Raw genomic sequence first — 55,070 nt, 5'->3', positions numbered from 1 at the left:
CTGCACCTCGATCAGATCGCCGCTCGGCACCAGTGCCTTGGCACGCTGCAGATTCATGATGTCGACTTCGTAGTCGCGCACGTGCTCCTCGAGCGCATGGGCGAACTTCGGTCCTTCGGTTTCCTTGATCGAGATGAAGTTCTCGATGCCCATGGTGTCGAGCACCTGGCCGCCGAAGCGTTCGGAAGCCACGCCGGTGCGGATGCCCTTGCGCGCTGCGTACACGGCGGCAGCGGCACCTGCAGGGCCACCGCCGACGATCAGCACATCGAACGGGTCCTTGGCGGCGATCTTCTTCGCTTCGCGCTCGACACCGCTGTTGTCGATCTTGGCGAGGATTTCTTCCAGGCTCATGCGGCCCTGGCCGAACTCGGTGCCGTTGAGGAACACGGTGGGCACGGCCATCACCTGGCGTTCCTTCACTTCCTCCTGGAAGGTGCCGCCCTCGATCATCGTGGCACGGATGCGCGGGTTCTGGACTGCCATGAGGTTGAGCGCCTGGACCACGTCGGGGCAGTTGTGGCAGGTGAGCGAAACGTAGATCTCGAATTCGAAATCGCCGTCGAGCGCCTTGATCTGGTCGAGCACGGCCTGCTCGACCTTCGGGGGGTAGCCGCCGATCTGCAGCAGCGCGAGGATCAGCGACGTGAATTCATGGCCCATCGGCAGGCCGGCAAAGCGCGGGCCGTGGTTTTCGCTCGGACGGTTGACCGAGAACGACGGCTTGCGGTGGTTGTCGTCGCGGCTTTCGGTCAGCTTGACCAGCGGGGACGATTCCGCCACGTCCTTCAGCAGCGACAGCACCTCGCCCGAGGCCTGGCTGTCGTCGAGCGAGGCGACGATCTCGATCGGCTGCGTGGCGCGATCGAGGTAACTCTTCAATTGGGCTTTGGTGTTGGCGTCGAGCATGAGAGACTCTCTTTCGATAACTGGAAACTATCAACTGGGGACAAAAAAGCCCGGGGCCTCGTGAGCGCCCGGGCTTGCGCTCGGGTGAAGCTTAGATCTTGCCGACGAGGTCGAACGACGGAGCGATGGTCTTGTCGCCTTCATTCCACTTGGCCGGGCAGACTTCGTTCGGGTGCGCGGCGGTGTAGACCGCTGCCTTGAGCTTGCGCAGGGTTTCCTTCACGTCGCGTGCGATTTCGTTGGAGTGCACTTCGGCGGTCTTGATGATGCCTTCGGGGTTGATCACGAAGGTGCCGCGCAGTGCCAGGCCTTCTTCGGGGATGTGCACGCCGAACGCGTTGGTCAGCGTGTGGGTCGGGTCGCCGACCAGAGGGAACTTGGCCTTGCCGACAGCGGGCGAGGTGTCGTGCCAGACCTTGTGCGAGAAGTGCGTGTCGGTGGTCACGATGTAGACCTCGGCACCCAGCTTCTGGAACTCGGGGTAGTTGTCGGCCGCGTCTTCGACTTCGGTCGGGCAGTTGAAGGTGAAGGCCGCCGGCATGAAGATCAGCACGGACCATTTGCCCTTCAGCGTCTCGTCGGACACGTCGATGAACTTGCCGTTGAGGTAAGCCTGGGTCTTGAAGGGTTGGACTTGGGTGTTGATCAGGGACATGGTGATTCCTTGTGGTGGCTGATGAAAAAGGCGAGCCATCAGTATAACTACCAATTACTTCAATTCAATAGTCATCGTCTATTAAAAGTATTGGGGCTTGCTATGTTCGCGATCACGGTCAACCGTAGATCCCACTGCGCAATACGAACGTGTATCACGATCAAACGCATGCAGACCGGCGCAGCATGGGATTGCTTGCAAGTGCTTGTCCACCGCTCTGACAATCACCGCTTTCAGAACAAGGAAAACGATCATGAAGGGCGACCCCAAGGTCATCGAACATCTGCAGGCGCAGCTCAAGAACGAGCTCACCGCGATCAACCAGTACTTTCTCCATTACCGCATGCTCAAGCACTGGGGTCTGGACAAGCTGGCGAAGAAGGAATACGAAGAGTCGATCGGCGAAATGAAGCATGCCGACAAGCTCATGGACCGCATCTTCATGCTCGACGGACTGCCGAACCTGCAGGACCTGGGCAAGCTGAACATCGGCGAAGACGTGCCCGAACTGCTGCGTTGCGACCTCGGCGCGGAAACCGGCGCGCAGGCCACCATCAAGGACGGCATTGCGCATTGCGAGTCGGTTCGCGACTACGTCTCGCGCGACCTGCTCCAGGAAATCCTGGACGACACCGAAGAGCACATCGACTTCCTCGAAACGCAGATCGACCTGATCGATCGCGTCGGCCTGCAGAACTACCTGCAGTCGCAGATGGGCGAGCTCGAGTAAATCGCGAGGTTGCCGGTCCGGCACGCAGACAGATCACGGGGCCTCGGCCCCGTTTTTTATTGCTTTACGTAACTTAACTTCGCACGAATAACAGTCATTCTCATTTGCGCGGATAAAATCCGCGCCTTCGATGACTGCCCCCCGTACCGACAATCGCCGCCGCGCCTACTGGCTCAAGACCCTGCACGAATGGCACTGGGTCAGCTCGGCGATTTGCCTGATCGGGATGATCCTGTTCAGCATCACGGGCTTCACGCTCAACCACGCGGGGCAGATCGAGGCCAGGCCGGCGGTCACCAAACGGAGCGGCTCGGTCGGCGAATCGCTTCGCGCACAGCTCGAAAAGCAGTTGCCCGATGCCAAGGCCCTGAAGGGCAAGGCCCCTCTTCCCGCCGAATTGCAGGCGTGGGTGCAGAAGCAATGGGACATCGGCACCGCCGGACGCGACGCCGAGTGGTCCGACGACGAAATCTACCTTTCGCTCCCCCGCCCCGGCGGCGACGCATGGCTGCGGCTGAACCTGGCCGATGGCGAGATCGAATACGAGCGCACCGACCGCGGCTGGCTCTCCTACTTCAATGACCTCCACAAGGGCCGCAACACCGGCGCCGCGTGGAGCTGGTTCATCGACATCTTCGCGGGCGCCGCGCTGGTCTTCTCGATCACCGGCCTGTTCATTCTCAAGATGCACGCGGGCAACCGCCCCTTCACCTGGCCGATGGTGGGCATGGGGCTGGTCGTGCCGGTGCTGCTCGCGCTGCTGTTCATTCATTGACTTGTCTCTTCATCGATCCAGGAAAAGAGGTTTCCCGTGCACGTTCGCTATTCCCTCGCGCCGCTTGCCATATCGGCGCTGTTCTCGGCCCCGGCCTTTGCGGCCGGCTTGGCCGTCAATGTCGAGATCCCGCGGCTGAACGTCTCGGAGTACCACCGACCCTACGTCGCTGCATGGATCGAGCGTGCGGACAACTCGGTGGCCGGCACGCTGGCCGTCTGGTATGACGTGCGCACCAAGACCAACAACCCTGAGGGTGAAGGCACGAAGTGGCTGAAGGACCTGCGCCAGTGGTGGCGCCGCGGCGGCCGCGAGCTCGCCGTGCCGGTCGACGGCGTGACGGGCGCGACCAAGCCCGCGGGCAAGCACCAGCTGAGCTTCACTGAAGGCACGGGCGCCATGCCCAAGCTCGCGCCGGGCGCGTACAAGCTGGTGGTGGAAGCCGCCCGCGAGGTCGGCGGCCGCGAAGTCGTGAGCATCTCCTTCCAATGGCCACCCACGACGGCGGCGCAGCCGACAGGGATCGGCAAGGAAGAACTGGGCGAGATCAAGCTCGAGCTCAAGCCCTGATCCCCATCGACCACCGCCCGCCACCTCAAGGAACTGTCATGACCCACTTCACGCTGCGCACCGCCGCCCTCGCCATCGCCCTGTCGGCCGCTTCGCTGGCCCAGGCCCATAACGCGTGGCTGCTGCCCTCGTCCACCGTGTTCTCGAAGGCCGACACCGTGAGCGTCGATGCCGCGGTATCGAACGATCTCTTCGTCGCCAACCATGCCCCGCTGCGTCTCGACGGCCTGCAGATCACCGCGCCCGACGGCAGCAGCGTCAAGCCGGAAAGCGAAGCGAAGCTCAAGCTGCGCAACGTGTTCGACGTCAGCGTTGCCCAGCAAGGCACCTACCGCATCGCCGTGATCAACTCAGGCGCCTTCGCAAGCTGGAAGGACAAGGCCACCGGCCAGACCAAGCGCGCGCGCGGCTCGGCCGAAACCATCGCCAAGGACATCCCGGCAGACGCGCAGGACGTGACGATCACCCAATCGTCCGGCCGCATCGAGACCTTCGTGACCGTCGGCAAGCCCTCCGCGCTCAAGCCGACCGGGCAGGGCCTCGAGCTGATCACCAGCGGCAGCCCGACCGACCTCGCCAAGGGCGAGAAGGCCACCTTCACGCTGCACATCGACGGCCAGCCGGCCAAGGACCTCGACGTGACCGTGACCGCCGGCAATACGCAATACCGCGACAAGCTCGAGGAACTCAAGATGAAGACCGACGACAAGGGCCAGTTCAGCGTGACCTGGCCGGCCGCCGGCATGTATTGGCTCGACGCCAGCACCAAGGACAACAAGACCTCGGTGCCGCAAGCCAAGGAACGCCGCCTGAGCTACGCCGCCACCCTCGAAGTGATGCCCTGACGCCGGAGCCACGAGGCATCTTGGGCATTTCCTTCAGCACCTGGCGCGCTGGCGGCTACGCCAACGCCGCGGTCCCGCGTCCCGCCGATCCCGCCAGGCTGCAACAGCTCGGCGGGCAGACGATGGGCACGACGTGGTCGCTGCGCTTCGACAATCCGCGCATGCTGCCGCTGCCCACGGTGCGCGCCGCGATCGACGCCGCGCTGCAACGGGTGATTGCGCAGATGAGCCACTGGGAGCCGGACTCCGACATCGGCCGGTTCAACCGGGCGGCAGCCGGGTCGCGTCATGTGCTGCCCGCCGAGTTCGCCGCAGTGATGCGGTGCGCCTTGCACTGGGCCGATGCCAGCGGCGGCGCGGTCGACCCGACCGTCGGACCGCTGGTCGCCTGCTGGGGCTTCGGCCCCGAAGCGAAGGAACACCGGCTGCCAAGCGAAGCGGCGCTGGCGGAGGCCCGCGCGCGCGCCGGGTGGCAGCGGCTGGCTTTCGATGCCGCAGAAGGCTCGCTGACGCAGCCGGGCGGCGTGACGCTCGACCTGTCGGGCATTGCCAAGGGCTTTGCCGTGGACCACGGGGTGGACGCTCTGCGCGCACTCGGCCTCGATGACCTGCTGTTCGAAGTGGGCGGCGAACTGCGCGGCATCGGCCGGCGGCCGGACGGCCAGCCCTGGCAGGTGCTCGTCGACGGCGAAGCGGACTCGAGACGCCGCGTCGCGCTCGCCGGCATGGCCGTGGCCACTTCGGGCGACCGCTGGCACCGGCACACCGACGCGGGACGCAGCTGGTCCCACACCATCGATCCGCGCACGGGCGAGCCCGCTGCGCACGCACTGGCCAGCGTCACGGTGCTGCATGCGGAATGCATGCAGGCCGATGCACTGGCCACTGTGCTGACGGTGCTCGGCCCTGACGAAGGCTTCGCCTTTGCAGAGCGGCACGACATTGCCGCGCTATTCGCGAGCCACGGGTCCAACGCAGCGTCTCCCATCGTGCGCTGCACGCCCGCCTGGTCCGCCGCGCCCCCGACATGAGCGAGTTGGCATGGCGCGCAATGGGCGCCGGTTCCACCGTGGTGGCCTACGCGGCGCTGTGCGCGTCGATCTACCTGCGCGAACGGCATCGGCACGCCGCCACGGCGCGCGATGCCGCAGCGCTCTCCCGCGGTGACGGCAACGCAGCACCCGTGCTGGTGCTGTTCGCCAGCCAGACCGGCCAGGCCGAGGCCATCGCCTGGCAGACCGCCCGGCAACTGAGCGCGTCCGGCACTCCAGCGCGCGTGATGGAACTGAATGCGCTCGACGCGCCGACGTTGTCCGCAACCGGCCGCGCACTCTTCATCGCGAGCACCTACGGCGAAGGCGATGCCCCTGACGGCGCGAGCGTGTTCGCCGAGCGGGTGATGGCGTCTGTGCCTGCATTGCCGTCGCTTCGCTATGCCGTGCTCGCGCTGGGAGACCGTCAGTACGCCCACTTCTGCGGCTTCGGACGCACGCTCGACGACTGGCTGCATGCAGCCGGCGCGACGCGCGAGTTCGAGCGCATCGACGTCGACAACAGCGACTCGGAATCGCTCGCCCGATGGCACGCGCATTGGGGCGATGCCGCCGCCACTGGCGACCAAGCCGCAGAGGCTGCATTCACGCCGTGGCGGCTCGTCGCGCGCGAACTGCTCAACCCGGGCAGTGCCGGCGCGCCGGTCTTCCACCTCGGACTGAAGCCGCAGGCGGACGCGATGCCGCAGTGGTCTTCCGGCGACCTGGTTCAGATCACTGTCGCAAGCGACCCGAACCGTCCGCGCGATTACTCGATCGCGTCACTGCCCGGCGACGGCGAGCTGCAGCTTCTCGTGCGGCAGGAACAGCACCCCGATGGCACGCTCGGCGCGGCGTCGGGCCTGCTCACGTCTACGCTCACGGTCGGCGATACCGTCGCATTGCGCCTGCGCCCGCACACCGCGTTCCGCCTGGACGGCAACGATCGGCGCCCGCTGATCCTCATCGGCAACGGCACCGGGCTGGCCGGACTGCGAGCGCACCTGCGCGCACGCGTCGCCGCCAGCCGGCACGAGAACTGGCTGGTGTTCGGCGAGCGCCAGGCCGCGCACGATTTCCTGTACCGCAGCGAAATCGAGACATGGCAGGCCAACGGCGTGCTGCAACGGCTCGACATGGTGTTCTCGCGCGACCAGGCGGAGCGTCTCTATGTGCAGCACCGGCTGCTGCAATCGGCCGACACGCTTCTGCAATGGCTGCAAGGCGGCGCGGCAATCTACGTGTGCGGGAGCTTGCAGGGCATGGCTTCCGGCGTGGATGGCGCACTGAGGCAGATCACTGGCGATGAATTCGTGCGCGACCTCATCGCCAGCGGGCGCTATCGACGCGACGTCTACTGAACTTTCTGATGCCGCAAGTTGTGCGAGCACAACAGCCAATGAGAACTATTGGCATCTTCACGTAGTCTTTTGCTTACTTTGCAATTGAGAAGCAATATCATTCACACGCTTTACACGCATGTAAGGCGACTCACCCAGCCAGTCCGCCCCGCTTCTTCTGAAAGCCGGCTGCACGGACATCAGCCAGTCGAGTTCCTGCCGCCGCCTCTTTCGGAGAAAAAAACTTCATGGCCTACATCAAGAGCCGCAAACACGCCGTCGCGCGCGCCGTTCCTCATCTTTCCGGCGCTGCTGCCGCCACCCTGATGGCCATCGCGGCGCCTTCCGCGTTCGCCCAATCCAGCAACGCGCTGCCGGAAGTGCGCGTGCAGGACTCGTCGAGCGTCGACTACAAGGCCGACACGTCCGCCAACCCCAAGTTCACCGCGCCGCTGCTGAACACACCGCAGACGATCCAGGTCATCAAGGAACAGGTCATTCGCGACCAGGGCGCGACCACGCTGACCGAGGCGCTGCGCAACACGCCCGGCGTGGGCACGTTCTTCCTCGGTGAGAACGGCAACACGAACACCGGCGACGCCGTGTTCATGCGCGGCTTCGACAGCTCCAGCGCCATCTTCGTCGACGGCATTCGCGACCTGGGCTCGGTGTCGCGCGACATCTTCAACATCGAACAGGTCGAAGTAGTGAAGGGGCCATCGGGCACCGACGTGGGCCGCACGTCGCCCACCGGCTACATCAACCTCGTGACCAAGAAGCCGAAGCTCGAAGACAGCTTCACGGGTTCGATCGGTTTCGGCAGCGCCGACTTCAAGCGCGGCAGCGTCGACTGGAACAAGTCGCTCAGCAGCGCCAACGGGATCGGGGCGGCGTTCCGCCTCAATGCGGTGGTCGAAGACGCCGGCGTGGCCGGCCGCGACTTCGTGAAGAACAAGCGCGAAGCCATCGCACCGTCGATCGCGCTCGGCCTGAACAGCCCGACCCGCCTGTACTTCGACTACCTGCACGTCAAGCAGAACAACGTTCCCGACGGCGGCGTGCCCACCATCGGCCTGCCCGGCTACACGACGCCCGACGCCACCGCGATCCGCAGTGGCCTGGCACGTCGCACCTTCCTGAATTTCGCGCCGCGCGTCGACTCGAGCAACTTCTACGGCACCAGCTCGGACTTCGACAACGTGACCGCCGACATGTTCACGGCACGCATCGAGCACGACCTGACGCCCGACATCACGCTGCGCAACACCACGCGCTATGGCAAGACCTCGCAGGACTACATGCTGACGTCGTTCATGGGCGGCGGCCTCACGGCTTCGACCAGCGGCGTGGGCCAGCTTCCGGCCGCGAACTCGGGCTTCCTGAACACCGTGATCCCGACACTGCCGGCCAGTTGGACAGTCACGCGCAACCTGCCCACCAACAAGGACCAGGAAAACACGATCTTCACCAACCAGACGAGCGTGTCGGCCAAGTTCAACACGGGCAGCATCAGCCACTCGTTCAACGGCGGCCTCGAGTTCGTTCGCGAGACGCAGCGCGCCAACAACTTCTACGCGCCGGGCTTCGCGAGCGTGGGCACCACGCTGGCCGCGATCGGTTCGTGGCCTGCAGCCAACCTGTACAACCCGAACCCGTACGTGAGCGGCTACAACCGCGTCTCCAACGGCACGGGCTCCGACGGCAGCACCGACACCATCGGCCTGTACGCCTTCGACACGCTGAAGTTCAACGAGCAGTGGCAGCTGACGGGCGGCCTGCGCTATGACCACTACTCGACCACGTACAACGCGACCGCGCTGACGCTGGCACGCACCGGCAATGGCCCGCAGACCGCCACGATCGCGCCGACCAATCTGAAGCTGTCGGACAACCTGCTCTCGGGCAAGATCGGCCTGGTCTACAAGCCGACCGAGAACAGCAGCATCTACGCCGCCTACGGCACGGCAGCCCAGCCGCCGGGCGGCGCGAACTTCCAGCTGGCCGCGAGCGGCACAGGCAACAGCGCCGGTCGCACCGACTTCCTGCCGCAGAAGGCCAAGACCTACGAGCTCGGCACCAAGTGGGACGTGCTGAACAAGCGCGTGGCACTGACGGCCGCTCTGTACCGCACCGACGTGAGCAACGACGTGGTGCAGGACACGGTGTCGCAGCAGTACTACCAGACCGGCAAGAAGCGCGTGCAGGGCGTCGAGCTGGGCGTGTCGGGCGCAATCACCGACAACTGGGGCGTCACCTCGGGCTTCACCACCATGAACACCCGCGTGCTGAGCGGGCCTTCGGTGCTGGCCGACGGCTCCACCGCCCTCGCCTACACGCCGAAGAAGGCCTTCACGCTCTGGACCACGTACCAGCTGCCGTTCGGCCTGACCATCGGCGGCGGCGCGCGCTACAACGGCAAGCTCTCGCGCGGCACCGACGGCGCCGTGGGAACGCCGGCCTTCGTCGACTCGTACTGGGTGTTCGATGCCATGGCGACCTACCGGATCAACAAGAACGTGGACATCCAGTTCAACGTGTACAACGTGTTCGACAAGGACTACGTGTCGGCCATCAACAAGAGCGGCTACCGCTACACCCCGGGCACGCCGCGCTCGTACAAGGTCACCGCGAACTTCGCGTTCTGATCGTTCCAGCCGCCGTGCCCCGCTCGCCGGGCACGCGGTGCGAAACTCGAGCCCCGGCCCTTCGCCGGGGCTTTTCTCTTTGCGGAGTCTCTGAAAAATGATGCTGCATGTGCCCGACGTTCTGAGCCCCGACCAGGTACGCGCCATGCGTACGGCGCTGGACGCGACGAACTGGATCGACGGACGGCAGACCGTCGGCGACCAGGGAGCCCAGGTGAAGCGCAATCGCCAGCTGCCGGAGCAGTCGCAGGTGGGCCGCGAACTCGGCGCCGCAGTGCTCGCCGCGCTGGCCCGCAACGCCCTCTTTTTCTCCGCGGCATTGCCGTTGCGGTTCGTGCCGCCGCTCTTCAATCGCTATGAGGGTGGCGAGCATTACGGCGTGCATGTCGACGGCGCCGTGCGGGCATTGCCCGGCAGCGCGCAGCAGTTGCGCACCGACCTGTCGTGCACGCTTTTCCTGTGCGAACCGGAGGACTACGAAGGCGGCGAGCTGGAAGTGATCGACACCTACGGCTCGCACGAAGTCAAGCTGCCGGCCGGCGACCTGATTCTTTACCCCGCGAGCAGCCTGCATCGTGTTCACCCGGTGACCAGCGGCACGCGGGTCTGCTCGTTTTTCTGGCTGCAGAGCATGGTGCGCAACGACCAGCAGCGCGGCATGCTGTTCGAACTCGACCAAAACATCCAGAAGCTGCGCTCCCGCGTGGCCGAATGCGAGGAAACGGTGGCGCTCACAGGTCACTACCACAACCTGTTACGACTCTGGTCTGAAGTCTGAGCCTGCGCTGTTTGCAGGTGCCCCGATCCATTGGACGATTCGGTAACACCATGGTTGTTGCAAATGCGATGGATTCTTATTTATAATCAGTCACTTCCAACAGCCAGCTAACTGCCGCTTTCACCGCCATGATCGTTTGCGTCTGCCGCCGAGTCTCTGACCGCGAAATCGCACGCCATGTGCGCGCCGGCATGACCTTCGACGAGGTCCAGTTCGAACTTGGTGTGGCCACACAATGTGGCCAGTGTGAAAGTTGTGCGCGCGACATCGTCGCGCAATGCAGCGCTTCTCACCCGGTCGCCGCACTGAACTGCGAATCGGGTGCAAGGGCGATCCAGCTTGCCAACTCCATCAAGGAAAGCAAGGCATGGAACTCGTCTCGGCACTCGGCGGCAGCCTGATCCTGGTGGCAGGTTCGGTCTGGTGGATTTTTCGCAAGTAACGCAAGCGACGCGCCTCGCGTCCTCGTAGCGGTTTTGCTGCAATCGGGGCACCTTTCACGGTGCCCGCATTCGAATGGTTGATCGTGTCTGACCGCTTTGCCCCTCCCCCTTCCGTCCTCGGCCTGTCCCGCAATGTCGTCATTGCGGGTGGCGTCATCCTCTTTCACGCGGCCGCCCTCTGGGCGTTGCAGAGCGGACTGTTGCGCCGCGCTGCCGAAGTGGTGATTCCGGTCGAGATCCTGAGCCAGTTCGTCGAACCGCCGAAGCCCAAGGCCGATCCGCCTCCCCGCCGCCTCCCCCACCGCAGCCCAAAGTGACGAAGGCGCCGCCGCCGCCTCGACCGCAGGCCATCCGCGAGCCCAAGCCCACGCCGGCCCCGATGGCGCCGGTCGGCACCCCGGAACCTCCGCCGCCGGCCGCGCCGCCCGCTCCGCCCGCACCGCCGGCCCCTCCAGCACCACCGCCGGCGCCGCCAGCACCGCCTGCGGTGTCGCTGCCGTCAAGCAACGCCGACTATCTGCAGAATCCGAAGCCGGTCTACCCCGCCATGAGCAAGCGCCTTGGCGAGCAGGGCAAGGTCGTCGTGCGGGTGCTCGTCGGCGTCGACGGGCTGCCGAAGAGCGCAGAGGTCAAGCGATCCAGCGGCTTCGATCGGCTCGACGAAGCCGCCGTGGAATACATCATGAAATGCCGGTTCGTGCCCGGCAAGGTCAACGGCGTGGTCCAAGCCATGTCCTACGACGCCCCCGTCAACTACGTCCTGAACTAATTTTCTCTGGAGCAACTTCGTATGGATTCCCATTTTGGCTTGATGAACGTCTGGAACCAGGGCGACTTCGTCACCAAGGCCGTGGCAGTGCTGTTGATCGGCATGTCGCTCGCGTCCTGGATCGTGATCATCGTCAAGGCCCTCGACGTCATTCGCTACAAGCGCCTGGCCAAGCACTCGCAAGACTTCTGGCACAGCGAAGACTTCGCGACCGCGCTGAACAAGCTCGGCACCGACGACAGCAACCCCTTCCGCGCACTGGCCCTCGAAGGCCGTGAAGCCGCCGCCCACCATCGCAACACCAAAGCGCACCTGCACGATTCGCTGGACGTGAGCGACTGGATCACGCGCTCGCTGCGCAATGGCATCGACGCGTTCACCGCGCGCCTGCAGACAGGCCTCGCCATCCTTGCTTCGGTCGGTTCCACCGCACCGTTCATCGGCCTGTTCGGTACCGTCTGGGGCATCTACCACGCGCTCATGAGCATCGGCTCGGCCGGCCAGGCAACCATCGACAAGGTGGCCGGCCCGATCGGCGAAGCGCTGATCATGACGGCCCTCGGCCTGGCCGTCGCCATTCCTGCGGTGCTGGGCTACAACGCGCTGGTCCGCGGAAACAAGTTCGTGCTGACCAAGCTCAACGCCTTCGCCCATGACCTGCACGCCTACTTCGTGACCGGCGCCCGGGTCCAGAGCGGCGGTGAATCGATCGTGGTTCCGCTCAAGAAGGGCTGAACATCATGGCTTTCGGAACGCAAGACGAACCCGATGAGGTGATGAACGAGATCAACATGACGCCGCTGGTCGACGTCATGCTGGTGCTTCTCATCATCTTCATCATCACCGTGCCGGTGATGAAACATGCAGTCAACATCGACCTGCCGCGCGCCACCAGCGAGCCCGAGCAGCCCAAGCCGCAGAACATCCTGTTCAGCGTGACGGCCGACGGCACGTACTACTGGAACGAATCGAAGATCGAGGACAGTGAACTTCCTGGCCGCCTGGCTGCCGAGGCCGCCAAGGAGCCCCAGCCTGAGCTGCACATTCGCGGTGACAAGGCCGTGCGCTACGAGCGCGTGGCCAAGGCCATGTCGGAAGCCCGTGAAGCCGGCGTGCGCAAGATCGGCTTCATCACGGAGCCCGATTCGAAGTGATCTGAATTCGCATGCGTCGCGATCAAAAAAATCTTCATCGCGTCGATTGACTTTTTATTGCGAATCATTATCATTCAGTCATCGCTTCGATAAGGGAACTCCAAATGCCAGCCACACCGAATGCCTTTACTGTCCTGAACCATCCTTCGCTCGACCAATCGGGTGGTGGTCATGCGTCCGTCCAGGCAACGCGTCCGGTGCAGATGCTCGAAAGCACGGACCTTCTGAAAGGAAGCAAGACCGTCGCCATCATGCACAACGGCTCCCTCTATCGGCTTCAAGCAACCAAACTCGGCAAGCTGATCCTGACCAAGTAACGTCAACCAGCCCGCCCTTCGCGCAAGTTTCATCGTGGGGCGACTCAAGGAGATTCATCTCCGAAGGGTCGTTTTTTGCTAGCCAACGGTTCGCCGACTAGCCAAGCTTTTTTTCACGCTGAACCGCTCAAAAGAAACGCCGACCTCGAAGTCGGCGTTCTGCTTTATGGGAACAGGAAGCCCTCAAAGGCCGAGTGCTGCGATACCCGCCTTGGCGATCTGCGCGTCTTCATTCGATTTCACTCCGCTCACGCCCACGGCACCGATCACGTGGCCGTCCTTCACGATCGGCACGCCGCCCTCGAGCAGGCCCTGCACTTCCGGCGCAGTCAGAAATGCGGTACGGCCACCGTTGATGATGTCCTCGTATACCTTGCTTTCGCGACGGCCCATGGCTGCCGTATGCGCCTTGGCGGGGGCAATGTGCGACGACAGCGCTACGGCACCGTCCAGCCGTTGCAGCCAGAGCAGATTGCCCGCGTCGTCCGAAATGGCGATCGTCACCGCCCAGTTGTTCTTGATGGCCTCTGCTTCTGCTGCAGCGGCAACGGCCTTGACGTCGGCGAGTTCGAGGAAGGACTTGGTCTTCATGATGTGCTCAGGTTGCGTAAAACCCGAAAGCATAACGGCCATGCCGAACAGAGTGTCTTTGGCACCCAATGAACCTGCCAAGTGCCTTGGCAGGCTTAGGATCATCTCGCATACGGTCTTTGTTTCCGCTGCTCTTGCAGCCCCCTAGAATGCGCCCCAACTGCGTCTTCGCAGCAACCACAGGAGCTCCGGCCATGAACGACCGCGTTACCACCCTCGATACCTCCGCTGGCTACGGCCAGCCACTGGCGCAAGCCGAACGCCAACGCGTTCTGCGCAATACCTACTGGCTGCTCGCACTGAGCCTGCTGCCCACCGTGCTGGGCGCGTGGGTCGGCGTGAGCACCGGGATCACCCGCTCGCTCACGGGCGGCCTTGGCCTCATCGTTTTCCTCGGCGGCGCATTCGGCTTCATGTTCGCCATCGAGAAAACGAAGAACTCCGCGGCCGGCGTGCCGGTGCTGCTGGCCTTCACCTTCTTCATGGGTCTGATGCTGTCTCGCCTGATCGCGATGGTGCTGGGCTTCAAGAACGGCTCCGAGCTCATCATGACGGCCTTCGGCGGCACCGCCGGCGTGTTCTTCGTGATGGCCTCGCTGGCCACGATCATCAAGCGCGACCTGTCGGGCATGGGCAAGTTCCTGTTCGTCGGCGCGATGGTGCTGATGGTCGGTGCCGTCATCAACGTATTCGTCGGCTCGACCACCGGCATGCTGGTGATCTCGGTGGCCGCCATCGGTATCTTCTCTGCTTACATGCTCTACGACCTGAAGCAGATCATGGACGGCGGCGAAACGAACTACATCAGCGCCACGCTCGCGCTTTACCTCGACCTGTTCAACGTGTTCCAGAGCCTGCTGGCACTGCTTGGCATCTTCGGCGGCGAGCGCGACTGAGCAAGCGGTTCGCGCGCACAAACAAGAAGGGCCCCACGGGGCCCTTTTTTCATTCCAGTTCGAAGACCGCAATCGATTCGACGTGCGCCGTGTGCGGGAACATGTTGACCACACCTGCATACGTGCAGCGGTAGCCGGCCTGATGCACCAGCAGGCCGGCATCGCGCGCCAGCGTGGAAGGGTTGCAGCTCACATAGACGATGCGCTTCGGCGGCGTCCAGCCATCGGTGCGCAGTTCCGGTTGCTGATGTAGGTCGGCCATCGCCTTGGCGAGCGCGAAGGCGCCTTCACGCGGCGGATCGACCAACCACTTGTCAGCGCTGCCGTCGGCGACGAGCATGGCAGGCGTCATGTCGAACAGGTTCCGTGCTACAAAATTGGCAGGTGACAGCGCACGCCGTGCGGACGTTGCGGGCTGATTCCGCTTGAAGTTATCGGTCGCGCGCGCCACCAGCGTGTCGCTGCCCTCGATGCCCAACACCTCGCGCGCCTGGCTTGCCAGCGGCAAGGTGAAGTTGCCCAAGCCGCAGAACCAGTCGATTACACGTTCGTCGGGCTGAACATCGAGCAGTCGCAGCGCCTTGCCGACCAGCGCGCGATTGATGTGCGGATTGACCTGCGTGAAATCGGTCGGCTTGAACGGCATGGTCACCCCGAACTCGGGCAACCGGTAGGCCAGCGGCGTGCCGCCCTCCTCCAGCAGCTTCACCGTCTCGGGGCCCTTGGCCTGCAACCACCATTGAACGCCCTCGTTCTCGGCGGCGAAAGCCTTCAGCCGGTCGATATCCCGCCGCGTCAACGGCTCGAGGTGCCGCAGCACCAGCGCGATGGTGCCGAGCTTCGTGGAGTCCGGAGCGTCGCCGCATGCCAGTTCGATCTGCGGACAGGTCTCGCGCGCATCCATCGAGCCGATCAGCGCGCGCAGCGGCATCAGCATTTCGCTGACCTGCCTGGGCAGCACAGGGCAGACCTGCATGTCTGCCAGATAGCGGCTCTTGCGCTCATGAAACCCGATCAGGACCGTGCCTTTCTTGACGACATGACGCACCGACAGGCGCGCGCGATAGCGGTAGTGCCATGCCGGACCTTCCAGCGGACGCAGCAGGTTCTCGGGGCGCACCTTGCCGAGGTGCCAGAGGTTGTCTTCGAGTGCGCGCTGCTTCACGGCCACCTGGGCCGCAGCGTCGAGGTGCTGCATCTTGCAGCCGCCGCACGCCCCAGTGTGCAGGCCGAAATGAGGACAGCCGGGACGCACGCGCTGTGACGACTCTCGGCGGATGGCCGTGACCGTGCCCTGTTCCCAGTTGTTCTTGCGGCGATGGACGTTGAACTGCACCTCCTCGAAGGGCAGCGCGCCCTCGATGAACACGACCATGCCGTCGGCCTTGTGGGCCACGCCCTGCGCGTCGAGGTCGAGCGACTCGACGTTGAGCCACGTTTCGCCAGGATTCGCTGCGTCCTTCACTTGGGGTTTCGCAGGTTCGTTCGCGGGGGATTTCTTTTCTTCGATGATTTCCGTCATACCCCGATTGTCTCAGCGCGGCGTGGGCCCTAGAAAAGTGCATCCCGGCCGACGCCCGAACGGGCCAGCTGGCGGCGCATCTTCGCCAGTGCCTCGTTCTGGATCTGGCGCACGCGCTCCCGTGTGAGGCCCAATCGCACGCTGAGCACCTCGAGGGTTTCCGGCTCGCGGTCGTGAAGGCCGTAGCGCCCTTCCAGCACCTCCCGCTCGCGCGCATCGAGGGCATGCACCCACTGGTCGAGCAGCCGCTCCACCTCGTGCGTGTGCGCCACTTCGGTAGGGCTTCCCTGCTCGTCGTCGGAAGCGACGGTGTCCGCCAGCGTAAAGCCTTCGTCGCCGCGTGAATCGCCGGCATCAAGAGAGCGTGGGGCCTCGGACAACGCCAGCAAATCGGCCACGGACTGCACATCGCGTTCAAGCAATGCGGCGATGTCTTCCACGCGCACGCCCTCCGGCCGCTGCGCCACGAATTCAGCGTCGCCTTCCAGAGTGCGACGCGCGCGCAGCACCTGTTGCAACTCACGCACCACGTGGACCGGAAGCCGAATTGCACGGGCCTGTGTCATGACCGCTCGCTCGACGGACTGCCGTATCCACCAGGTGGCATAGGTCGAGAAGCGGAATCCGCGTTCGGGCTCGAACTTCGTGATCGCGTGCATCAGGCCGAGGTTGCCCTCTTCGATGAGGTCCGGCAGCGGCACGCCGCGTCCCAGGTAGCTCTTCGCGATATTGACCACGAGCCGCAGGTTGTGCTCGATCATCGATTGCCGTGCCTCGAAATCGCCGGCTCGTGCGGCGCAGGCGGTCTGGTATTCCTCGGCAGGCGTGAAAAGTTCGGTGCGGCGGACCTGCCGCAGGTAGATGGTCAGTGCGTCTGCGCCTTCGCCGCCGGGCAATTCGCCGACGACGCCCTGCGGCGATGCACCGTTGGCCGTCATGGCCTTGGGATCTGCCACCCTTTGGGGATTGAAGTCTCCGGTCTCGTCAGCAGCAGCGTCTGGCAGAGACGGCAATGGCGGGCTTGCCTTGCCCGCCAAGCCGCGCACAGGCAGCGTGCGACGGGGGCGGGAGGCAGCCATGTGGCATCACCGGTTGGGCAGGTAGCGCGAGGGATCGACGGGCTTGCCCTGGCGGCGGATCTCGAAATGGAGTTTGACGCGGTCGGCGTCGCTGTTGCCCATCTCGGCGATCTTCTGGCCCTTCTGAACCGACTGGTCCTCCTTCACAAGCAGCGTCTGGTTGTGCGCATATGCCGTGAGGTAGGTGTTGTTGTGCTTCAGGATGATCAGGTTGCCGTATCCGCGCAGGCCGGCACCTGCATACACCACGCGCCCGTCGGCCGCGGCCAGCACCGGGTCGCCCGCCTTGCCGCTGATGTCGTAGCCCTTGTTCTTGGCTTCGTCGAAGCCTGCGATGAGCGACCCGCTCGCTGGCCAGATCCAGCCGAGGTCGTCGTCGCCCGAGTTGCTGCTGCCAGGCGCCGACGGCGATGCCGTGACTGGCGTGGGTGGCTTGGCCGCACTGCTCGCAGGCGCCGCAGGTGCAATGGCGGCGGGCGGCGTCACCGGCTTTGTGGTGGCGCCTTCCGATGGCGAAGAAGACGCGCTTGATGGCGGCGCAACAGCCACCGCGGTTCCGCTCGGCGGGATCACGCGCAGCACCTGCCCCACTTCGATCAGGTCGGGATTCTCGAGGTTGTTCCAGCGAACAAGGTCTTGCCAGCGCTGGCCCGTGTCTGCGCCGATGCGGCGAATGGTGTCACCGGGACGCACGGCGTAGTAGCCGGGCTTGCCGTAGTTTTCGATGCCCGCGAGCGGCTTGCCGTTGGCATCGGTGGTGATGGGCGGACCGCCGGGCACTGTGGGGCTCGGTGCGCGAGTCATCGTGCCGCGGTCTTCGACCGGTGCCGGCCCGCGCGGCGTGGAACAGCCTGCGATCACGAGCACAAAGGCCAACGTGATGCCAGCGAACCAACTCCGATTGCCTAAACCCTGCATTTGTTATTCCTTCAAGCGATACCTGATTTTAGGGGGACAAAGTGAACCGCCTCAAGAACGAGCCGCTCCAGTCCACGGGCGGTCTTGTCGATGACGACAAGGGCCTGGCCACCGCTGGCCGAATGCGTCGGCGCGACGATGCGGCCACCTACCGCGAGCTGGTCGACCCACGCCTGCGGCACGGCCTCGCCGCCTGCCGCCGCGATGATGCCCGCATAGGGCGCGCCCTTTGCGTAGCCGATCATTCCGTCGCCCAGCATCAGGTGCACGGTGGCCAGCCGGAACGGCCGCAGGTTGGTACGCGCGCGCTCGTGAAGACCACGAAGGCGCTCGATGCTGTAGACCTCGGAAGCGACATGGTTCAGGACTGCGGCCTGGTAGCCGCAGCCCGTGCCGATCTCGAGCACGCGTCCAAGCTTGTCCTGTGGTTTGCCGATGAGCGCGGGAGCACCCAGCAGCAGCTCGATCATGCGGGCGACCACGCTGGGCTTGGAGATGGTCTGCCCCAGTCCGATCGGCAGGCTCGTATCTTCATAGGCCTGATTGACCAGTGCGCTGTCCACGAAAAGATGCCGGTCGACGGCGCCCATCGCGCGCAACACGCGCGGATCGGAAACGCCCTGTGCCGCAAGCTTCTGCACCATCCGTGCACGCACTGCGTTGGACGCCATCGAAGGCGTGGACGGAACCATCGGCTTGACAGGCACCGCGGGCATTCGCCCGCGCGTGGCTGCCGAAGCGGTGGGTGTCAGGCGAACGGGAAAACTGGGCCGCTGGGTGGCCATGTCAGTTGCTGAGACGAGTCACCGTCTCGCGCCATTGGCCCAGGTTGGCGTGGTCGGTCAGGTCGATCTGCAACGGCGTCAAGGCGATATGACCAGCCGCCGTGGCATGGAAGTCTGTGCCCTCGCCGCTGTCCTTGGCGCTGCCTGCACCGGCGATCCAGTACATGGTCTCGCCGCGCGGGCTGTCTTGCGTGATCACCTTCTCTGCCGCATGCCTGCGGCCAAGCCTGCAGACCTTCACCGGCTTCAACTGGTCGAAAGGCAGGTTGGGCACATTCACGTTGAGCAGGAACGCATTGCCTTCCAGCATGCGCTCGCGTTCGATCTGCTGGACCAGTCGGCGCGCCACCTGGGCAGCAGCATCGACATGCGCCCAGCCTTTTTCGATCTGCGAGAACGCGATGGCGGGAATGCCGAACAGGTACGCCTCCATGGCGGCACCGACGGTGCCCGAGTAGATGGTGTCGTCGCCCATGTTGGCGCCGTTGTTGATGCCGGAAACGACCAGGTCAGGCCGGTAGCCCAGCAATCCCTTGAGAGCGATGTGCACGCAATCGGCCGGCGTACCCGTGACGTAGCGGAAGCCGTTGTGCGCCTGGTGCACGTAGAGCGGTGCCGCAAGGGTTAGCGCGTTCGACTTCGCGCTGTTGTTGTGCTCGGGTGCGACCACCTCGACATCGGCAATGTCCTTGAGCGCGTCGTGCAATGCGACGATGCCCGGCGCCTGAAAGCCGTCGTCATTGGAAATGAGTATCTTCATGGTGTCCTGAATGCCCTCGGATTGTAGGCCGCAGGTGCGTCGCAGCAGGGACAAGCCCGCCTTGCCGCGCCGCCTATCATCGCCCGCATTGATTGCCCCACCCGACTCACACGAAGGAGACTCGAGCATGCACGCATGGCTTTGCGAAAACCCCACCGGCGTCGACGCGCTGACCTGGAAGGAATTGCCGACACCGGCACCGGGCCCGGGCCAGGTGCTGATCGAGATCAGGGCGGCGAGCCTGAATTTTCCCGACTTGCTGATCGTGCAGAACAAGTACCAGATGAAGCCGCCGCTGCCCTTCGTGCCGGGCTCCGAATATGCAGGCGTCGTGCAGGCCGTGGGCGATGGCGTCACGCATCTCAAGGTGGGCCAGAACGTTGCCTGCCTGTCGGGCACCGGCGGTTTCGGCACCCACACGCTGGCACCTGCGGCCCTGTGCATGCCGTTGCCCGAGGGATTCGGCCACGTGGATGCGGCAGCGTTCATCATGATCTACGCGACGTCGTGGCACGCGCTGATGGACCGAGCACAACTCAAACCCGGCGAGACGGTGCTCGTTCTTGGCGCGGCGGGCGGCGTAGGCACTGCAGCAATCCAGATTGCCAAGGCTGCAGGCGCCAAGGTAATTGCAGCAGCCTCGACCGACGAGAAATGCGAACTTTGCCGCTCCATTGGTGCTGACGCAACCATCAACTACACCACGCATGCACTGCCCAATGGCTTTCGCGATGCGATCAAGGCGGCGACCGACGGCAAAGGCCCTGATGTCATTTACGACCCCGTCGGCGGCGATTTTGCAGAACCGGCCTTTCGCTCGATCGGATGGCGCGGTCGCTATTTGGTCGTGGGTTTTGCGTCGGGCCCGATTCCATCACTGCCGTTGAATCTCACGCTGCTGAAAGGCGCGTCGCTCGTTGGCGTGTTCTGGGGCGATTTCGCCAAGCGCGAACCGAAGGCCAACGGGGCGATGATGGCCGAATTGGCTCAATGGTACGGACAAGGAAAGATCAAGCCGGTGATCGACAGTACGATGCCGATGTCTGAATTGAAGGCTGCATACGCCCACATGGGGTCACGCGGCGTCAAAGGAAAACTGGTGATGGTGAACTGAGCACCTCTGAGGCCGCCCTCCAAATAAAAAAGCCCGCGCATGCGGGCTTTTTTATTGGGCAGCTGCCCAGAAACCGACGGAACTTACTTGATCTCGTAATCAGAAAGTGACTTGCCGGCGGCCAATGCCTCGGTGACCCAACGGGGCTTGCGGCCGCGGCCGCCAGACCAGGTTTCGCCGGTAGGACCGCGGTATTTGGCAGCCGCCTTCGACTGAGCACCACCTGCAGCGCGCTTGACGGCAGCCACCCGTCCCGTCAGTTTGAGATCGGTGGCGGTCAGCCCATATTCCGCGATCTTCTTTCGCACCTCGTCGATCACGCTGGAGCGTTCCTGGTTACGCAGCTCCTCGGCCTGCCTGCGCAATTGCGCAATCTGCTCGTCGTGCTTCTTGATCTGAGAATTGATATCGGCGAGGGTCGAAGCCATTGTTGGACTCCAGAAATTGAAAACGTGCGGATTTTAATTCAGTTTACATTTGCCACAAGCTGGCGCTGCCTCGAAAAAAGTCGCGGCCGATTGCGTTAATGCAACAACTCGCAACACGAAGCACTGCCCGCAATGTTTATCGCGGGAAGAAAACCAGCAAAAGGAGAGGAACGCAACAACGAAGTGCCGGTCCGGAAATGACATCGCCGGGGCAAGCCCGGCGATGGAATCCTTCAAATGCTATTTGAGCAATAGCGCAAAGGAGATGTTTTTGGGGTGGCTGATGGGACTCGAACCCACGACGACCAGAATCACAATCTGGGACTCTACCAGCTGAGCTACAGCCACCGCAGAGCCTCAGATTGTAGCGTTAAAAATCGCCGTTTTCAGCAACTCCAACAAAAAGAGCACGAAGCAGTCACATCAGCCCGCCGCAAGCGGTCCAACGCTGGTCGCATCCGCCTGGATCGTGATCGACCCGTCCGGTCGCTCATAGGTCCCGATGAGCAACCCGCTGGCAACTGCATGCGCACGAAGCGCGTCCATGACTTCATCCCGACCGGGCGAATCTGAAAACTGTGGCGCCTCCGCCAGAGCGAAGAGCTGGAACGCATACCGGTGCGTCCCATGACCCGGCGGCGGATCTGGCGGCAGCCATGTCGGCTGCAGCGCGGAATTGCGTCCGACGTGCAGGCCCGCTCCTTCGTTGTCCTGGCTCGGCATCGCGGCCTCGGCCATTGAAGCACTGGCCGTCGGCAGATTCACCACTATCGCATGCACCAGTGGATTGGGCGTCGGCGAATCGGCGTCCTCGACGATCAGGACCAGCGAAGCGGCTGCCGGTACACCCGCCCACTGCAACGGCGGAGAAACGCCCTCGCCGTCCGCGGTACAGCGGAGCGGCAGTGGCGAGTGGTCGGCAAATGCCATGCTGGTGAGTTGGATCGACGCCAACCCCTCGCGCATCCCGAGGTTGTTGAAGACGATCTGCTCCAGACCCGCGCGCACCCCTTGCAACGCGTGGCCAATGACATCAGGCAGTTTTTCCAGCATGCGTAAGGTGTACCGCGATGAGCGGTGCAAGCCTGTAGGACGCCGTGCAAGCTCCATGTCACGGCGCCGGCCAAAAACTCCCGCATCACCATCACAGCCGCACTCGACGCAGCTCGCCTCCAGGTCGCTCCGCTATCATGAATGCGGCCCGCCAAGCGGGTACGGCATCGGCCGCTCCCTTGTCCCATTCACCACCAAAGGAATTTCTTCATGAGCATCGTCTGGACTATTCTGATCGGGTTCGTCGTGGGTCTCGTGGCGCGGGCCGTCAAGCCGGGCGATGACTCCGCCGGCTTCATCGTCACCACGATCATCGGCATCGCAGGCTCGCTGATCGTCACCTACGTCGGCCAGTCGCTCGGCTGGTACACGGCCGGCCAGGGCGCAGGCTTCATCGCTTCGGTGCTCGGCGCGATCGTGCTGCTGATCCTTTACGGCCTGATCAAGCGCAAGAGCTGATGGCCACACGCCCGCGCCGCATTGCGCGCGCGGCCACGCCGGGCGCCACGCCACGCAAGCCGCGCGCGAGGCACTACGTCTATGTCGTCGAGCTCGACGATCGTGTCTGGAACAACGGGCGCTTCAGGCGAGCCAATCCCGACTACCAACTTGGCAAACCCTTCGTCTATGTCGGCATGACCGGACTGGATCCGGACATCCGTTTCGACAAGCACAAGGCCGGCATCCAGGCCAACAGCTTCGTCCAGGAATACGGCCTGCACCTGCTGCCCGCGCTCTACGAGCGCTACAACCCGCTGACCTATGAAGACGCACGGCTGCTGGAAGTGGACCTCGGCATCGCATTGCGCCAGGCCGGCTGCGGCGTCTGGCAGGCCTGAGCCCTGCATTCAGGGCATCAGGCGTAGGTCACCCACCCCTCGTACGCCGGCCCATCCAGATGGGGCAGTGTGTTGTAGGTCACGAGCATGTGCCGCTTCGGTGTGAATGCGAATTCCGTGACCGAGGTATTGCGAATGCGCAGGTTGAGCTCGATCGTCGTCTCCGCGCTCGTGCCGAGCACATGGCCTACAGCCGTGCTGATCGGTCCACCGCTCGACACCACCAGCACCTTGGCGCCATGGTGCTTGTCACGCACATGGTCCAGCGCCGTCGTCACGCCGGCGAGAAAATCCACATAGCTCGGCATGCCTACGGGCGCCGTCTTGCCTTGCATCCACGCACCGAGTCCTTCGCGCAGCAAACGGAAGTGATGGCGATACATCTCGGGCGAATCGGGCTTCTCGAGCTTGCCTTCGTGGATGGTGGCAATGACCGCCTCGCTGTCGTATTCGTTCAGTCCGGGCCACGGCAGGACGTCATCGCGCGTCAGGCCCAATCCCTTGGCGATGCCCTCCCAGGTCTGGCGATGGCGCTTCAGCGTCCCGGTGATGACCGCGTCGAACTTCATGCCGCGCTCGCGCCAGTATTCGCCCAGGCGCACGGACTGTCGGCGCCCGAGTTCGCTCAGGTTGTCATAGTCGGCAGCGCCGAAGCTGGCTTGTCCGTGACGCACGAGATAGAGGGTTCCCATGCCCGGGATTCTGGCAAGAAGCGCAGCCGCCACTTGTCCCTCGTGCGACGGGCCGCCCGGCCGTCACCATGAAAAAAGCCCGAACCAGCGGGTTCGGGCTTTCGTGTCTGCGGGCCTCGCGGCCGCCGCGTCAGCGACCCGCGACAGGCAGCGTGTCCGCCGGCTTCGGCACCAGAATTTCCGCCTTGAAGCGTTCCTTCAACAGGTTGTAGTAGGCGGCATCTTCCGCTGCTGCGATCGACTGCCCGACCTGCGCCTGCTCCTGTTTCGCGAGCTCCGGTGCCGGCGGCGTGCGCGGCACGACCTTGGTCACGCGAACCACGGCATAGCCCTGCGCACCGAGGTCCACGCCCACGAGTGCCGGCAGCTTGGCGGCGTCGGCGCGCAGCGCGGCATCGATGACCGGCAGCGGCTGCGATTGCGCGTCGCGACGCGAAACGGTCATCGGCGCACCGAAGGTCGCACCGTCGGCCTTCGCGGTCCATGCAGCGAGCTTGGCTTCACCCTCGGTCTTGGCGAGCACGGCGGCACGCTCGGTGACGAGTTGGGCGCGGATCTTGTCCTTCACCTCGGCAAGCGGCACGGCATGCGCTGCCGTGTATTGCGTGATTCGGCCTGCAGCAAGCTGGCTCGAACCAACCTCGATAGCCTCGGTGTTCTGCTTGCGCTCGAGCGAGTCAGGCGCAAACAGTGCACTCAGGAAGTTGCGGCTGGCGAGCGGGCCGGTCGCACCTGGTGCAGGCGTGCGCGCGACATTGCTGGCTGTCTGGATCGTGAGCTTCAGCTTCTCGGCAGCGGGCTTGAGGCTGTCGGGCGTCTGGTAGACGGCATCGGTGAAAGCCTCGGCCGCCTTCGCGAATTCCTGCGTGGCCTGTTGGGCGCGCGCTTCGTTCTCGATGGTGGCGCGCACCTGTTCAAAGGGGGTCACCTGAGCAGGCTTGATGTCATTGAGCTGAACAATGTGAAAGCCGAATTCGGTTTCGATCAGGCTACTGATTTCGCCCTTCTTGAGCGCGAACACAGCGTCGTCCAGAGGTTTGGCGACAAGACTTCCCTTCGGCCCCATATCCAGTTGACCACCGCTCTTGGCAGTCAAATCATCATCAGAATTCTTGCGCGCCACGTCGGCAAAGGTGTTGGGCGCCTTCTTCACCTCGGCCAGAAGTTGCTCTGCCTTGGCCTTGGCCTTCTCGCGGTCGCCGGCGGCCATGCTGGCCGGCGCAGTGATCAGGATGTGGCTTGCGCGGCGCTCTTCCTTCGTGCCGAAGCGCGCGGTGTTTTCCTGGTAATAGGTCTTCAGGTCGGCGTCGCTCAGGACGATGTTCTTCTTGGCCGCTTCGATGTCGAGCACCAGGTACTCGATGTCAGCGCGTTCCGGCGCCTGGAACTGCGCGGTGTGATCCTTGTAGTAGGTCTCGATGTCGGCGTCGCTCACCGTGACCTTCGACGCGAAGCTGTCCGGGTTGAAGCGGGCGACCTGGATCTCCCGGCTGTCGTAGAACGCGTTGATCGTGGTGGACGCCAGCGCAGGCGGCGTGAACGCCGTGCCCGACACGCCCAGCAGAACCTGCTGCGTCGCCATGTCCGATCGCACCGATGCTACGTACTGCTCGGGCGTGCGGCCGGTCACGCGCGTGAAGGCGTCACTGTCGAATTTGCCTTCGGGCGTGCGGAAGGAAGCCAGGCCCGGGTCCTGCGCGAACATGCGCGAGAGGCGTTCTTCGGACACCGTCATGTTCGCCTTCGTGGCAGCGGCGGCCAGCACGCGATCGCGCACCATGCGCTCCAGCGTCGCATAGCGCAGCGCGTCGGAGTCGAGCACCGTCGGATCGACGTTGGGCGACTGCTGGCGGATGCGATCCGTCTCCACGCGATGCTGCTGATCCCACTCGGGCTTGGTGATCGGCTGGCCGTCGACGCGGGCCACCTTCTCGTCGCTGCCGCCCTGGTAGCGCTCGACGCCGAAGAGCACGAACGAGGGAATGATCAGCAAGAACAAGAAAATCATGACGATCTTGTTGTACTTGCGGAAGAAATCAAACATGCTTGGACACTCTTTTTCGACGGCTGTCGGACGGCAATAAAAAAGGCGAACTTGCGGTTCGCCTTTGCATCTGGTGGTGGTGGGTGCTGAGGGGCTCGAACCCCCGACCTACGCCTTGTAAGGGCGCCGCTCTACCAACTGAGCTAAGCACCCCACCGGAAAACTCTCCGAGTCTACCGTCTTAGTTCAGCGCGTCTTTGAGCGCCTTGCCCGGACGGAACTTCGGGATCTTGGCGGCCTTGATTTTAATCGCGTCGCCGGTGCGGGGATTTCGGCCGGTGCGGGCCGCGCGCTTGCCTACTGCGAAAGTGCCGAAACCGACGAGCGAAACCGAGCCGCCCTTCTTGAGCGTGGTACGAATGGCGCCGATGGTGGACTCGAGCGCACGCGTTGCTGCAGCTTTGGAAATATCGGCGTTCTTTGCGATGTGCTCAATCAGTTCGGTCTTGTTCACAAGGGCCCCTTGTAGAGAAAAAGTTGGTCGGCTTTCGTCAGCTGCGACCTGGCCGCGGAACGTGCGACGCAAGAGCTTGGCAGGCCTGACGCCTCGGCAGCGCACTGCCAGCGAGGATTACAACCACTGGTCTGCAGGGTGTCAATAAGACACGGAGCCATGCCGAGCAGCGGAGCGCGCGATTCTAGAGGCGTTTCGCGAAGGACTTTTTCCGTGGTGCGCAAAGCGATTCAGAGGGCCTGCGCGATCGCTTTTCCGAGGTCGCTGGTGCTCGCGTTTCCACCGATATCCGGGGTGCGCGGTGCTCCGCTTTGGGGCGCGAGCACCTTCTCGATGGTCGACAGGATGGCGTCGTGCGCCTGCTTGTGGCCGAGGAACTCCAGCATCATCGCGCCGCACCAGATCTGACCGATCGGGTTGGCGATGCCCTTGCCCGCGATGTCCGGCGCCGAGCCGTGGACCGGCTCGAACAACGACGGCGTGGTGCGCTCCGGATTGAGGTTGGCGCTGGGTGCGATGCCGATGGTGCCGGTGCAGGCCGGCCCCAGGTCGGACAGGATGTCACCGAACAAATTGCTCGCCACCACCACGTCGAAGAAGTCGGGCCGCTGCACGAAGTGCGCGGTGAGGATGTCGATGTGGAACTTGTCGAGCGTCACGCCCGGGTAGCTCTTGCCCATCTCGGCCACGCGCTCGTCCCAGTAGGGCATGGTGATCGAGATGCCGTTCGACTTGGTGGCGCTGGTGAGGTGCTTCTTCGGGCGCGACTGCGCGAGTTCGAACGCGAACTTCAGCACGCGGTCGACGCCCAGGCGCGACATCACGGTTTCCTGCACCACGATCTCGCGCGGCGTGCCCTGGTACATCCGCCCGCCGATGCTGGAGTACTCGCCCTCGGTGTTCTCGCGCACGATGTACATGTCGATCTCGCCCGGCTCGCGGGGCGTGCCGTCGCGGCGCACCACGGGCGCGATGATGCCGGGCATGAGGCGCGCGGGACGCAGGTTGATGTACTGGTCGAACTCGCGCCGGAACATGAGCAGCGAGCCCCACAGCGACACGTGGTCGGCGATTTTCTCGGGCCAGCCGACCGCGCCGAAGAAGATGGCGTCGTGCCCGCCGATCTTGTCCTTCCAGTCGTCGGGCAGCATCTTGCCGTGCTTCTCGTAGTAGTCCCAGCTCGAGAAGTCGAAGTGGTCGAACTTCAGGTCGATGCCGAACCGGGTGGCGGCCGCCTCGAGCACGCGCAAGCCCTCGGGCGTGGTTTCCTTGCCGATGCCGTCGCCGGCGATGACTGCGATTCTCTGGGTGCTCATGGTGTGGCTCCTGCGCTTGGGTGCGGATGGGGATGTCCGGAGGGAAGAAAGAAAGCCAGCGCCTCGGCAACCAACGCGTCGGGCGCTTCTTCGGGAATGTAGTGGCCGCACGGCAGTGCACGGCCGGAGGCTTCGGCGGCGCGTTCGCGCCACAGCGCCAGCACGTCGAAGGCTTTGCCCACCGCGCCGTGCTCGCCCCACAGCACGCGCAGCGGCTGCGCCAGGCGCAGGCCGGCGGCGATATCCGCGCGGTCGTGCGTCAGGTCGATGGTAGCGGAGGCGCGATAGTCCTCGCAGATGGATTCGGCGGTGCCCGCGATGGCGGCGCAGCGCTCGTATTCGGCCAGCACCTCGGGGGCGAACGGCGCGAGCCCGGCATGCCGCCCGCCCATCACGCTGCGGATGTAACGCACCGGGTCGGAAGCGATCAGCGCCTCCGGCAGCGGCGGCGGCTGGATCAGGAAGAACCAGTGCCAGTACGCCTTGGCGAAAGCCTCCGACGTGTTCTCGTACATCGCGAGCGTGGGCGCGATGTCGAGCAGCAGCATCCGCTCGACGGCGTCCGGATGGTCCGCCGCGAGCCGGTGCGCCACGCGGGCGCCGCGGTCGTGCGCCAGCACGCCGAAACGCTCGAAGCCGTGGTGCTGCATGGCGGCGAGCGCATCGAGCGCCATCTCGCGCTTGCTGTAGACGGCGTGCTCGGCATCGGCCGCTGGCCGGCCCGAATCTCCGTAGCCGCGCAGGTCGACCGCCACCAGCGTGAAGCGCTCGGCCAGGGCCGGCGCCACGCGATGCCAGATCGCATGGGTCTGCGGATGGCCATGCAGCAGGAGCAATGGTGCCCCGTTGCCGCCGACGCGGCCATGGATGCGCACGCCATTGCGCTCGATGTCGAAGGTCGGAAGAGAAAGTAAGGAGGCCGTCACGTCGGCGATTGTGCGTTGCGCCCTTCCGATCATCAAGCAACAATCGGCCAATTCATACTTTCCGTTTCGGCATGAATTCTTCTTCGATGGACCGAGGCGACCTGTCGCTGGTGCTGGCCATCCGCGACGCCGGCAGCCTGGCCGGCGCGGCCGGCGTGCTCGACGTGGTGCCTTCGGTCGTGACCAAGCGGCTCGGGGCGCTGGAGGCCCGGCTGGGCCAGCGCCTGTTCGACCGCACCACGCGGCGCCTGAGCGTCACGGCCGAGGGCGAGGCGATCTGCGTGCATGCGCGTGCGCTGCTCGAGGGCTTCGCGGCACTCGAAAGCGAACTGGGCGAACGCCAGAACGAACTGACCGGCACCATCCGCCTGGCCGCCACCTTCGGCTTCGGCCGCCGCTGGCTCGGGCCGGCGCTGGCCACGTTCCAGCAACGGCATCCCGGCCTGCAGATCGACCTGATGCTGACCGAGCAACTGCCCGACCTCCGCGCTGAAAGCTACGACGGCGCGGTCTGGCTGTGGGCCGTGCAACAGCGCCACGCGGCCGACTGGGTATCGCGGCGCATTGCGCGCAACCAGCGCGTGCTCGCCGCCTCGCCGGACTACCTGGAACGTCGAGGCTTGCCGGCCACGGTCGAGGCGCTATCCGCGCACGACTGCCTGGTCGCGCGCGAGAACGGCGACGCCAGCCAGCGCCAGCACGCGCTGTGGACGCTGCGCCATGCGCGAGACGGAAGCACGGCCCGTGTTCGCGTTCAAGGCCCGCTGGCCAGCAACTCCGGCGAGATGGTGCGCGACTGGTGCCTTGGCGGCCACGGGATCGTGCTGCGCAGCCTCTGGGACATCGCACCGCAACTTGCGACCGGGCAACTGGTGCGCTTGCTCCCGCAATACGCGATGCCCGACGCCGATATCCACTGGGTCGCGCCCTGGCGATCCAAGACGCCGCGCCGCGTGCGGCTTCTGGTGGACCATCTGGCGGAACACTTCCGCGGCGAGCCATGGAAACCGGGCAAGGCCGGCGCGCGCTGACTGAATAAGGGGACGAAGGAAGGAAGCGTGCCGGACGCTCAGCGCGTGCTGCGCACCACCAGGCTCACGCCGGCCGCGGTCAGCGCGATGCCCAGCACCGTCACCAGCGTGATCGGCTCCGAGAACAGCAGCCATGCCATCACCGCCGTGCATGGCGGCACCAGGTACAGCAGGCTGGTCACCGCGGTGGCCGTGCCGCGCTGTATCAACATATAGAGGAGCGAACTGCCGCCCAGCGACAGCGCCAGCACCGACCAGGCCATTGCGCCGCCGGAATACGCGTTCCACTCGATGGCCTGCGTCTCCATGGCTGCGAACGGCAGCGTGACCAGCAGCGCCGCGGCCATCTGCACCGCGCTGGCGCTGCGCACGTCGCAAGGCGCGACGAAGCGCTTCTGATAGAGCGTGCCCGCGGTGATGGACAGCAGCGCCATCACCGCCAGCCCCATGGTCAGCGCGTTGACCTCGGCGCCCTGTCCCAGCTTGCGCGACACCACCAGCACCAGCCCCGCGAAACCCAGCACCAGCCCGGCCCATTGCCGACCCGAGATGCGCCCGCCGTTGAACGACATCCACACCGCCGTCAGCACCGGCTGGATGCCGACCAGCAACGCCACGAGTCCCGCTCCCATGCCCGCGTGCACTGCGGCCCACACCCCGCCCAGATAGCCCGCCTGCATCAGCACGCCCGTGACGGCCAGGTGCCCCCATTGCGCGCGCGCCGCCGGCCACGCGACACGCGCCAGCGCGACCCACGCACCGAAGCACACAAGGGACAGCGCATAGCGCACCGCCAGAAACTTGAGGGGAGGCGCATACGGCATGCCGTAGCGCGCGACGATGAAGCCCGTGCTCCAGATCAGCACGAAGACCGCCGGCATCGCCCGCAGCCAGCCTGCGTTGCGGACCGTGGCCGCCGGGGTCATTTGGTGCGGGCCCGGATTTCCGGAATGGCCTTCTGCAGGTAATACACCATCGACCAGATGGTGAGCACCGCCGAGATCCAGATCAGCCACTGGCCCCAGATGCCGGTGTCGATCACGCGGAACAGCTGGCCGTCGAAGAGCAGGAACGGAATGGCCACCATCTGCACGGTGGTCTTGACCTTGCCGATCATGTGGACCGCCACGCTCTTGCTGGCGCCGATCTGCGCCATCCATTCGCGCAATGCCGAGATCGCGATCTCGCGGCCGATGATGATGAGCGCCACGAACACGTCGGCCCGGTTCAGGTGCACCAGCACCAGCAGCGAGGCGCACACCAGGAACTTGTCGGCGACCGGATCGAGGAAGGCCCCGAATGCCGAGGTCTGATTGAGCTTGCGCGCCAGGTAGCCGTCGAGCCAGTCGGTGGCGGCGAACACGATGAACATCACCGTGGCGATCAGGTTGCGCATCGGCTCGCTGATCGGCAGGTAGAACACGCCGACGATCAAAGGGATCGCGACGATGCGCGTCCAGGTCATGATGGTCGGCAGGGTCCAGAACATCTCTTGATTGTGTCATGGCGGCGTTAACCCTCCGGGAGGGTCTTGCCTCGTCGCCGTCAGTGCAGCGCCTTGTAGATCTCTTCGGCCAGGTCGGACGCGATGCCCTCTACCGAGGCGATGTCTTCCACGCTCGCGGCGGCCACGCCGCGGATGCCGCCGAAGCGCTGGAGCAGCCGCGCCCGCCGCTTGGGGCCGATGCCCGGGATGTCCTCGAGCTGGCTGCCGCCCACGCGCACCTTGGCGCGCTTGGCTCGCATGCCGGTGATCGCGAAGCGGTGCGCTTCGTCGCGGATCTGCGCCACCAGCATCAGCGCGGCAGAGTCCTTGCCGAGATAGACCTTCTCGCGGCCGTCCGCGAACACCAGTTCCTCGAGGCCGACCTTGCGGCCCTCGCCCTTCTCGACGCCGACGATCAGCGACAGCGGCAGCCCCAGCTCGCTGAACACCTCGCGCGCCATCGAGACCTGGCCCTTGCCGCCGTCGACCAGCACAAGGTCGGGCATGCGCGCGGTCCGGGACTTGGCGGGGGCTTCGCTGTCGTCGCTTTCCGCGTCGCCCGGGGGAAGCTCGTCGGTCTCGGCGGCCATGGCCTCGGCGAGCTTGCCGTATCGGCGGTGCAGCACCTGGCGCATGGCGGCGTAGTCATCGCCGGGCGTGATGCCCTCGATGTTGTAGCGGCGGTATTCGCGGTTCTGCATGGTGTGGTGCTCGAACACCACGCAAGAGGCCTGCGTGGCCTCGCCCGCGGTGTGCGAGATGTCGAAGCATTCCACGCGGAATTCGTCGAGGTCTTCCGACGCCAGTTCCAGTGCATCGGCCAGCGCACGGGTGCGGGCCTGCTGCGATCCTTCTTCGGCCAGCAGCCGCGCCAGCTGCAGCTTGGCGTTGGTCTCGGCCATCTCGAGCCAGTGGCGGCGCTGCTCGCGCGGCTGGAACACGGCCGTCACGCGCGCGCCCGCCTGCTGCGAGATCGCCTCGATCAGCTCACGGCTCACCTGTTCGCTCAGCACCAGCGTGGCCGGGACCGGCACGTCGATGTAGTGCTGGGCGATGAAGGCCTCGAGCACCTGCACCTCGATCGGGTCGGCCAGCACCGGCGCCGCGCCCTCTTCCGCGTCGAGTTCGTTGTGGTGGATCTGCGCGGCGTCTTCCACGTGCACCGGAAAGTAGGCGCGGTCGCCCAGGTGCCGGCCGCCGCGCACCATGGCCAGGTTCACGCAGGCCTTGCCGCCCTGCACCTTCACGGCCAGGATGTCCACATCCTTGTCGGAAGCGATCTCGATCGACTGCTGATGCAGCACGCGCGAGATGGCCGACATCTGGTTGCGCAGCTCGGCCGCCTGCTCGAACTCGAGCTTCTCGGCGTGCGTGGTCATGCGCTGCTCGAGCTTGGAGAGCACGAGCTGCGTGTCGCCCATCAGGAAGGCTTCGGCGCTCGCTACGTCCTGTGCGTAGGCATCGGGCGCGATGTGACCGACGCATGGCCCGCTGCATCGCTTGATCTGGTAGAGCAGGCAAGGCCGCGTGCGGTTGGCGTATACGGTGTCCTCGCAGGTGCGCAGGCGAAACACCTTCTGCAGCAGCTGGATCGATTCCTTTACCGCCCAGGCGCTCGGGTACGGCCCGAAGTAGCGATGCTTCTTGTCGGTCGCGCCGCGGTAGTAGGCCAGCCTCGGGAACTGGTGCGACGCGATCTTGAGGTAGGGGTAGCTCTTGTCGTCGCGAAACAGGATGTTGTAGCGCGGCTTGAGCGTCTTGATGAGGTTGTTCTCGAGCAGCAGCGCCTCGGCCTCGGAGCGCACCACCGTGGTCTCCATGCGCGCGATCTTCGAGATCATGTGGCCGATGCGCGTGCCGCCGTGACTCTTCTGGAAGTAGTTGGCAACCCGCCTCTTGAGGTTGCGCGCCTTGCCCACGTAGAGCACAGCGCCCGCCGCGTCGAAGTAACGGTAGACGCCCGGCAGCTGCGGCAGGGCCGCGACTTCGCTGAGCAGTTGATCGGAATGCACGTCTGACATGGCGGCTATTGTGGCGCGCCGCGCGTTGCGGGCGCGCCGTGGGACTACTGCGCGCCTGCTCAGCCGGCGCACCGAACCGGCAGAAGAACTGGCGGCCATCGTACAGACGCCGGATCTCGGCATGTTCGCCCCGCCCACGCAGCCAGGACGGCAGGCAGCACCGTCAAGACGGGCACACTCGCGGCATGGAAAGCATGCGAGACCCGAGGTGGGATATCTTCTGCAAGGTCATCGACAACCACGGCGACCTCGGCGTCTGCTGGCGGCTGGCCAGCCAGCTGGCCACGAGCGGCGCGAGGGTGCGGCTGTGGGTCGACGATGCGGCGGCGCTGCGCTGGATGGCCCCTTCGGGCCACGCTGGCGTCGAAGTGATCGACTGGCTCGATTCCGGCGCGCTTCAGGCAGCCGTGTCGGGGCCCGCGCCCGACGTGCTGATCGAGGGCTTCGGCTGCGATCCGGCCCCTGAACTCGTCGCGCGCTTCGCCGAAGGAGCGGGGAAAGCGTGGATCAACCTGGAATACCTGTCGGCCGAGCCGTATGTCGAGCGGCTGCACGGCCTGCCCTCGCCGGTGTTCAAGGGACCGGGCGCCGGCCTCACCAAGCGCTTCTTCTATCCGGGCTTCACGCCGGCCACCGGCGGGCTGCTGCGCGAACCCGGCCTGATGGCGCGGCGCGAGGCCTTCGACCGTGCGGCTTGGCTGGCGGCACAGCAGATACCGTGGCGCGATGGCGAACGCTTGGTGTCGCTCTTCTGCTACGAGCCGCCGGCGCTGGCGGGCTTGCTCGCCCAGCTGGAACAGGGCCCGGAGCCTGTGCGCCTGCTGGTGACGGCGGGTCGGGCCGCCCAGGCCGTGCGGGCGGTCCTTTCGGATCAAAACCCAGCCTTGCCCGCGTCAGCCGTGCGTGGTTCGCTATCAATTTCATACCTCCCCTACCTGACTCAGACCGACTACGACCACCTGCTCTGGTCGTGCGACCTGAATTTCGTGCGTGGGGAAGACTCGTGGGTGCGTGCGCTCTGGGCGGGCGCTCCGTTCGTCTGGCAGATCTACCCGCAGGACGACGACGCGCACCACGTCAAGCTCGGTGCCTGGCTCGACTGGCTCGGCGCCCCGCCCTCGCTGAGGCTTTTCCACCACGCGTGGAACGGCTTCGGAGACGGCGCGCTGCCCGTGCTGGAAACGCAGGGCCCGTGGTGCGAAACCGTCCGGAACGCCCGCATGCGACTGCTGGCGCAGGACGATCTGCTGACCCAACTGCAGAAAATGATCGCCCAACAAAGCTAAAATAGCGGGCTTTGCGGATTTCGGCCCGGATCTCATCGATCCGAGATGCTCTCCGCTAAACCTGCCGCGGGACATGTACCGCGGGGCCAATCACTCCGGCAAACGTCAAAAAGTCGCCGGTGGTCCCGTGCACCGAGCGGCCAACATCCAGAGACCCTGTTATGAAAATCGCTCAAGAAATCCGCGCCGGCAACGTCATCATGCACGGCAAGGACCCGATGGTCGTCCTGAAGACCGAATACAGCCGCGGCGGCCGCAACTCCGCCACCGTGCGCATGAAGATGAAGAGCCTGATCGCCAACTTCAATACCGAAGTGGTCTTCAAGGCCGACGACAAGATCGACCAGATCGTGCTCGACAAGAAGGAGTGCACCTACTCCTACTTCGCCGACCCGATGTACGTCTGCATGGACGCGGAGTACAACCAGTACGAAGTCGAAGCCGAAAACATGGGCGACGCCCTGAACTACCTCGAAGACGGCATGGCCGTCGAAGTGGTGTTCTACGACGGCAAGGCCATCTCGGTCGAACTGCCGACCAGCGTCGAACGCGAAATCACCTGGACCGAGCCGGCCGTCAAGGGCGACACCTCGGGCAAGGTCATGAAGCCCGCCAAGATCGCCACCGGCTTCGAAATTGGCGTGCCGCTCTTCGTGTCGCAAGGCGACAAGATCGAAATCGACACGCGCACCGGCGAATACCGCAAGCGCGTCTGAGCCCTTCCCCCGGCTCCCGGGGCTGACCGCCACTCCCCCGAAAAGGCTCCGCAAGGAGCCTTTTTTCGTTGACTGGGCACGCCTGTTGCGACGCTGCACAATCACTCGGCCACTTCCGCCTGCTTTTCCCATGAACAACACGCACGATCTTCACGACAAGCGCCTGGCCGATGCCTGGGCCACGCTGCAATCCCATGCCGACCAAGGCCTGCCGCTCGACCCCGATCCTTCGCGCATCGCCTTCGCCGACCCCGAATTCCTTCTGCGCCGCGAAACCCGGGGCATCCGCATGCAGCTCGAGCTGATGAAGCCCGACCTCGAGCAGCGCGCCCACGGCATCGAGAACACCGTGGTGGTGTTCGGCAGCGCGCGCTTCCGCAGCGAGGAAGATGCCGCCGCCATGATCGCCCAGGCCGACGCAGCCGGCGACACGGTGGCCTCCGAGCGCTGGCGCCGGCTGGCGCGCAACTCGCACTACTACGAGAAGGCGCGCGCCTTCGGCAAGCTCGTGGCGCAGTACAGCAATGACAAGGAGCCGCAGGACAAGCTCTTCGTGTGCACCGGCGGCGGCCCCGGCATCATGCAGGCCGCCAACCGTGGCGCGCACGAAGGCGGCGGCCTGTCTGTCGGCCTGGCCATCGCGTTGCCGATGGAAGAGGAAGCCAACCCGTACGTCACGCCGGCGCTCAGCTTCAAGTTCCACTACTTCGCCATCCGCAAGATGCATTTCATGATGCGCGCGAAGGCACTGGTGGCGTTCCCCGGCGGCTTCGGCACGCTCGACGAGCTGTTCGAGGTCATCACGCTGGTGCAGACGAAGAAGTCGAAGCCGGTGCCGATCGTGCTGTTCGGCTCCGACTACTGGAAGCGGATGATCGACTTCGACTTCCTGGTGGACGAAGGCGTGATCTCGCCCGGCGACCTGAAGCTGTTCGAGTACGTCGACGCGCCCGACGACGCCTGGAGCGCGATCAAGCGCTTCTACAAGCTCTGAAGCAGAACGAAATCAGCCGGCCCTGCCGTCCCCTGCCGGTTCGGCAGGGCGCAGCGCCTTTCCGAAGAAGTTCGCGAGCGAGCGCGCACGGCGCTTGCGCTGCGCATCGCTGGTCTGCCCCATGGCCACCGCGTCGTCGGCCACACCGTGCAGCGCATTGAAGAGGATCACCGCGGTCATGGTCGCGTCGTCCACCGACCACGTGCCTGCGGCGGCGCCTTGCCCCAGCGGCACGGCGAGTTGCGTGATCACCGTGTTGTCGTTGCGCATGCGGCGGTCTGCGGGCCGGTCCGGTACTCGTGGAAGACCACGTCGTGCAACGCAACGTTGTCCAGGTACATCTGCAGGCCAGTGTCGATCCACGCCTTGAGCCGGGCCCGGTGGTTGTCGGGGCAATAGCGGCCCATCCCTTCCTGCAGGCGGCCGCGGAAGTTGTCGACGACACGCTGCTGCAATGCGCCGAGCAATGCCTCCCTCGATGGAAAGTACAGATAGAACGTACCTTCGGCCACCTGTGCACCGGCCGCGATGTCATCGATGCCGGTGGCGGCGATGCCCTTGAAGATGAAAGCCGTTCCCAGAGCCCGAGCCCCACGGTCAGCAGCCCGATCGGGATGTTGATGAGCAGGATGCTCTGCCAGCCCGCGTGGTCCACCAGCAGCCCGCCCTGCATCGGCCCGAGCACCAGCGGCAGCGCCGTGAACGACGACCATCGCCGATCACGCGCGCCCGGCTCGCGGGCTCGGGGAACGCATGCGCCAGCAGCCACAGCGCGCCCGGAATCAGCAGCACCCTGGCCGCGCACTGTACAGCCCGGCCTGCCAGCAAGGTCTGCAGCAACGAGCGCAAGGTGGCGGCGCTGATCGGCCACGGCCGGGATCGCGATGGGAATGGGGGAATGCACGAACGCCTTCAAGGTCGCTGGAGAAGGCGTCGATACGGACTGACTACGAGTCAGTCGAGGGTCAATCAAATGAGAATTTCGCTCATCTTTGGCATGCATTTCGGACGCTGCCCCGTCAGGCCTTCAACCCCCAAGTTGCGCGCGCCCCGAGCGCGACCACGCCGCCCACCACCCAGAACACGCCTGCAATGCCGATCAGCGCACCGAGGGAGCCGAAGATCATCGGCATGGCCACGCTCGACGCATTGATGGTCATGAGCCGCAGGCCCAGCGCCTCGCCATGGCGCGTGTGCGGCGTGATCTGGTGCAGCATGCTCATCACCATCGGCTGCACCGCTCCCAGCGCGAAGCCCAGCACCACGGAGCACAGGCCCATGGTCCAGGCTGAATCGAGCAGAGGATAGGCTGCGAACACCAGTGCCGTGACCAGCGTGGAGATCAGGATGACGCTGCGCTCGGAAGCGCGCGAAGCCAGCACCGGCAGCACCACGCGAATGGCGGCCGCGGCGATGGCGAAGGCGCCGAGGATCGAGCCGATCACCGACGCGCTGATGCCGCGGTCGTGGCCCAGCACGGGCAGCACGAAGGCGTGCACGTCCCAGCTCGACGACTGCAGCCAGTTCACGAACAGCAGGCGGCGGAACATCGGTTCGCGCAGCAGGTCCCAGGCGCGCGTGGGCACGGTGCCCGCCAGCGGCGCGGTCGGCGGTGGCTCGTGGGCACCGCGCGCCATCAGCCAGCATACGAGCGGCAATGCGGCCATCGCTGCGAAGCAGATGCGAAAGGCGAGCATGTCCGCCGGGATGCGCCCGGCGTGGTCGATCAGCATGCCGGCAACGAAGGGCCCGACGAAGTTCGCCACCGCAGGCGCGATCGCCAGCCAGCTGAACACGCGCTTGAGATCGGTCGGATTGGTGGCCGATCGGCCGACATGCCGCTGCAGCGCGATCACCGTTGCGCCGGTGGCACCGCCGGTCAGCAAGGCCGCCAGGCACATCACCGGGAAGACCGGAAAGATGACCACAAGTCCCGCGCCCGTGACCGCGGCGATCACCGACAGCCACAGCGGCCGCTTGAAGCCATGGCGGTCGGCGAAGCGTCCAGCAGGCAAGGCCAGGAAGACCTGCGTCAAGGCGAACAGGGAGATCAGGACGCCCACCGCTGCGGCGCTGTAGCCCTGTTGCAGCGCCAGCAGCGGCGTGGCGAGCCGCATGCCGGCCATGGTGGCGTGCAGGCACACCTGCGCGCCAATCACACGCAGCAGTTCGGTGCCTTTCATCGGGCGCCCTCGCCTTCGCTGTCCGTGTCGGCATCCGATGCGGACGGCAGCAGCGCCTGGGCCTGCGCGTCGGGCAGCGCCTCGACCTTGCGCAGCGCGAGGCGCATCTGCCGGGCACGCGTGTCGGCCTTGTCGAGCGTGTCGGAGGCCTTCGCCACCTGCTCCTTGATGCGCGAGACCCATTCGCCGTAGCGCTCGAACTCGGTCTTGACGGCGCCCAGCACCTTCCACACCTCGGAGGCCTGGCGCTCCAGCGCGAGCGTGCGAAAGCCCATGTGCAGGCTGTTGAGCATCGCGAGCAAGGTGGTCGGGCCGGCCAGCGTCACGCGATGCTGGCGCTGGATGGCGTCCATCAGGCCAGGACGGCGCAGCACCTCGGCATACAGGCTCTCGACCGGCAGGAAGAGGATGGCGAAATCGGTGGTGTGCGGCGCGGCCAGGTAGTTGTCGGCAATCGATTTCGCTTCGGTTCGGATGCGCGCCTCGAGCGCCTTGGCGGCGAGGTCGGCACCCGCCGCGTCGGCGCGTTCATGTGCGTCGATCAGCCGTTCGTAGTCGTCACGCGGAAACTTGGCATCGATGGGCAGCCACACGGGCGCTCCGTCTTCGCCGCGGCCCGGAAAGCGGATGGCGAAGTCCACGCGCTGGCCGCTGCGCGGCCTGGTTTCGACCTGCCGCGCGAACTGATCGGGCGTGAGCACCTGCTCGAGCAGGGCTTCGAGCTGCACCTCGCCGAACACGCCGCGCGTCTTCACGTTGGTCAGCACGCGCTGCAGGCTGCCGACGCCGACGGCCAGCGTCTGCATTTCGCCGAGCCCCTTGTGCACCTGCTCGAGCCGGTCGGCCACCTGCTTGAAGCTCTCCCCGAGGCGTGCTTCGAGGGTGCTCTGCAGCTTCTCGTCGACCGTCCTGCGCATCTCGTCGAGCTTGGCTGCATTGGTCTGCTGCAGTTGCGCGAGCTGGCTTTCCATGGTCGCGCGCACCTCAGACAGGCGCCGCGCGTTCGCATCGCTGAGGCCCTGCAGCTGCGTGTTGAGCGTGTCGGCCAGCGTCTTCTGCAGCGATGCGAGCTGCAGCGAGAACGCGTCGAGCTGCGCATTCTGCGTGCGAGTGGCTTCCGCGCCCTGCTGCACCAGCGAACGCTGGAAGGTGGCGAAGGCCTGTGCGGTTTCCTGCCGGGCGCCGCGCGAACTGTCGGCGATTTCGCGGCGCAATTCGCGCTCGGTACGCTCGTTGCCTGCGCTCATCGTGGACAGCGCACGCAACAGTTCGCTGTGATCGGCCGGCTGTTGCCGGCGTGCGAGCAGCCAGATCGCCAGCACGAGATGGATGACCGCGAGCACGGCCAGTCCGACAAGAATCAGGTCTGAGTAGGAATCCAAGGTCGTGGGGCGGTGCCGCTGCTTGCTTTGTTTTTCATGGCGCACGCTGCGCGCTTCTTCAGCGCCGGCCGGTGTGCTCGTCGCGCCTTACTTGCCTGCCGGCGGAACGGGCGTGACGGGGGTCAAGGGGCCCTTGCCGCCGAAGTACGCAATCAGGTTGTCGGCCGCCAGGTCGGCCATGGCCCGGCGCGTGGGCACGGTGGCGCTCGCGATGTGCGGCGTGAGCACCACGTTGGGCACGGTCAGCAGGTCTGGATGCACCTTCGGCTCGCCTTCGAACACATCGAGGCCGGCGGCAGCGATGCGTTTCTCGCGCAACGCCACGGCCAGTGCGGCGTCGTCGACGATGCCTCCGCGCGCGATGTTGACCAGCGTGGCGGTCGGCTTCATCAGCGCGATCTCCGCCGCGCCGATGGTGTGGTGCGAGGCCGCCGAATACGGCACCACCAGCACCACGTGATCGGACGTCTTCAGCAGTTCTTCCTTGCCCAGGTAGCTGGCCTTGCATTCGGCCTCGAGCGCGGCGTCGAGCCGCGATCGGTTGTGATAGACCACCTTCATGCCGAAACCGTGCGCGCCGCGCCTGGCAATGCCCTGCCCGATGCGTCCCATGCCGATGATGCCGAGCGTCGATCCATGGATGTCGGAGCCGGCGAACATGTCGTAGCTCCACTTCTGCCACTTCCCGGCACGCAGGAAATGCTCGCTCTCGGTGATGCGGCGTGCGGTGGCCATTAGCAGCGCGAAGCCGAAGTCGGCCGTGGTCTCGGTCAGCACGTCGGGCGCGTTGGTACCGAGCACGCCGCGCGCGGCCATCGCATCGACGTCGAAGTTGTTGTAGCCCACGGCCATGTTGGCGCACATCTTCAGGTCGGGGCACGCGTCGAGCACCGCAGCGTCGATGCGCTCGCTGCCGGTAGTAAACGCGCCCTGCTTGCCTTGAAGCTTCGCGATCAGCTGTTCCTTGCTCCAGCTTTCGTCGGACTGGTTCGACTCGACATCGAAATGCTGCGACAAGCGCTCGATGGTCTCGGGAAAGATCGCGCGCGCGACCAGGATCTTGGGCTTGCTCATGGTGTTGTCTCTTGTCGATGGGTCGGAAGAAGGTCAGCGGAAGAAGATGAAGGTCAAAAGCACGAACAGCGGGACCAGGATGAGCCCCGACCACGCCATGTAGCCGAAGAAGCTCGGCATGCGCACGCCGCGGCTCTCGGCGATCGCCTTGACCATCAGGTTGGGTGCGTTTCCGATGTATGTGTTGGCACCCATGAAGACTGCGCCGGCCGAGATGGCAGCCAGCGTGCCGGCATGGGTGGTCATCAGCGTCGCCGGATCGCCGCCCGCGGTGTTGAAGAACACCAGGTAGGTCGGCGCGTTGTCCAGGAACGAGCTCAGGATGCCGGTGGCCCAGAAGTACATGGCCGGATCGGGCTGGCCGTCGGCGCGGGTCACGGCCGAGACAATGGCGCCGAACGGGCCCTGCGTGCCGGCCTTGAGCATCGCGATCACCGGGATGATCGTCAGGAAGATGCCTGCGAACAGCTTGGCGACCTCGAGCATCGGGCCCCATTCGAACTGGTTGTCGGCGTGCACCTTGGGAGAGGTCAGCTTGTACGAGACCACCGCGATGGCGATCAGCCCGACGTCGCGCACCAACCCCGGCAGACCGACCTCGGTGCCGAAGACGTCTAAGACCACCGGCGACTTCCAGAAGCCGCTCAGCAGCACAAGTGCGACCACGCCGCCCAGCAGCCAGAAGTTGGCGGCACCGTCGAAACGAATGCCGGGCGTGTCGGGCGTGGGGTCGACCGGGAGTACGCCTTCCTTGCGGTAGTAATGGCGGTCGATGAAATAGAACAGCACCAGCAGCACGGCCAGCAGGAACAACGTGTCGGGCAGGATGTTCTGCAACGTCCAGAAGAAGCTGACCCCTTTCAGGAAGCCCAAGAACAGCGGCGGGTCGCCCAGCGGCGTGAGCGAGCCGCCCGCGTTGGAGACGATGAAGATGAAGAACACGATCACGTGCGCCTTGTGCGCACGGTTGTCGTTGGCGCGGATCAGCGGCCGGATCAGCAGCATCGAGGCGCCGGTGGTCCCCATGAAGCTCGCAAGCACCGCCCCGATGGCAAGGATCGCCGTATTCAGCCCCGGCGCGCCGTGCAGATTGCCGCGGATGTGGATGCCGCCCGCCACGGTGAACAGCGCCGTCAGAAGGACGATGAACGGGATGTACTCGGCCACCAGCGCATGCACGAGCTGCGTGCCCGCGAATCCGCCACCGAAGACCATCGCGAAAGGCAACAGGAAAGCCAGTGCCCAGGCTGCCGAGATCTTGCCGTAGTGGTGATGCCAGAACGCGGGCGCCAGCAGCGGAAACAGCGCGATCGACAGCAGGATGCCCGCGAAGGGCACGCCCCACAGCGGCGACAGGCTGCCGCCGTCGAACTCGGCAGCCGAGGCCAGTGCGGGAAACAGGAGGAGGAATGGCAGCGCAGCCGCCTTGGGTGGGGTCTTCTTTTGCATGCGGCCGTACCGTACCAGACTGGCCAGTACAGCCTTCAAGCGGGGGGCTGCTCGATCTCGAAGACCTGCCGCAGGTAGGCCAGGTACTTCTCGTCCTCGCACATGTTCTTCGACGGCGTGTCAGAGAGCTTGGCCACCGGCTGGTCGTTGCAATGGATCATCTTGATGACGATCTGAAGCGGCTCGTAGCCCAGGTCGTTGGTGAGGTTGGTGCCGATGCCGAAGGCCAGCTGGCAGCGACCGCGGAACTGCTGATAGAGCTCGATGGTGCGCGGCACCGTGAGGCCGTCGCTGAAGATCAGCGTCTTGGTGAGCGGATCGACGCGGTTGGCGATGTAGTGCGCCAACATGCGTTCGCCCCACTGGAACGGATCGCCGCTGTCATGGCGTGCACCGTCGAAGAGCTTGCAGAAGTACAGGTCGAAGTCGCGCAGGAAAGCGCTCATGCCGTAGACGTCGGACAGCGCGATGCCGAGGTCGCCGCGGTACTCGCGCGCCCAGCTCTCGAAGCCGAAGATCTGGCTGTCGCGCAGCCGCGGGCCGAGGGCCTGGCAGGCCTGCAGGTACTCATGGGCCATGGTCCCCAGCGGGATCAGGCCGAGCTTCATGGCGTACAGCACGTTGCTTGTGCCGGCCAGCTGCGGCAGTCGCGTGCCGGGCGACGCCTGCACCTGCGGCGAGGTCACGGCGCCGAGGCGGGCCGTGAGCGTGCGCAGCACTTCTTCGTGCCAGTCCTTGGAGAAGCGCCGGCGCGTGCCGTAGTCGGCGATCTTCAGGTCGCCCAGGCCGGCTTCCTGCAGCTGCGTGATCTTTGTCTCGAGGCGGCGCCGGCCCTCGTCGAAGTCGGGCCGCTTCTGCGTGTTGCGGAAGTAGACCTCGTTGACGATCGCCAACACGGGGATCTCGAACAGAATGGTGTGCAGCCACGGACCCTTGATGCGGATCTCGAGCTCACCCGAGGGCTGGGGAATGATGTTGATGTACTTCTCGTTGAGCCGGAAGAGCCCGAGAAAGTCGACGAAGTCGCTCTTGATGAAGCGCATCGAGCGCAGGTAGGCAAGCTCGGCGTCGCGGAACTGCAGCGAGCAGAGGCTGCGCACCTCGTCGCGGATCTGCCCCGCGAACTGCGCGAGGTTGACGCCCGGGTTGCGGCACTTGAAGCGGTACTCGACCCGCGCCCCCGGAAAGTGGTGCAGGACCACCTGCATCATCGTGAACTTGTAGAGGTCGGTGTCGAGCAGGCTGTGAATGATCATGGTGCGGTGCGCGTTTCGATGCAGTGCGTTCGTTGTCTCAAACTTTCGGCGTCCGTTCGATTATCACGGGGCGCGTCGGCATCTGCCTACGGGGCCTGAACAGCACGTCCTACCGAGGGGGCCAATGGCGCGAACCACAGTGGCTTCACGGCGGCGAAAAAGCTCGCCGCATCCACTGTCTCAAAGGAGATTCGCATGAACAAGGACACCATCGAAGGCAACTGGAAACAGCTGAAGGGTAAGGTCAAGGAGCAATGGGGAAAGCTCACCGACGACGACTTCGATGTCATCGCCGGCAAGCGCGACCAGCTGCTCGGCCGCATCCAGGAGCGCCACGGCATCAGCCGCGACGAAGCCGAGAAGCAGGTCAAGGACTGGGAAAGCCGCGACGGCCGTACGCCGGACGCGCTGTGGTTCGAACGGTACTGACCCGCACCCCGAACCGCCGCCCTTTTTCGATCACCGGATTCCGTCAACTCCTCGAAGGGAAAAACCCATGAAAAAACATCTCCTCATGCTGGCGCTTGCATCCACCTGCTTCGTGGCCACGCAGGCCAGCGCAATGACCAAGGACGAGTACAAGGTCGCCAAGGAAAAGATCGAGGCCGACTACAAGGTCGCGAAGACGCAGTGCGACACCATGAAGGACAACGCCAAGGACGTCTGCATGAAGGAAGCCAAGGGCAAGGAAGACGTTGCCAAGGCCGAACTCGAACAGCAGTACCAGCCGAGCGACAGCCATGCACGCAAGGTCGCTGAAGAAAAGGTGAAGGCCACCTACGAAGTCGCGAAGGAAAAGTGCGACGACCAGAAGGGCGACGCGAAGTCTGCATGCCAGAAGCAAGCCAAGGCTGACGAAGCCCAAGGCAAGGCCGAGATCAAGGCCATGAAGAAGACCATGTAAGTCTTTCGGCTACGGCCGAGGCCGTGCCACGAAAAAGGCGCCCCCATGGGCGCTTTTTTTGTGGCACGAACGGGTCAGGTCCTGAGCGAGTCGACCACCTGCTGGAGGGTGGCCGGCAGCGCCACCGGGCGCTGTGTCGCACGGTCGACGTACACATGGACGAAATGGCCCTGTGCCGCGGCCACATCGGAGCCTTCGGCGAACAGCGCGATCTCGTAACGCACGCTCGAGCGCCCTGCCTGCGCAACGCGAATGCCCGCCTCCACCGTCTGTGGAAAGGCGATCGGGGCAAAGTAATTGCATTGGGTCTCCACCACGAATCCGATGGTCTGCCCTTGATGGATGTCGAGCGCCCCACGTTCGATGAGCAGCGCGTTCACCGCGGTGTCGAACCAGCTGTAGTACACGACGTTGTTGACGTGGCCGTACATGTCGTTGTCGGCCCAGCGGGTCGGAATGCTGCGGAAGGCGCGGTATCCGGTGCGCGTGTTCGGGGTGGGTTTGGTGGGGGCGCTCATCGCGCGGCATTGTGCCAGCGGCCTCCGCTATGCCCATCCCGCTCGATCGCGCGTGCGACAGCCAGATCCCGGAATTTAGATGGCGGCTTCTAAATTGCTGCAGAGCAGCAAAAACCCCTTGATCGCAAAACTCAGCTGCCTATACTTGAGGCCATGCTGCAGCGCAACATAGACGGCGACACAGCGCAACGTGACCCGACCACTCAATCCCTTCTGGAGATCTCAAATGGCCCTGACCGCTGACCAAATCCTCGCCGCCCAAAAAGCCAACCTCGAAACCCTGTTCGGCCTGACCACCAAGGCGTTCGAAGGCGTCGAAAAGCTCGTCGAGCTGAACGTGACGGCGTCGAAGGCAGCCCTGGTCGAAGCCCAGAGCACCGCGCAAGCCGCGCTCAGCGTCAAGGACGCCCAGGAACTGCTGACGCTGCAAGCCAGCCTGTTCCAGCCCCTGGCCGAGAAGACCGCAGCCTACAGCCGCCACCTGTACGACATCGCTCAAGGCACCGGCGCTGAGTTCACCAAGGCCTTCGAAGCCAAGGCTTCTGAAGCCCAGCAAGCCTTCGTCGGTCTGGTCGACAGTGCTTCCAAGAACGCCCCGGCCGGCTCGGAAACTGCCGTTGCCGTCATGAAAAGCGCCGTTGCCGCCGCCAACAACGCGTTCGAATCGGTCCAGAAGGCCGTCAAGCAAGCGTCGGACGTGGCCGAAGCCAACTTCAACGCCGTGTCGTCGCAAGCCGTCGCCGCCGCAAAGACCGCGACCGCTTCGCGCAAGCGCTGAGCCGCCGACCACCACCAGTTGTCTCCTTGGGTCCTCACGGATCCAATTCAGGGCCTCATCCTCGGATGAGGCCTTTTTTTTGCTCGCCCCCGAGGCTGCCTACGTTTCGTGTCGCTTCGCGTACCCCCCACCGGGGCAACACCGGAGGCCCGGCCAAGCCGGTTCCTCGGCGTTCCTGGCATTGGCCTCACGTCTTTGATAATGCGAGGCTCATCTCAGGAGACTTTCAATGCAGATCGACGGCAAGGTATTTATCGTGACCGGTGGCGCTTCGGGCCTCGGCGAAGGCACGGCGCGCATGCTCGCGGCCAATGGCGCCAAGGTGGTCATTGCCGACATGCAGGCCGACAAGGGCGAAGCCGTGGCGAAGGAAATCGGCGGCGTGTTCGTCAAATGCGACGTGAGCCAGGAGGCAGACGGTCAATCCGTGGTGGCCGCCGCGCTCAAGCTCGGCAAGCTGGTGGGCCTCGTCAATTGCGCCGGCATCGCGCCAGCCGAGAAAACCGTGGGCAAGAACGGCCCGCACGCGCTGGCGGTGTTCAGCAAGACCGTCACGGTCAACCTGATCGGCAGCTTCAACATGATCCGGCTCGCCGCCGACGCCATGGGCAAGAACGAGCCCGAATCCACCGGCGAGCGCGGCGTGCTGATCTCCACCGCCTCGGTCGCGGCCTACGACGGCCAGATCGGCCAGGCCGCCTACAGCGCCTCGAAGGGCGGCGTGGTCGGCATGACGCTGCCGATCGCACGCGACCTGGCGCGCAGCGGCATCCGCAACATGACCATCGCCCCCGGCATCTTCGGCACGCCCATGCTGTTCGGCATGCCCCAGGAAGTGCAGGACGCCCTGGCCGCCAGCGTGCCCTTCCCGTCGCGCCTGGGCACGCCCGAGGACTACGCGAAGCTGGCCAAGCACATCATCGAGAACGACATGCTCAACGGCGAAGTGATTCGTCTGGACGGAGCGATTCGACTGGCTCCCCGCTGACCTCGGACTTCGGCACCCCGGTGCTGCCGGTTCGATCCAGGCGCTCGTAGTTCGAGATCACCTGGGCCCCCAGCAGCACCAGCGTGGCGGCGATTTCCAGGCTCAGCAGCACCACGATGGCCGTGGTGAGCGAGCCGTAGACCACATTCACCTGCGACAAGGTCGAGAAATACCAGATCAGCACCCGCCGAGTGGCCTCCCACAGCAGCGCAGCCGTCACGCCCCCGAGCAACGCGTGCCGCAGCGACATGCGACCGGCGGGCATCACCAGGTAGAGCGAGGTCAGCATGCAGATCTCGCCGGCGAGCCCCAGCAGGTACAGCAGCAGGCCCGAAATGCCGGACAGCGACCAGCTGCGCCCCAGCAGGTCGACGCTTTCCTGCCCCACCAGCTGCAACGCGCCCGACACCAGCGTCACCAGCAGCAGGCCCACGCACAGGCAGAGGATGTAGATGTAGGGCATGGCCACCGACATCAGGAAGTGGCGCCGATGGTCGGCCTTGCGGTGATGGAAGATCACCGCCATCGCGCTTTCGAGCACGCTGAAGGCGAGCGAGCTGAAGAAGATCATCGTCACCAGCAGCACCGGCCCGAGCACGTCGCGGTGGTCCAGGAAGCTCGACAGTTCGGTCACGATGGCCTTCGATTGCCCTGGCAGCAGCCATTCGAGATAGCGGCCGATGGTCCGCAGCAGCTCGGACTGCTCGATGACGTGCGACAGCGCGATCACGCTGACGATCAGCAGCGGCACGATCGACAACAGGGCGTAGTACGCCACGGCGCCGGCGAGCAGCAGCCCCTGGTTGGCGCGAAATTCCTTGAGCGCGTCCCAGGCGAATCGCAGGGGGTGGCGCAGCAGCGGCGCGGCGTGCCGCAAGGTGTTGGGCGTGGTCATGCGTGGATTCCAGTCGCTTTCAGTATGCCGCCGGCCCGCACGCACTCCGCCGCTTGCGTATGATTTGCCGCTCTTCGCCTACATGACCATCCCCGCTTCATTCATCCAGGAACTCATCGCGCGCGCCGATGTGGTCGAGATCGTCGGCCGTTACGTGCAGCTCAAGAAGGCCGGCGCCAATTTCATGGGGCTGTGCCCGTTCCACGGCGAGAAGTCGCCATCCTTCTCCGTCAGCCCGACCAAGCAGTTCTATCACTGCTTCGGCTGCGGGGTGCACGGCAACGCCATCGGCTTCCTCATGGAACACGCGGGCATGGGCTTCGTGGAAGCGGTGCATGACCTGGCGGGCCAGTACGGCCTGCAGGTGCCGGAGGACGACGCCTCGCCCGCGGAGCGCGCACGCGCCGCCAGCCAGCGCCAGAAGCAGGCCACATTGACCGACGTGCTCGAAAAGGCCGGCGACGCTTACCGCAAGCAACTGCGCCAGGCGCCCGGCGCCATCGAATACCTGAAGGGCCGCGGCGTTTCCGGCGAGGTGGCCAAGCAGTTCGGCATCGGCTACGCGCCGGCCGGCTGGCGCTCGCTGGCCAGCGTGTTCCCCGACTACGACGACCCATTGCTTGCCGAAAGCGGCCTGGTGATCGTCAACAACGAAGAAGGCCAGCTCAGCGAGGCCGACGCCAAGCGCTACGACCGCTTCCGCGACCGCGTGATGTTCCCGATCCGCAATGTGAAGGGGGAATGCATCGGTTTCGGGGGCCGGGTGCTGGGCGACGAGAAACCGAAATACCTGAACTCGCCGGAAACGCCTGTCTTCAGCAAGGGGCGCGAGCTCTACGGCCTGTACGAAGCCCGCGCCGCCTTCCGCGACCGCGGCTACGCGCTCGTCACCGAGGGCTACATGGACGTGGTGGCGCTGGCGCAACTGGGCTTTCCCAACGCCGTGGCCACGCTCGGCACCGCCTGCACCACGGAGCACGTGCAGAAGCTCTTCCGATTCACCGAATCGGTGGTGTTCAGCTTCGATGGCGATGCCGCCGGCCGCCGCGCCGCGCGCAAGGCGCTCGACGGCGCCCTGCCCTACGCCACCGACGTGCGCAGCATCAAGTTCCTGTTCCTGCCGGCCGAGCACGATCCGGACAGCTTCATCCGCGAACATGGCGCCGAAGCGTTCGCCCGTTTCGTCAACGAGGCCACGCCGCTGTCGCGCTTCATGATCGAGGCTGCCCGCGAAGGCTGCGACCTGACGACCGCCGAAGGCCGCGCCCACATGACCAGCAACGTGCGCCCGCTCTGGAGCGCCATGCCCGACGGCGCACTCAAGCGGCAGCTGCTGAGCGAGATCGCGACGCTGGTCCAGCTCGACGCGCCGGCGCTGTCGGACCTGTGGGCGTCCACGCCCGGACCTCGCAAGGCCGGTACGTCCGCACAGTCTCAGCGATACGGCGAGCCGGGGGGATATGCGGGCGGGGACGACTACGACCCCGGCATGCCGCCGCCGGACTATGAATCGCAGCGCTACGAAATAGATAGCAAACCGAAATTCCAGCCGCGCAAGTTCGTCAAGGGCAAGCGCTGGGGCGGCAAGTTCGAAGAACCCATCGAGCCGCTTCGCGGACGCGGCGCCCCGCCGAGCCGGCCCGACGTGGCCGTGCGGCTGCTGCTGTCGAACATGGCGCAGTGGGAAGCGATGTCGCACGAGCTGCACATGATGCTGTGCGATCTGCAAGGGCATCACGGCGCGCTTTTCACATGGCTCGACAGCCAACTGCACGAGCACGGCGTGCAGCCATGGGCAGCCTTGCGCGAAGGCATGCGCGGGCTCGACTTCGAGCCGCTCGCCGAGCGGCTCATGTCGGTGTCCGAAGCCGGGCCGACGCCCGAGGGCGAAGAGGCGCAGCACCTCGCGGGCGCAGCGCGCGAACTGGCCAGCGTGCTCGACTTCATGCTCGACGACCGCCTCAAGGCCCAGCAAAGCGAGGCCATCGCGGCCGTAGGTAAAGACCCGAAGGCCCTGGAGCGCTACAAGGCGCTGGAGACCCGGCGGCTCGAATTGAGGGCACGATTGCGCTCTTCCGGTGCAGAAACTGCTTGAAATTTGCGCAACACGCTATAATGTAGGGCTTCGCAACTGGCGAAATTAGGCAAGAGCGACAGCAGCACCTCCGGGCCGACCCCTAGCGCAACGCACTCCAACGGTAAATTCCGGCGGAAAGGGTCAATAACCGCAAGGACTGCACACCAAATGATCGCCCGACATCTTGCCTGTTGAGGAATTTCTTCCTCTTTCCCAATTGTTTTTTTGTCCGTGCCTGTGCACGGGCTGGTGGCGCCGTCCGTGTATGGCGGCGCGCCTGTGATCCCGCTTGTCTTTTCTTGTCGTAACGAGGTCGTATGCCCAGTTCAAAGAAGCCTGCTCCTTCACTTGCAAAAAACGCAAAAAGCGTTGCCACCAAGCCCGCAGCAGAAAAACCGTTGAAAGCCGGCGCGATGCCGGCAACTAAGACGGGTGCCGCCGCATCGAAGGCGGCAGCCGCAACGAAAGTGAAAACCGTGCCCACGAAATCGACTTCTCTCGACGATCCAAAAAAAGCAGCCGCTCCCGCAGCCAAGAAGGTTGGCCGTCCGCCCAAGGCCGCCGGTGCCGCCACGCCCGCCACCGGCGCCAAGCGCGGCCGCAAGCCCAAGGCTGACAAGGAAGCGCCCGAGAGCGACATCGACCTGTCGGACATCGAGGACGATCTGGCCGGCGACGAACCTGCGGCTGCCACGGCCACCGAAGAGAAGGTCAAGCCGCTGCGCATGAAGATCAGCAAGGCGAAGGAACGCGCCTTGATGAAGGAGTTCGGCCTCGACGAGACCGTGCTCTCCGAGGAAGACCTGGCCAAGCGCCGCTCGCGCCTGAAGACCCTGATCACGCTGGGCAAGACCCGCGGCTACCTCACGCACGGCGAAATCTCCGACCACCTGCCCGACAAGCTGGTCGACGCCGAGACCATGGAAGTCGTGGTCACCATGCTCAATGACATGGGCGTGGCCGTCTACGAACAGACGCCCGATGCAGAGACCCTGCTGCTGAACAACACCGCGCCCACCGCCACCACGGTGGAAGAAGCCGAGGAAGAAGCCGAAGCGGCCCTGTCCACGGTGGACAGCGAATTCGGCCGCACCACCGACCCGGTGCGCATGTACATGCGCGAAATGGGCACGGTCGAGCTGCTGACGCGCGAAGGCGAAATCGAAATCGCCAAGCGCATCGAAGGCGGCCTGATGGCCATGATGGAAGCCATTTCGGCCTCCCCCGCCACCATCGCCGAGATCCTGCGCCTGGCCGCCGAGATCCGTGAAGGCAAGGTCGTCATCTCGACCATCGTCGACGGCTTCTCGAACCCCAACGAGGCCGACGACTACGTGGCCGAAGAAGACTTCGACGAGTTCGACGAGGAAGACGACGACGACGGCAAGGGCGGCTCCAAGGCCCTGACGAAGAAGCTCGAGGAACTCAAGAACGAGGCGCTGTCGCGCTTCGACCGCATCGCCGGCATGTTCGAGAAGGTCCACAAGATCTACGACAAGGAAGGCTACGGCACCCCGTCGTACGCCAAGGCGCAGGAATCCCTGTCCGAAGAGCTGATGACCATCCGCTTCACGGCCAAGACCATCGAGAAGCTGTGCGATCTGGTGCGCACGCAGGTGGACGACGTGCGCAAGAAGGAACGCGAACTGCGCCGCATCATCGTGGACAAGTGCGGCTTCCCGCAGGACGAGTTCATCCGCGACTTCAGCGGCTACGACAAGAACGGCAACCGCATCGCCTCCAACCTGCTGAACCTCAAGTGGGTCGAGAAGCAGGCCGCCGCCGGCAAGCCCTGGAGCATGGTGCTCTCGCGCAACATCCCGCCGGTGCAGGAACTGCAGCAGAAGCTCGCCGACATCCAGTCGCGCGTGGTGGTGCCGCTGTCCGAGCTCAAGGACATCAACAAGCGCATGAACGAAGGCGAATCGTCTTCGCGCGATGCGAAGAAGGAAATGATCGAGGCCAACCTGCGCCTCGTGATCTCCATCGCGAAGAAGTACACCAACCGCGGCCTCCAGTTCCTCGACCTGATCCAGGAAGGCAACATCGGCCTGATGAAGGCGGTCGACAAGTTCGAATACCGCCGCGGCTACAAGTTCTCGACCTACGCCACGTGGTGGATCCGCCAGGCCATCACCCGCTCGATCGCCGACCAGGCGCGCACCATCCGCATCCCGGTGCACATGATCGAGACGATCAACAAGATGAACCGCATCTCGCGCCAGCACTTGCAGGAGTTCGGCTTCGAGCCCGACGCCGGCATCCTGGCCGCGAAGATGGAGATCCCGGAAGACAAGATCCGCAAGATCATGAAGATCGCCAAGGAGCCGATCTCCATGGAAACGCCGATCGGCGACGACGACGATTCGCACCTGGGCGACTTCATCGAGGACAGCAGCAACACGGCCCCCATCGAGGCCGCGATGCAGGCCGGCCTGCGCGACGTGGTCAAGGACATCCTCGACTCGCTCACGCCGCGCGAAGCCAAGGTGCTGCGCATGCGCTTCGGCATCGAGATGTCGACCGATCACACGCTGGAAGAGGTCGGCAAGCAGTTCGACGTGACCCGCGAGCGCATCCGCCAGATCGAAGCGAAGGCGCTGCGCAAGCTGAAGCACCCGTCACGTTCCGACAAGCTGCGCAGCTTCATCGACACCCTGTAATCCGGGTTCGCTGAAGCCGAAGCGCCCGCCTTGCCCCTTGCCCGGGCGGCGGGCGTTCTCTTTTTTTGCTCCCGACAACGACAAGATCCCCACGGAGGCGCCGACCCCATGAATCCCGATGCAGACAAACTCTGGCAGGCTCCGCGCTGGGCGCTTGCCGTGCTGCTCGCCGTGCTGGGCATGCTCGGTCCCTTCTCCATCGACACCTACATCCCGGCGTTCTCGGGCATCGCGCAGTCCATCGGCGCGACGCCGGCGGAGATGCAGCAGACGCTCTCGGCCTACCTGTTCGGCTTCGCGTTCATGAACCTGTTCCACGGCGCGCTGTCGGACAGCTTCGGGCGGCGCCCCGTGGTGCTCTGGGGCCTGGCGGTGTTCACGCTGGCCTCGCTGGGCTGCGCGCTGTCGCAGAACATCACGCAACTGGTGCTGTTCCGCGGGCTGCAGGGCCTGTCGACCGGCGCGGGCATCGTGGTGTCGCGCGCGGTGATCCGCGACATGTTCCCTCCCGCCGAGGCGCAGCGGGTCATGAGCCAGGTGACGATCTACTTCGGCGTGGCGCCGGCCATCGCGCCCATCGTGGGCGGATTCCTGTTCGTGCATGCGGGCTGGCATGCGGTGTTCTGGTTCCTGGTGGCAGTGGGCGTGGTGCTGTTCACGGCCAACTACAAGCTGCTCCCCGAGACCCTGCATCCCTCGCACCGCCAGTCGTTCCACGTGCGTCACCTGCTGCGGGGCTACTGGGACCTGTGCTCCGACCCGCGCTTCCTGCTGCTGGCATTCGCCAGCGGCGTGCCGTTCAACGGCATGTTCCTGTACGTGCTGGCCGCGCCCGCGTTCCTGGGCGACCACCTCGCGCTGCAGCCGCAGCAGTTCTTCTGGTTCTTCCTGCTGACCATCGGCGGCATCATGCTCGGCGCGCGCGCCAGCGGCCGCATGGCCGGCAAGGTGGCGCCCAAGCGGCAGATCCGCGACGGCTTCCTGATCATGCTGGTGACCTCGGTGGTCAACGTGACGGCCAATTTCTTCTTCCAGGCACACGTGGCCTGGGCGCTGTGGCCGCTGGCGGTGTTCGCCTTCGGCTGGGCGCTGATGGTGCCGGTGGTCACGCTGCTGGTGCTCGACCTGCACCCCGAGCGCCGCGGCATGGCTTCGTCGCTGCAGGCGGTGATTGGCTCCACCGCCAATGGCATCGTGGCGGGCGCGGTGGCACCGCTGGTGATGCATTCCACGCTCGCGCTCGCGCTGACCTCGCTGGGCATGCTCGCCATCGGGCTGGTCGCCTGGGTCTGGCTGCACGGCCGCTGGCCCGAGATCGGCCGCATGGTGGCGCACGAAGGCTGAAGCGTACGGCGCCATGCGATTCGACGCTTTCCTGACTCATGCGCGCGCCTGGATGCCGGGGCGCACCGCGGTCGATGCGCGCGAACGCCTGCGCGCTGTCGGCGGCGCCGGCCTCGGACTGCTGGTCGCGGCCCTGCTGTCGCACTGGCTGGCGGCTCCGCTGCACGCCAACGTCTGGCTGGTCGCGCCACTGGGCGCCAGCGCGGTGCTGGTGTTCGCGGTGCCGGCGAGCCCGCTCGCGCAGCCCTGGTCGGTGGTCGGCGGCAACACGCTGTCGGCGGCGGTGGGCATCGCCTGCGTCAGCTGGATCCCGGAGCCGACCGTCGCTGCCGCCGTGGCGGTGGCCCTGGCCATCGCCGTCATGTTCGGTGCGCGCTGCCTGCATCCGCCGGGCGGCGCCGCTGCGCTGCTGGCGGTGCTGACGAACACCACGCACTTTTCGTCCGCCCTCTTCCCCTTCTTCACCAACTCGCTGCTGCTGGTGCTGGCCGGCGTGGCCTACAACACGCTGACGGGGCGACGCTATCCGCATGTGCAGGTCGCGCGGCCGCCAGCGGCCGACGCGCGCTTCAGCCAGGCCGACATCGATGCGGTGCTGGCCCGCTACAACCAGGTGCTGGACATCAGCCGCGACGACCTCGAATCGCTGATCCAGCAGACCGAGCTCGAGTCGTACAAGCGGCGCCTTGGCACGCTGCATTGCGCCGACATCATGTCGCGCACGCCGATTTCGGTGGAGTTCGGCACCCCGCTGCAGGAGGCCTGGGCGCTGATGCACGAACGCCGCATCAAGGCGCTGCCCGTCACCGACCGCACGCGACGGGTGGTGGGCATCGTGACGCAGGCCGACTTCTTCCGCCAGCTCGACCTGCAGCACCACGAAGGCATCGCCGGCAAGCTGCGCGACCTGATCCGTGCCACGCGCACGGTGATGTCGAACAAGCCGGAGGTGGTCGGGCAGATCATGACGCGGCAGGTGCGCGTGGCCAGCGCCGACCGGCCGGTGGTCGACCTGGTGCCGCTGTTCTCCGAGGGCGGGCACCACCACATCCCGATCATCGACGAGGAGAAACGCCTCACCGGGATGATCACGCAGTCGGATTTCGTGCGGGCGCTGTACCGGGCGGTCGGGCCGGCGTAGGCCTGGATCGAATTCCTCCTCCCTCCCGGAGAGGGTCGGGACACGACGGTGTCAACGGCAGCGCAGCGCCTCGTCGAAGGCCGCTTGCCCCCACCCCGATCGTTCCCCGGGAAGGAAAGAGCAAGCGCCGGGCCTTCTTTACTCCAGCACCACGTTCGCCTTCTTCACCAGCGCCGCGTAGCGCGCAGCCTCGGTGCGGAAGTAACTCGCGGCCTGCTCCGGCGTGGTGGGCTTCACGATGTTGCCCTGCTTGTCCATGGCGTCGCGCACCTCGGCGCTGGTGAACGCCGCCGCCACTGCGTCGTGCACGCGCGCGATGTCGGCGGCCTGCATCTTCGGCGGGCCGATCACCGCGAACCACCCTTCGACGGCATAGTTCGGCAGGCCCTGTTCCGCGATCGTCGGCATGTCGGGCGCGGCCGGCGAGCGCGCGGCGCCGCACAGCCCGATGGCGCGCAGCGCGCCGCTCCTGATGTGCGGCTGCACGGCCGGCAGCGCGACCACAC

The 55,070-nt window shown here is 65.1% G+C and carries 57 protein-coding genes, 2 tRNA genes and 1 pseudogene (2 of these 60 cut by a window edge); 29 read left to right on the top strand and 31 right to left on the bottom strand.

The window, feature by feature from the left end:
• Nucleotides 1–909 carry the 5' portion of an alkyl hydroperoxide reductase subunit F gene (gene ahpF, locus AACL56_RS12295; protein WP_339090100.1) on the bottom strand. The gene continues 648 nt to the left of window position 1, outside the view, so the window shows 909 of its 1,557 coding nt (coding positions 1–909); it begins with the start codon at nt 907–909; the stop codon falls past the left edge of the window.
• Between the two features lie 91 nt (nt 910–1,000).
• Nucleotides 1,001–1,564 (bottom strand): alkyl hydroperoxide reductase subunit C, encoded by a 564-nt coding sequence (gene ahpC, locus AACL56_RS12290; protein ID WP_007830764.1) that lies wholly within the window; start codon nt 1,562–1,564, stop codon nt 1,001–1,003.
• 253 nt (nt 1,565–1,817) lie between these two features.
• Here ahpC and bfr point away from each other — a divergent pair, with 253 nt between their 5' ends.
• From bfr to hemP, 13 genes and pseudogenes are all read left to right on the top strand, one after another.
• Nucleotides 1,818–2,294: a bacterioferritin gene (gene bfr, locus AACL56_RS12285; protein ID WP_056583098.1), complete on the top strand. Its 477-nt coding sequence runs from the start codon at nt 1,818–1,820 to the stop codon at nt 2,292–2,294.
• Between the two features lie 130 nt (nt 2,295–2,424).
• Nucleotides 2,425–3,069: a PepSY-associated TM helix domain-containing protein gene (locus AACL56_RS12280; protein ID WP_339090099.1), complete on the top strand. Its 645-nt coding sequence runs from the start codon at nt 2,425–2,427 to the stop codon at nt 3,067–3,069.
• A gap of 36 nt (nt 3,070–3,105) precedes the next feature.
• Complete coding sequence (locus AACL56_RS12275) at nt 3,106–3,639, top strand: DUF2271 domain-containing protein (RefSeq protein ID WP_339090098.1); 534 nt, start codon at nt 3,106–3,108, stop codon at nt 3,637–3,639.
• Between the two features lie 38 nt (nt 3,640–3,677).
• On the top strand, nt 3,678–4,484 hold the full coding sequence (locus AACL56_RS12270) for a DUF4198 domain-containing protein (RefSeq protein ID WP_339090097.1): 807 nt from the start codon (nt 3,678–3,680) through the stop codon (nt 4,482–4,484).
• Between the two features lie 20 nt (nt 4,485–4,504).
• Nucleotides 4,505–5,515 carry an FAD:protein FMN transferase gene (locus tag AACL56_RS12265; protein WP_339090096.1) on the top strand — a complete coding sequence of 337 codons (1,011 nt, stop codon included), beginning with the start codon at nt 4,505–4,507 and terminating at the stop codon, nt 5,513–5,515.
• On the top strand, nt 5,512–6,876 hold the full coding sequence (locus AACL56_RS12260; protein ID WP_339090095.1) for a sulfite reductase subunit alpha: 1,365 nt from the start codon (nt 5,512–5,514) through the stop codon (nt 6,874–6,876). Before AACL56_RS12265 ends, AACL56_RS12260 begins: the two co-directional genes overlap by 4 nt.
• Nucleotides 6,877–7,103: 227 nt before the next feature.
• Entirely contained in the window at nt 7,104–9,500 is a 2,397-nt protein-coding gene (locus AACL56_RS12255; RefSeq protein WP_339090094.1) for a catecholate siderophore receptor Fiu, read from the top strand.
• A gap of 97 nt (nt 9,501–9,597) precedes the next feature.
• Nucleotides 9,598–10,278, top strand: coding sequence for a Fe2+-dependent dioxygenase (locus tag AACL56_RS12250; protein ID WP_339090093.1), 681 nt, complete (start codon nt 9,598–9,600; stop codon nt 10,276–10,278).
• A gap of 128 nt (nt 10,279–10,406) precedes the next feature.
• Nucleotides 10,407–10,679, top strand: a complete 273-nt coding sequence (locus AACL56_RS12245; RefSeq protein ID WP_339090092.1) for a (2Fe-2S)-binding protein — start codon at nt 10,407–10,409, stop codon at nt 10,677–10,679.
• 119 nt (nt 10,680–10,798) lie between these two features.
• A pseudogene (locus tag AACL56_RS12240) lies at nt 10,799–11,490 on the top strand (energy transducer TonB).
• Nucleotides 11,491–11,511: 21 nt separating this feature from the next.
• Complete coding sequence (locus tag AACL56_RS12235; RefSeq protein ID WP_339090091.1) at nt 11,512–12,225, top strand: MotA/TolQ/ExbB proton channel family protein; 714 nt, start codon at nt 11,512–11,514, stop codon at nt 12,223–12,225.
• Nucleotides 12,226–12,230: 5 nt separating this feature from the next.
• Complete coding sequence (locus AACL56_RS12230; protein WP_339090090.1) at nt 12,231–12,644, top strand: ExbD/TolR family protein; 414 nt, start codon at nt 12,231–12,233, stop codon at nt 12,642–12,644.
• A gap of 104 nt (nt 12,645–12,748) precedes the next feature.
• Entirely contained in the window at nt 12,749–12,961 is a 213-nt protein-coding gene (gene hemP, locus AACL56_RS12225) for a hemin uptake protein HemP (RefSeq protein ID WP_339090089.1), read from the top strand.
• Between the two features lie 183 nt (nt 12,962–13,144).
• On the opposite strand, the gene AACL56_RS12220 is transcribed toward hemP, so the two are convergent.
• Nucleotides 13,145–13,552: a GlcG/HbpS family heme-binding protein gene (locus tag AACL56_RS12220; RefSeq protein WP_339090088.1), complete on the bottom strand. Its 408-nt coding sequence runs from the start codon at nt 13,550–13,552 to the stop codon at nt 13,145–13,147.
• 194 nt (nt 13,553–13,746) lie between these two features.
• On the opposite strand from AACL56_RS12220, the gene AACL56_RS12215 reads away from it, so the two are divergent.
• The gene (locus AACL56_RS12215; RefSeq protein WP_339090087.1) at nt 13,747–14,448 is read left to right on the top strand and encodes a Bax inhibitor-1/YccA family protein; all 702 of its coding nucleotides are present in this window, start codon (nt 13,747–13,749) and stop codon (nt 14,446–14,448) included.
• A 49-nt stretch (nt 14,449–14,497) separates the two neighbouring features.
• Here the strand turns inward: AACL56_RS12215 and rlmD are convergent, their stop codons facing one another.
• The 5 genes from rlmD to surE form a co-directional block, all read right to left on the bottom strand.
• Complete coding sequence (rlmD, locus tag AACL56_RS12210; protein WP_339090086.1) at nt 14,498–15,970, bottom strand: 23S rRNA (uracil(1939)-C(5))-methyltransferase RlmD; 1,473 nt, start codon at nt 15,968–15,970, stop codon at nt 14,498–14,500.
• A gap of 29 nt (nt 15,971–15,999) precedes the next feature.
• On the bottom strand, nt 16,000–16,908 hold the full coding sequence (locus AACL56_RS12205; RefSeq protein WP_425337009.1) for a sigma-70 family RNA polymerase sigma factor: 909 nt from the start codon (nt 16,906–16,908) through the stop codon (nt 16,000–16,002).
• Nucleotides 16,909–17,055: 147 nt separating this feature from the next.
• On the bottom strand, nt 17,056–17,967 hold the full coding sequence (locus tag AACL56_RS12200; RefSeq protein ID WP_339090084.1) for a peptidoglycan DD-metalloendopeptidase family protein: 912 nt from the start codon (nt 17,965–17,967) through the stop codon (nt 17,056–17,058).
• A gap of 11 nt (nt 17,968–17,978) precedes the next feature.
• Nucleotides 17,979–18,752 carry a protein-L-isoaspartate(D-aspartate) O-methyltransferase gene (locus AACL56_RS12195; RefSeq protein WP_339090083.1) on the bottom strand — a complete coding sequence of 258 codons (774 nt, stop codon included), beginning with the start codon at nt 18,750–18,752 and terminating at the stop codon, nt 17,979–17,981.
• 1 nt (nt 18,753) lies between these two features.
• A complete protein-coding gene (gene surE / locus AACL56_RS12190; protein WP_339092859.1) occupies nt 18,754–19,512 on the bottom strand; it encodes a 5'/3'-nucleotidase SurE in 759 nt (252 codons plus the stop codon).
• A 127-nt stretch (nt 19,513–19,639) separates the two neighbouring features.
• Between surE and AACL56_RS12185 the strand changes: the two genes are divergently transcribed.
• Nucleotides 19,640–20,626: an NADPH:quinone oxidoreductase family protein gene (locus tag AACL56_RS12185; RefSeq protein WP_339090082.1), complete on the top strand. Its 987-nt coding sequence runs from the start codon at nt 19,640–19,642 to the stop codon at nt 20,624–20,626.
• Between the two features lie 83 nt (nt 20,627–20,709).
• Here the strand turns inward: AACL56_RS12185 and AACL56_RS12180 are convergent, their stop codons facing one another.
• From AACL56_RS12180 to AACL56_RS12170, 3 genes are all read right to left on the bottom strand, one after another.
• Nucleotides 20,710–21,054: an H-NS histone family protein gene (locus AACL56_RS12180; RefSeq protein ID WP_339090081.1), complete on the bottom strand. Its 345-nt coding sequence runs from the start codon at nt 21,052–21,054 to the stop codon at nt 20,710–20,712.
• Between the two features lie 272 nt (nt 21,055–21,326).
• A tRNA-His gene (locus AACL56_RS12175) sits at nt 21,327–21,402 on the bottom strand.
• 75 nt (nt 21,403–21,477) lie between these two features.
• Nucleotides 21,478–22,107: a YbhB/YbcL family Raf kinase inhibitor-like protein gene (locus tag AACL56_RS12170; protein ID WP_339090080.1), complete on the bottom strand. Its 630-nt coding sequence runs from the start codon at nt 22,105–22,107 to the stop codon at nt 21,478–21,480.
• Nucleotides 22,108–22,317: 210 nt separating this feature from the next.
• Here AACL56_RS12170 and AACL56_RS12165 point away from each other — a divergent pair, with 210 nt between their 5' ends.
• Together AACL56_RS12165 and AACL56_RS12160 are read left to right on the top strand one after the other, a co-directional pair.
• A complete protein-coding gene (locus AACL56_RS12165; protein WP_093211872.1) occupies nt 22,318–22,566 on the top strand; it encodes a GlsB/YeaQ/YmgE family stress response membrane protein in 249 nt (82 codons plus the stop codon).
• A complete protein-coding gene (locus AACL56_RS12160; protein ID WP_339090079.1) occupies nt 22,566–22,946 on the top strand; it encodes a hypothetical protein in 381 nt (126 codons plus the stop codon). Before AACL56_RS12165 ends, AACL56_RS12160 begins: the two co-directional genes overlap by 1 nt.
• Before the next feature lie 17 nt (nt 22,947–22,963).
• Here AACL56_RS12160 and AACL56_RS12155 read toward each other — a convergent pair whose 3' ends face one another.
• From AACL56_RS12155 to AACL56_RS12130, 6 genes are all read right to left on the bottom strand, one after another.
• Nucleotides 22,964–23,638, bottom strand: a complete 675-nt coding sequence (locus AACL56_RS12155) for a histidine phosphatase family protein (protein ID WP_339090078.1) — start codon at nt 23,636–23,638, stop codon at nt 22,964–22,966.
• Nucleotides 23,639–23,768: 130 nt separating this feature from the next.
• Nucleotides 23,769–25,682, bottom strand: coding sequence for a SurA N-terminal domain-containing protein (locus tag AACL56_RS12150; protein ID WP_339090077.1), 1,914 nt, complete (start codon nt 25,680–25,682; stop codon nt 23,769–23,771).
• Nucleotides 25,683–25,759: 77 nt separating this feature from the next.
• Nucleotides 25,760–25,835, bottom strand: a tRNA-Val gene (locus AACL56_RS12145).
• Nucleotides 25,836–25,863: 28 nt separating this feature from the next.
• Nucleotides 25,864–26,136, bottom strand: coding sequence for an HU family DNA-binding protein (locus tag AACL56_RS12140; RefSeq protein WP_007830705.1), 273 nt, complete (start codon nt 26,134–26,136; stop codon nt 25,864–25,866).
• A 230-nt stretch (nt 26,137–26,366) separates the two neighbouring features.
• Complete coding sequence (locus tag AACL56_RS12135; RefSeq protein ID WP_339090075.1) at nt 26,367–27,452, bottom strand: tartrate dehydrogenase; 1,086 nt, start codon at nt 27,450–27,452, stop codon at nt 26,367–26,369.
• A complete protein-coding gene (locus tag AACL56_RS12130; protein WP_339090074.1) occupies nt 27,449–28,378 on the bottom strand; it encodes an alpha/beta hydrolase in 930 nt (309 codons plus the stop codon). The genes AACL56_RS12135 and AACL56_RS12130 overlap by 4 nt, the downstream gene beginning before the upstream one ends.
• Before the next feature lie 71 nt (nt 28,379–28,449).
• Here AACL56_RS12130 and AACL56_RS12125 point away from each other — a divergent pair, with 71 nt between their 5' ends.
• Complete coding sequence (locus AACL56_RS12125) at nt 28,450–29,409, top strand: LysR substrate-binding domain-containing protein (RefSeq protein ID WP_339090073.1); 960 nt, start codon at nt 28,450–28,452, stop codon at nt 29,407–29,409.
• 38 nt (nt 29,410–29,447) lie between these two features.
• On the opposite strand, the gene AACL56_RS12120 is transcribed toward AACL56_RS12125, so the two are convergent.
• From AACL56_RS12120 to uvrC, 3 genes are read right to left on the bottom strand one after another with little or no spacing between them, the layout of a single operon-like run.
• Nucleotides 29,448–30,335 carry a DMT family transporter gene (locus tag AACL56_RS12120; protein WP_339090072.1) on the bottom strand — a complete coding sequence of 296 codons (888 nt, stop codon included), beginning with the start codon at nt 30,333–30,335 and terminating at the stop codon, nt 29,448–29,450.
• Nucleotides 30,332–30,898 (bottom strand): CDP-diacylglycerol--glycerol-3-phosphate 3-phosphatidyltransferase, encoded by a 567-nt coding sequence (gene pgsA, locus AACL56_RS12115; protein ID WP_339090071.1) that lies wholly within the window; start codon nt 30,896–30,898, stop codon nt 30,332–30,334. Before pgsA ends, AACL56_RS12120 begins: the two co-directional genes overlap by 4 nt.
• Nucleotides 30,899–30,954: 56 nt before the next feature.
• Nucleotides 30,955–32,916: an excinuclease ABC subunit UvrC gene (gene uvrC / locus AACL56_RS12110; protein WP_339090070.1), complete on the bottom strand. Its 1,962-nt coding sequence runs from the start codon at nt 32,914–32,916 to the stop codon at nt 30,955–30,957.
• A 194-nt stretch (nt 32,917–33,110) separates the two neighbouring features.
• Here uvrC and earP point away from each other — a divergent pair, with 194 nt between their 5' ends.
• The 3 genes from earP (at nt 33,111) to AACL56_RS12095 (ending at nt 35,912) form a co-directional block, all read left to right on the top strand.
• Nucleotides 33,111–34,202 carry an elongation factor P maturation arginine rhamnosyltransferase EarP gene (earP, locus tag AACL56_RS12105; protein ID WP_339092858.1) on the top strand — a complete coding sequence of 364 codons (1,092 nt, stop codon included), beginning with the start codon at nt 33,111–33,113 and terminating at the stop codon, nt 34,200–34,202.
• Nucleotides 34,203–34,363: 161 nt separating this feature from the next.
• Nucleotides 34,364–34,918 (top strand): elongation factor P, encoded by a 555-nt coding sequence (efp, locus tag AACL56_RS12100; RefSeq protein ID WP_056583043.1) that lies wholly within the window; start codon nt 34,364–34,366, stop codon nt 34,916–34,918.
• Between the two features lie 130 nt (nt 34,919–35,048).
• On the top strand, nt 35,049–35,912 hold the full coding sequence (locus AACL56_RS12095) for a TIGR00730 family Rossman fold protein (RefSeq protein ID WP_339090069.1): 864 nt from the start codon (nt 35,049–35,051) through the stop codon (nt 35,910–35,912).
• 12 nt (nt 35,913–35,924) lie between these two features.
• On the opposite strand, the gene AACL56_RS12090 is transcribed toward AACL56_RS12095, so the two are convergent.
• From AACL56_RS12090 to pncB, 7 genes are all read right to left on the bottom strand, one after another.
• Nucleotides 35,925–36,182 carry a hypothetical protein gene (locus tag AACL56_RS12090; RefSeq protein WP_339090068.1) on the bottom strand — a complete coding sequence of 86 codons (258 nt, stop codon included), beginning with the start codon at nt 36,180–36,182 and terminating at the stop codon, nt 35,925–35,927.
• Nucleotides 36,161–36,625 (bottom strand): helix-turn-helix domain-containing protein, encoded by a 465-nt coding sequence (locus AACL56_RS12085; protein WP_339090067.1) that lies wholly within the window; start codon nt 36,623–36,625, stop codon nt 36,161–36,163. Before AACL56_RS12085 ends, AACL56_RS12090 begins: the two co-directional genes overlap by 22 nt.
• 306 nt (nt 36,626–36,931) lie before the next feature.
• Nucleotides 36,932–38,095: an MFS transporter gene (locus tag AACL56_RS12080; protein ID WP_339090066.1), complete on the bottom strand. Its 1,164-nt coding sequence runs from the start codon at nt 38,093–38,095 to the stop codon at nt 36,932–36,934.
• Entirely contained in the window at nt 38,092–39,477 is a 1,386-nt protein-coding gene (locus tag AACL56_RS12075) for a DNA recombination protein RmuC (RefSeq protein WP_339090065.1), read from the bottom strand. The genes AACL56_RS12080 and AACL56_RS12075 overlap by 4 nt, the downstream gene beginning before the upstream one ends.
• A gap of 87 nt (nt 39,478–39,564) precedes the next feature.
• Complete coding sequence (locus AACL56_RS12070) at nt 39,565–40,551, bottom strand: 2-hydroxyacid dehydrogenase (protein WP_339090064.1); 987 nt, start codon at nt 40,549–40,551, stop codon at nt 39,565–39,567.
• Nucleotides 40,552–40,584: 33 nt separating this feature from the next.
• The gene (locus AACL56_RS12065) at nt 40,585–42,000 is read right to left on the bottom strand and encodes a sodium:proton antiporter (RefSeq protein WP_339090063.1); all 1,416 of its coding nucleotides are present in this window, start codon (nt 41,998–42,000) and stop codon (nt 40,585–40,587) included.
• A gap of 35 nt (nt 42,001–42,035) precedes the next feature.
• Nucleotides 42,036–43,256, bottom strand: a complete 1,221-nt coding sequence (gene pncB, locus AACL56_RS12060) for a nicotinate phosphoribosyltransferase (RefSeq protein ID WP_339090062.1) — start codon at nt 43,254–43,256, stop codon at nt 42,036–42,038.
• 195 nt (nt 43,257–43,451) lie between these two features.
• On the opposite strand from pncB, the gene AACL56_RS12055 reads away from it, so the two are divergent.
• Both AACL56_RS12055 and AACL56_RS12050 read left to right on the top strand, forming a co-directional pair.
• Nucleotides 43,452–43,685 carry a CsbD family protein gene (locus tag AACL56_RS12055; RefSeq protein ID WP_057590415.1) on the top strand — a complete coding sequence of 78 codons (234 nt, stop codon included), beginning with the start codon at nt 43,452–43,454 and terminating at the stop codon, nt 43,683–43,685.
• A gap of 67 nt (nt 43,686–43,752) precedes the next feature.
• Entirely contained in the window at nt 43,753–44,160 is a 408-nt protein-coding gene (locus AACL56_RS12050; protein WP_339090060.1) for a hypothetical protein, read from the top strand.
• 74 nt (nt 44,161–44,234) lie between these two features.
• Here AACL56_RS12050 and AACL56_RS12045 read toward each other — a convergent pair whose 3' ends face one another.
• Nucleotides 44,235–44,678 (bottom strand): acyl-CoA thioesterase, encoded by a 444-nt coding sequence (locus AACL56_RS12045; protein ID WP_339090059.1) that lies wholly within the window; start codon nt 44,676–44,678, stop codon nt 44,235–44,237.
• 226 nt (nt 44,679–44,904) lie between these two features.
• Here AACL56_RS12045 and AACL56_RS12040 point away from each other — a divergent pair, with 226 nt between their 5' ends.
• Both AACL56_RS12040 and AACL56_RS12035 read left to right on the top strand, forming a co-directional pair.
• On the top strand, nt 44,905–45,456 hold the full coding sequence (locus AACL56_RS12040) for a phasin family protein (protein WP_339090058.1): 552 nt from the start codon (nt 44,905–44,907) through the stop codon (nt 45,454–45,456).
• Between the two features lie 229 nt (nt 45,457–45,685).
• Nucleotides 45,686–46,444, top strand: a complete 759-nt coding sequence (locus tag AACL56_RS12035) for a 3-hydroxyacyl-CoA dehydrogenase (protein WP_339090057.1) — start codon at nt 45,686–45,688, stop codon at nt 46,442–46,444.
• Here AACL56_RS12035 and AACL56_RS12030 read toward each other — a convergent pair.
• Complete coding sequence (locus AACL56_RS12030) at nt 46,392–47,339, bottom strand: YihY/virulence factor BrkB family protein (RefSeq protein ID WP_339090056.1); 948 nt, start codon at nt 47,337–47,339, stop codon at nt 46,392–46,394. The genes AACL56_RS12035 and AACL56_RS12030 overlap by 53 nt on opposite strands.
• An 82-nt stretch (nt 47,340–47,421) precedes the next feature.
• Between AACL56_RS12030 and dnaG the strand changes: the two genes are divergently transcribed.
• Nucleotides 47,422–49,434 (top strand): DNA primase, encoded by a 2,013-nt coding sequence (gene dnaG / locus AACL56_RS12025; RefSeq protein WP_339090055.1) that lies wholly within the window; start codon nt 47,422–47,424, stop codon nt 49,432–49,434.
• 82 nt (nt 49,435–49,516) lie between these two features.
• Here the strand turns inward: dnaG and AACL56_RS12020 are convergent, their stop codons facing one another.
• On the bottom strand, nt 49,517–49,900 hold the full coding sequence (locus tag AACL56_RS12020; RefSeq protein ID WP_339092958.1) for a hypothetical protein: 384 nt from the start codon (nt 49,898–49,900) through the stop codon (nt 49,517–49,519).
• On the opposite strand from AACL56_RS12020, the gene rpoD reads away from it, so the two are divergent.
• The 3 genes from rpoD (at nt 49,830) to AACL56_RS12005 (ending at nt 54,564) form a co-directional block, all read left to right on the top strand.
• Nucleotides 49,830–52,079 carry an RNA polymerase sigma factor RpoD gene (gene rpoD, locus AACL56_RS12015; RefSeq protein ID WP_339090054.1) on the top strand — a complete coding sequence of 750 codons (2,250 nt, stop codon included), beginning with the start codon at nt 49,830–49,832 and terminating at the stop codon, nt 52,077–52,079. The two genes, AACL56_RS12020 and rpoD, sit on opposite strands and share 71 nt — an antisense overlap.
• A 108-nt stretch (nt 52,080–52,187) precedes the next feature.
• Entirely contained in the window at nt 52,188–53,423 is a 1,236-nt protein-coding gene (locus tag AACL56_RS12010) for a multidrug effflux MFS transporter (RefSeq protein WP_339090053.1), read from the top strand.
• 13 nt (nt 53,424–53,436) lie between these two features.
• Entirely contained in the window at nt 53,437–54,564 is a 1,128-nt protein-coding gene (locus AACL56_RS12005) for an HPP family protein (RefSeq protein WP_339090052.1), read from the top strand.
• A gap of 138 nt (nt 54,565–54,702) precedes the next feature.
• Here the strand turns inward: AACL56_RS12005 and AACL56_RS12000 are convergent, their stop codons facing one another.
• Nucleotides 54,703–55,070, bottom strand: the 3' end of a protein-coding gene (locus AACL56_RS12000; protein WP_339090051.1) for a tripartite tricarboxylate transporter substrate binding protein. It continues 628 nt past the right edge of the window; only the last 368 of its 996 coding nucleotides appear in the window; its start codon lies off the right edge, out of view — the gene reads right to left on this strand; its stop codon occupies nt 54,703–54,705.

This window comes from Variovorax paradoxus, from assembly GCF_902712855.1.
In the GTDB taxonomy this organism is placed as follows: domain Bacteria; phylum Pseudomonadota; class Gammaproteobacteria; order Burkholderiales; family Burkholderiaceae_C; genus Variovorax; species Variovorax paradoxus_Q.
The sequence above is the reverse complement of the archived record's forward strand: the minus strand, read 5'-3'. Positions and strand labels throughout refer to the sequence as shown.

Excerpts from the sequence above, each read along its gene's own strand:
- AACL56_RS12095 (WP_339090069.1), top strand. The coding sequence starts at position 35,049 with ATGAACAACACGCACGATCTTCACGACAAGCGCCTGGCCGATGCCTGG.
- AACL56_RS12235 (WP_339090091.1), top strand. The coding sequence starts at position 11,512 with ATGGATTCCCATTTTGGCTTGATGAACGTCTGGAACCAGGGCGACTTC.
- AACL56_RS12200 (WP_339090084.1), bottom strand. The coding sequence starts at position 17,967 with ATGCAGGGTTTAGGCAATCGGAGTTGGTTCGCTGGCATCACGTTGGCC.
- AACL56_RS12010 (WP_339090053.1), top strand. The coding sequence starts at position 52,188 with ATGAATCCCGATGCAGACAAACTCTGGCAGGCTCCGCGCTGGGCGCTT.
- AACL56_RS12185 (WP_339090082.1), top strand. The coding sequence starts at position 19,640 with ATGCACGCATGGCTTTGCGAAAACCCCACCGGCGTCGACGCGCTGACC.
- AACL56_RS12280 (WP_339090099.1), top strand. The coding sequence starts at position 2,425 with ATGACTGCCCCCCGTACCGACAATCGCCGCCGCGCCTACTGGCTCAAG.
- AACL56_RS12035 (WP_339090057.1), top strand. The coding sequence starts at position 45,686 with ATGCAGATCGACGGCAAGGTATTTATCGTGACCGGTGGCGCTTCGGGC.
- AACL56_RS12135 (WP_339090075.1), bottom strand. The coding sequence starts at position 27,452 with ATGAGCACCCAGAGAATCGCAGTCATCGCCGGCGACGGCATCGGCAAG.
- AACL56_RS12125 (WP_339090073.1), top strand. The coding sequence starts at position 28,450 with ATGAATTCTTCTTCGATGGACCGAGGCGACCTGTCGCTGGTGCTGGCC.
- hemP (WP_339090089.1), top strand. The coding sequence starts at position 12,749 with ATGCCAGCCACACCGAATGCCTTTACTGTCCTGAACCATCCTTCGCTC.
- AACL56_RS12040 (WP_339090058.1), top strand. The coding sequence starts at position 44,905 with ATGGCCCTGACCGCTGACCAAATCCTCGCCGCCCAAAAAGCCAACCTC.
- AACL56_RS12160 (WP_339090079.1), top strand. The coding sequence starts at position 22,566 with ATGGCCACACGCCCGCGCCGCATTGCGCGCGCGGCCACGCCGGGCGCC.
- AACL56_RS12030 (WP_339090056.1), bottom strand. The coding sequence starts at position 47,339 with ATGACCACGCCCAACACCTTGCGGCACGCCGCGCCGCTGCTGCGCCAC.
- AACL56_RS12205 (WP_425337009.1), bottom strand. The coding sequence starts at position 16,908 with ATGACGGCCAACGGTGCATCGCCGCAGGGCGTCGTCGGCGAATTGCCC.
- rpoD (WP_339090054.1), top strand. The coding sequence starts at position 49,830 with ATGCCGGCAACTAAGACGGGTGCCGCCGCATCGAAGGCGGCAGCCGCA.
- AACL56_RS12180 (WP_339090081.1), bottom strand. The coding sequence starts at position 21,054 with ATGGCTTCGACCCTCGCCGATATCAATTCTCAGATCAAGAAGCACGAC.
- AACL56_RS12170 (WP_339090080.1), bottom strand. The coding sequence starts at position 22,107 with ATGCTGGAAAAACTGCCTGATGTCATTGGCCACGCGTTGCAAGGGGTG.
- AACL56_RS12250 (WP_339090093.1), top strand. The coding sequence starts at position 9,598 with ATGATGCTGCATGTGCCCGACGTTCTGAGCCCCGACCAGGTACGCGCC.
- efp (WP_056583043.1), top strand. The coding sequence starts at position 34,364 with ATGAAAATCGCTCAAGAAATCCGCGCCGGCAACGTCATCATGCACGGC.
- AACL56_RS12155 (WP_339090078.1), bottom strand. The coding sequence starts at position 23,638 with ATGGGAACCCTCTATCTCGTGCGTCACGGACAAGCCAGCTTCGGCGCT.
- AACL56_RS12050 (WP_339090060.1), top strand. The coding sequence starts at position 43,753 with ATGAAAAAACATCTCCTCATGCTGGCGCTTGCATCCACCTGCTTCGTG.
- bfr (WP_056583098.1), top strand. The coding sequence starts at position 1,818 with ATGAAGGGCGACCCCAAGGTCATCGAACATCTGCAGGCGCAGCTCAAG.
- AACL56_RS12150 (WP_339090077.1), bottom strand. The coding sequence starts at position 25,682 with ATGTTTGATTTCTTCCGCAAGTACAACAAGATCGTCATGATTTTCTTG.
- AACL56_RS12195 (WP_339090083.1), bottom strand. The coding sequence starts at position 18,752 with ATGGCCACCCAGCGGCCCAGTTTTCCCGTTCGCCTGACACCCACCGCT.
- surE (WP_339092859.1), bottom strand. The coding sequence starts at position 19,512 with ATGAAGATACTCATTTCCAATGACGACGGCTTTCAGGCGCCGGGCATC.
- AACL56_RS12255 (WP_339090094.1), top strand. The coding sequence starts at position 7,104 with ATGGCCTACATCAAGAGCCGCAAACACGCCGTCGCGCGCGCCGTTCCT.
- rlmD (WP_339090086.1), bottom strand. The coding sequence starts at position 15,970 with ATGACGGAAATCATCGAAGAAAAGAAATCCCCCGCGAACGAACCTGCG.
- AACL56_RS12045 (WP_339090059.1), bottom strand. The coding sequence starts at position 44,678 with ATGAGCGCCCCCACCAAACCCACCCCGAACACGCGCACCGGATACCGC.
- AACL56_RS12055 (WP_057590415.1), top strand. The coding sequence starts at position 43,452 with ATGAACAAGGACACCATCGAAGGCAACTGGAAACAGCTGAAGGGTAAG.
- AACL56_RS12165 (WP_093211872.1), top strand. The coding sequence starts at position 22,318 with ATGAGCATCGTCTGGACTATTCTGATCGGGTTCGTCGTGGGTCTCGTG.
- pgsA (WP_339090071.1), bottom strand. The coding sequence starts at position 30,898 with ATGTTCTGGACCCTGCCGACCATCATGACCTGGACGCGCATCGTCGCG.
- AACL56_RS12065 (WP_339090063.1), bottom strand. The coding sequence starts at position 42,000 with ATGCAAAAGAAGACCCCACCCAAGGCGGCTGCGCTGCCATTCCTCCTC.
- AACL56_RS12270 (WP_339090097.1), top strand. The coding sequence starts at position 3,678 with ATGACCCACTTCACGCTGCGCACCGCCGCCCTCGCCATCGCCCTGTCG.
- AACL56_RS12080 (WP_339090066.1), bottom strand. The coding sequence starts at position 38,095 with ATGAAAGGCACCGAACTGCTGCGTGTGATTGGCGCGCAGGTGTGCCTG.
- AACL56_RS12215 (WP_339090087.1), top strand. The coding sequence starts at position 13,747 with ATGAACGACCGCGTTACCACCCTCGATACCTCCGCTGGCTACGGCCAG.
- uvrC (WP_339090070.1), bottom strand. The coding sequence starts at position 32,916 with ATGTCAGACGTGCATTCCGATCAACTGCTCAGCGAAGTCGCGGCCCTG.
- AACL56_RS12245 (WP_339090092.1), top strand. The coding sequence starts at position 10,407 with ATGATCGTTTGCGTCTGCCGCCGAGTCTCTGACCGCGAAATCGCACGC.
- AACL56_RS12085 (WP_339090067.1), bottom strand. The coding sequence starts at position 36,625 with ATGGTCGTCGTTCACGGCGCTGCCGCTGGTGCTCGGGCCGATGCAGGG.
- AACL56_RS12005 (WP_339090052.1), top strand. The coding sequence starts at position 53,437 with ATGCGATTCGACGCTTTCCTGACTCATGCGCGCGCCTGGATGCCGGGG.
- AACL56_RS12090 (WP_339090068.1), bottom strand. The coding sequence starts at position 36,182 with ATGCGCAACGACAACACGGTGATCACGCAACTCGCCGTGCCGCTGGGG.
- ahpC (WP_007830764.1), bottom strand. The coding sequence starts at position 1,564 with ATGTCCCTGATCAACACCCAAGTCCAACCCTTCAAGACCCAGGCTTAC.
- AACL56_RS12120 (WP_339090072.1), bottom strand. The coding sequence starts at position 30,335 with ATGACCCCGGCGGCCACGGTCCGCAACGCAGGCTGGCTGCGGGCGATG.
- pncB (WP_339090062.1), bottom strand. The coding sequence starts at position 43,256 with ATGATCATTCACAGCCTGCTCGACACCGACCTCTACAAGTTCACGATG.
- AACL56_RS12070 (WP_339090064.1), bottom strand. The coding sequence starts at position 40,551 with ATGAGCAAGCCCAAGATCCTGGTCGCGCGCGCGATCTTTCCCGAGACC.
- AACL56_RS12260 (WP_339090095.1), top strand. The coding sequence starts at position 5,512 with ATGAGCGAGTTGGCATGGCGCGCAATGGGCGCCGGTTCCACCGTGGTG.
- AACL56_RS12230 (WP_339090090.1), top strand. The coding sequence starts at position 12,231 with ATGGCTTTCGGAACGCAAGACGAACCCGATGAGGTGATGAACGAGATC.
- dnaG (WP_339090055.1), top strand. The coding sequence starts at position 47,422 with ATGACCATCCCCGCTTCATTCATCCAGGAACTCATCGCGCGCGCCGAT.
- AACL56_RS12220 (WP_339090088.1), bottom strand. The coding sequence starts at position 13,552 with ATGAAGACCAAGTCCTTCCTCGAACTCGCCGACGTCAAGGCCGTTGCC.
- earP (WP_339092858.1), top strand. The coding sequence starts at position 33,111 with ATGCGAGACCCGAGGTGGGATATCTTCTGCAAGGTCATCGACAACCAC.